Source organism: Exiguobacterium artemiae 255-15, assembly GCF_000019905.1.
In the GTDB taxonomy this organism is placed as follows: domain Bacteria; phylum Bacillota; class Bacilli; order Exiguobacteriales; family Exiguobacteriaceae; genus Exiguobacterium_A; species Exiguobacterium_A artemiae.
Genome location: NC_010556.1, coordinates 1,072,743 through 1,130,413, shown reverse-complemented (window position 1 = coordinate 1,130,413; position 57,671 = coordinate 1,072,743). Strand labels below are relative to the sequence as shown.

General features: G+C 49.6%; 50 protein-coding genes and 1 other annotated feature (2 of these 51 cut by a window edge). Of the genes, 13 read left to right on the top strand and 37 right to left on the bottom strand.

Translation table 11 applies throughout. The annotated features are described in order from the left end of the window. Positions 1–616: the 5' portion of an ABC transporter ATP-binding protein gene (locus EXIG_RS05700; RefSeq protein ID WP_012369978.1), read on the bottom strand. 305 nt of this gene lie to the left of the window's left edge; the window shows 616 of its 921 coding nt (coding positions 1–616); the start codon lies at positions 614–616; the stop codon falls past the left edge of the window. A gap of 126 nt (positions 617–742) precedes the next feature. Between EXIG_RS05700 and EXIG_RS05695 the strand changes: the two genes are divergently transcribed. Further along, complete coding sequence (locus EXIG_RS05695) at positions 743–1,507, top strand: SGNH/GDSL hydrolase family protein (protein WP_012369977.1); 765 nt, start codon at positions 743–745, stop codon at positions 1,505–1,507. An 85-nt stretch (positions 1,508–1,592) separates the two neighbouring features. On the opposite strand, the gene EXIG_RS05690 is transcribed toward EXIG_RS05695, so the two are convergent. Then, positions 1,593–1,949, bottom strand: a complete 357-nt coding sequence (locus EXIG_RS05690) for a DoxX family protein (protein ID WP_012369976.1) — start codon at positions 1,947–1,949, stop codon at positions 1,593–1,595. A gap of 211 nt (positions 1,950–2,160) precedes the next feature. Here EXIG_RS05690 and EXIG_RS05685 point away from each other — a divergent pair, with 211 nt between their 5' ends. Both EXIG_RS05685 and EXIG_RS05680 read left to right on the top strand, forming a co-directional pair. Beyond that, on the top strand, positions 2,161–3,291 hold the full coding sequence (locus tag EXIG_RS05685) for a S1C family serine protease (RefSeq protein WP_012369975.1): 1,131 nt from the start codon (positions 2,161–2,163) through the stop codon (positions 3,289–3,291). Between the two features lie 78 nt (positions 3,292–3,369). Further along, positions 3,370–4,620 (top strand): lysine N(6)-hydroxylase/L-ornithine N(5)-oxygenase family protein, encoded by a 1,251-nt coding sequence (locus tag EXIG_RS05680; protein WP_012369974.1) that lies wholly within the window; start codon positions 3,370–3,372, stop codon positions 4,618–4,620. A 60-nt stretch (positions 4,621–4,680) separates the two neighbouring features. Here EXIG_RS05680 and EXIG_RS05675 read toward each other — a convergent pair whose 3' ends face one another. Then, positions 4,681–5,541, bottom strand: coding sequence for a DUF4003 family protein (locus EXIG_RS05675; RefSeq protein WP_012369973.1), 861 nt, complete (start codon positions 5,539–5,541; stop codon positions 4,681–4,683). A gap of 119 nt (positions 5,542–5,660) precedes the next feature. Continuing rightward, entirely contained in the window at positions 5,661–7,373 is a 1,713-nt protein-coding gene (locus EXIG_RS05670; protein ID WP_012369972.1) for an ABC transporter ATP-binding protein, read from the bottom strand. Positions 7,374–7,589: 216 nt separating this feature from the next. Here EXIG_RS05670 and EXIG_RS05665 point away from each other — a divergent pair, with 216 nt between their 5' ends. Then, on the top strand, positions 7,590–9,032 hold the full coding sequence (locus tag EXIG_RS05665; protein WP_012369971.1) for a C40 family peptidase: 1,443 nt from the start codon (positions 7,590–7,592) through the stop codon (positions 9,030–9,032). A 44-nt stretch (positions 9,033–9,076) separates the two neighbouring features. Here EXIG_RS05665 and EXIG_RS05660 read toward each other — a convergent pair whose 3' ends face one another. Beyond that, complete coding sequence (locus tag EXIG_RS05660) at positions 9,077–10,264, bottom strand: helix-turn-helix domain-containing protein (protein WP_012369970.1); 1,188 nt, start codon at positions 10,262–10,264, stop codon at positions 9,077–9,079. A 121-nt stretch (positions 10,265–10,385) separates the two neighbouring features. Here EXIG_RS05660 and EXIG_RS05655 point away from each other — a divergent pair, with 121 nt between their 5' ends. After that, a complete protein-coding gene (locus EXIG_RS05655; RefSeq protein WP_012369969.1) occupies positions 10,386–11,654 on the top strand; it encodes an MFS transporter in 1,269 nt (422 codons plus the stop codon). Positions 11,655–11,673: 19 nt separating this feature from the next. Here EXIG_RS05655 and EXIG_RS05650 read toward each other — a convergent pair whose 3' ends face one another. After that, entirely contained in the window at positions 11,674–12,684 is a 1,011-nt protein-coding gene (locus EXIG_RS05650) for an LLM class flavin-dependent oxidoreductase (protein ID WP_012369968.1), read from the bottom strand. A gap of 167 nt (positions 12,685–12,851) precedes the next feature. Here EXIG_RS05650 and EXIG_RS05645 point away from each other — a divergent pair, with 167 nt between their 5' ends. The 3 genes from EXIG_RS05645 to EXIG_RS05635 all read left to right on the top strand — a co-directional run bounded on the left by EXIG_RS05645 (position 12,852) and on the right by EXIG_RS05635 (position 14,721). Beyond that, complete coding sequence (locus EXIG_RS05645) at positions 12,852–13,337, top strand: pyridoxamine 5'-phosphate oxidase family protein (protein WP_012369967.1); 486 nt, start codon at positions 12,852–12,854, stop codon at positions 13,335–13,337. 128 nt (positions 13,338–13,465) lie between these two features. Then, a complete protein-coding gene (locus tag EXIG_RS05640) occupies positions 13,466–14,437 on the top strand; it encodes a cation diffusion facilitator family transporter (RefSeq protein ID WP_012369966.1) in 972 nt (323 codons plus the stop codon). Then, positions 14,434–14,721: an MGMT family protein gene (locus tag EXIG_RS05635; RefSeq protein ID WP_012369965.1), complete on the top strand. Its 288-nt coding sequence runs from the start codon at positions 14,434–14,436 to the stop codon at positions 14,719–14,721. The genes EXIG_RS05640 and EXIG_RS05635 overlap by 4 nt, the downstream gene beginning before the upstream one ends. A gap of 42 nt (positions 14,722–14,763) precedes the next feature. Here the strand turns inward: EXIG_RS05635 and EXIG_RS05630 are convergent, their stop codons facing one another. The 9 genes from EXIG_RS05630 to EXIG_RS05590 form a co-directional block, all read right to left on the bottom strand. Then, positions 14,764–15,276 carry a pyrophosphohydrolase domain-containing protein gene (locus tag EXIG_RS05630; RefSeq protein ID WP_012369964.1) on the bottom strand — a complete coding sequence of 171 codons (513 nt, stop codon included), beginning with the start codon at positions 15,274–15,276 and terminating at the stop codon, positions 14,764–14,766. A gap of 79 nt (positions 15,277–15,355) precedes the next feature. After that, positions 15,356–17,002 carry an aromatic amino acid hydroxylase gene (locus tag EXIG_RS05625; protein ID WP_012369963.1) on the bottom strand — a complete coding sequence of 549 codons (1,647 nt, stop codon included), beginning with the start codon at positions 17,000–17,002 and terminating at the stop codon, positions 15,356–15,358. Between the two features lie 59 nt (positions 17,003–17,061). After that, positions 17,062–17,265 (bottom strand) — a binding site (T-box leader). Between the two features lie 63 nt (positions 17,266–17,328). Then, positions 17,329–18,474 (bottom strand): FUSC family protein, encoded by a 1,146-nt coding sequence (locus EXIG_RS05620; protein ID WP_012369962.1) that lies wholly within the window; start codon positions 18,472–18,474, stop codon positions 17,329–17,331. Positions 18,475–18,591: 117 nt separating this feature from the next. Further along, entirely contained in the window at positions 18,592–20,526 is a 1,935-nt protein-coding gene (locus tag EXIG_RS05615; RefSeq protein ID WP_012369961.1) for a PTS fructose transporter subunit IIABC, read from the bottom strand. Between the two features lie 16 nt (positions 20,527–20,542). Next, complete coding sequence (gene pfkB / locus EXIG_RS05610; RefSeq protein WP_012369960.1) at positions 20,543–21,463, bottom strand: 1-phosphofructokinase; 921 nt, start codon at positions 21,461–21,463, stop codon at positions 20,543–20,545. Continuing rightward, positions 21,460–22,206 carry a DeoR/GlpR family DNA-binding transcription regulator gene (locus EXIG_RS05605; protein ID WP_012369959.1) on the bottom strand — a complete coding sequence of 249 codons (747 nt, stop codon included), beginning with the start codon at positions 22,204–22,206 and terminating at the stop codon, positions 21,460–21,462. The genes pfkB and EXIG_RS05605 overlap by 4 nt, the downstream gene beginning before the upstream one ends. Positions 22,207–22,431: 225 nt before the next feature. Beyond that, positions 22,432–23,265, bottom strand: coding sequence for a fumarylacetoacetate hydrolase family protein (locus tag EXIG_RS05600; protein WP_012369958.1), 834 nt, complete (start codon positions 23,263–23,265; stop codon positions 22,432–22,434). A gap of 99 nt (positions 23,266–23,364) precedes the next feature. Next, a complete protein-coding gene (locus EXIG_RS05595) occupies positions 23,365–24,810 on the bottom strand; it encodes a SulP family inorganic anion transporter (protein WP_012369957.1) in 1,446 nt (481 codons plus the stop codon). 75 nt (positions 24,811–24,885) lie between these two features. Next, positions 24,886–25,794: a TetR/AcrR family transcriptional regulator gene (locus EXIG_RS05590; RefSeq protein ID WP_012369956.1), complete on the bottom strand. Its 909-nt coding sequence runs from the start codon at positions 25,792–25,794 to the stop codon at positions 24,886–24,888. Positions 25,795–25,958: 164 nt separating this feature from the next. On the opposite strand from EXIG_RS05590, the gene EXIG_RS05585 reads away from it, so the two are divergent. Further along, positions 25,959–27,434, top strand: a complete 1,476-nt coding sequence (locus EXIG_RS05585) for a DHA2 family efflux MFS transporter permease subunit (RefSeq protein WP_012369955.1) — start codon at positions 25,959–25,961, stop codon at positions 27,432–27,434. Between the two features lie 53 nt (positions 27,435–27,487). Here EXIG_RS05585 and nrdG read toward each other — a convergent pair whose 3' ends face one another. The 14 genes from nrdG to EXIG_RS05515 all read right to left on the bottom strand — a co-directional run bounded on the left by nrdG (position 27,488) and on the right by EXIG_RS05515 (position 44,692). After that, positions 27,488–27,946 carry an anaerobic ribonucleoside-triphosphate reductase activating protein gene (gene nrdG / locus EXIG_RS05580; RefSeq protein ID WP_012369954.1) on the bottom strand — a complete coding sequence of 153 codons (459 nt, stop codon included), beginning with the start codon at positions 27,944–27,946 and terminating at the stop codon, positions 27,488–27,490. Next, positions 27,921–29,759 carry an anaerobic ribonucleoside triphosphate reductase gene (locus EXIG_RS05575; RefSeq protein WP_012369953.1) on the bottom strand — a complete coding sequence of 613 codons (1,839 nt, stop codon included), beginning with the start codon at positions 29,757–29,759 and terminating at the stop codon, positions 27,921–27,923. The genes nrdG and EXIG_RS05575 overlap by 26 nt, the downstream gene beginning before the upstream one ends. 269 nt (positions 29,760–30,028) lie before the next feature. Then, complete coding sequence (locus EXIG_RS05570; RefSeq protein ID WP_012369952.1) at positions 30,029–32,068, bottom strand: ATP-binding protein; 2,040 nt, start codon at positions 32,066–32,068, stop codon at positions 30,029–30,031. Positions 32,069–32,176: 108 nt separating this feature from the next. Beyond that, complete coding sequence (locus EXIG_RS05565) at positions 32,177–32,707, bottom strand: AAA family ATPase (RefSeq protein ID WP_012369951.1); 531 nt, start codon at positions 32,705–32,707, stop codon at positions 32,177–32,179. Positions 32,708–32,750: 43 nt separating this feature from the next. Further along, on the bottom strand, positions 32,751–33,431 hold the full coding sequence (locus EXIG_RS05560; RefSeq protein ID WP_041261537.1) for an LrgB family protein: 681 nt from the start codon (positions 33,429–33,431) through the stop codon (positions 32,751–32,753). Next, a complete protein-coding gene (locus EXIG_RS05555) occupies positions 33,424–33,813 on the bottom strand; it encodes a CidA/LrgA family protein (RefSeq protein ID WP_012369949.1) in 390 nt (129 codons plus the stop codon). The genes EXIG_RS05560 and EXIG_RS05555 overlap by 8 nt, the downstream gene beginning before the upstream one ends. A gap of 177 nt (positions 33,814–33,990) precedes the next feature. Further along, positions 33,991–35,814 (bottom strand): DNA mismatch repair endonuclease MutL, encoded by a 1,824-nt coding sequence (mutL, locus tag EXIG_RS05550; RefSeq protein WP_012369948.1) that lies wholly within the window; start codon positions 35,812–35,814, stop codon positions 33,991–33,993. A 14-nt stretch (positions 35,815–35,828) separates the two neighbouring features. Then, on the bottom strand, positions 35,829–38,360 hold the full coding sequence (gene mutS / locus EXIG_RS05545; protein WP_012369947.1) for a DNA mismatch repair protein MutS: 2,532 nt from the start codon (positions 38,358–38,360) through the stop codon (positions 35,829–35,831). A 66-nt stretch (positions 38,361–38,426) separates the two neighbouring features. After that, positions 38,427–38,864 carry a YlbF/YmcA family competence regulator gene (locus tag EXIG_RS05540; RefSeq protein WP_012369946.1) on the bottom strand — a complete coding sequence of 146 codons (438 nt, stop codon included), beginning with the start codon at positions 38,862–38,864 and terminating at the stop codon, positions 38,427–38,429. A gap of 115 nt (positions 38,865–38,979) precedes the next feature. Beyond that, positions 38,980–39,801 (bottom strand): DNA-3-methyladenine glycosylase family protein, encoded by an 822-nt coding sequence (locus EXIG_RS05535; protein ID WP_012369945.1) that lies wholly within the window; start codon positions 39,799–39,801, stop codon positions 38,980–38,982. A 12-nt stretch (positions 39,802–39,813) separates the two neighbouring features. Continuing rightward, the gene (locus EXIG_RS05530) at positions 39,814–41,082 is read right to left on the bottom strand and encodes a DUF445 domain-containing protein (RefSeq protein ID WP_012369944.1); all 1,269 of its coding nucleotides are present in this window, start codon (positions 41,080–41,082) and stop codon (positions 39,814–39,816) included. A gap of 116 nt (positions 41,083–41,198) precedes the next feature. Continuing rightward, positions 41,199–41,486, bottom strand: coding sequence for a hypothetical protein (locus tag EXIG_RS05525; RefSeq protein WP_012369943.1), 288 nt, complete (start codon positions 41,484–41,486; stop codon positions 41,199–41,201). A gap of 129 nt (positions 41,487–41,615) precedes the next feature. Further along, entirely contained in the window at positions 41,616–43,073 is a 1,458-nt protein-coding gene (locus EXIG_RS05520) for a phytoene desaturase family protein (protein ID WP_012369942.1), read from the bottom strand. After that, positions 43,070–44,692 carry a DUF3153 domain-containing protein gene (locus EXIG_RS05515; protein ID WP_012369941.1) on the bottom strand — a complete coding sequence of 541 codons (1,623 nt, stop codon included), beginning with the start codon at positions 44,690–44,692 and terminating at the stop codon, positions 43,070–43,072. Before EXIG_RS05515 ends, EXIG_RS05520 begins: the two co-directional genes overlap by 4 nt. Positions 44,693–45,231: 539 nt before the next feature. On the opposite strand from EXIG_RS05515, the gene EXIG_RS05510 reads away from it, so the two are divergent. From EXIG_RS05510 to EXIG_RS05495, 4 genes are read left to right on the top strand one after another with little or no spacing between them, the layout of a single operon-like run. Beyond that, complete coding sequence (locus EXIG_RS05510; RefSeq protein WP_012369940.1) at positions 45,232–46,227, top strand: siderophore ABC transporter substrate-binding protein; 996 nt, start codon at positions 45,232–45,234, stop codon at positions 46,225–46,227. Further along, entirely contained in the window at positions 46,228–47,247 is a 1,020-nt protein-coding gene (locus EXIG_RS05505; protein WP_012369939.1) for an ABC transporter permease, read from the top strand. Between the two features lie 8 nt (positions 47,248–47,255). After that, on the top strand, positions 47,256–48,311 hold the full coding sequence (locus EXIG_RS05500; protein ID WP_438940150.1) for an iron chelate uptake ABC transporter family permease subunit: 1,056 nt from the start codon (positions 47,256–47,258) through the stop codon (positions 48,309–48,311). After that, on the top strand, positions 48,308–49,060 hold the full coding sequence (locus EXIG_RS05495) for an iron ABC transporter ATP-binding protein (RefSeq protein WP_012369937.1): 753 nt from the start codon (positions 48,308–48,310) through the stop codon (positions 49,058–49,060). Before EXIG_RS05500 ends, EXIG_RS05495 begins: the two co-directional genes overlap by 4 nt. Before the next feature lie 78 nt (positions 49,061–49,138). Here EXIG_RS05495 and EXIG_RS05490 read toward each other — a convergent pair whose 3' ends face one another. The 8 genes from EXIG_RS05490 to recA form a co-directional block, all read right to left on the bottom strand. Then, positions 49,139–50,311 carry a glycine C-acetyltransferase gene (locus tag EXIG_RS05490; RefSeq protein ID WP_012369936.1) on the bottom strand — a complete coding sequence of 391 codons (1,173 nt, stop codon included), beginning with the start codon at positions 50,309–50,311 and terminating at the stop codon, positions 49,139–49,141. Next, positions 50,311–51,402, bottom strand: a complete 1,092-nt coding sequence (tdh, locus tag EXIG_RS05485) for an L-threonine 3-dehydrogenase (RefSeq protein ID WP_012369935.1) — start codon at positions 51,400–51,402, stop codon at positions 50,311–50,313. Before tdh ends, EXIG_RS05490 begins: the two co-directional genes overlap by 1 nt. Positions 51,403–51,497: 95 nt before the next feature. Continuing rightward, positions 51,498–52,364 carry a 2-oxoacid:ferredoxin oxidoreductase subunit beta gene (locus EXIG_RS05480; RefSeq protein WP_012369934.1) on the bottom strand — a complete coding sequence of 289 codons (867 nt, stop codon included), beginning with the start codon at positions 52,362–52,364 and terminating at the stop codon, positions 51,498–51,500. Then, entirely contained in the window at positions 52,351–54,102 is a 1,752-nt protein-coding gene (locus tag EXIG_RS05475) for a 2-oxoacid:acceptor oxidoreductase subunit alpha (RefSeq protein WP_012369933.1), read from the bottom strand. Before EXIG_RS05475 ends, EXIG_RS05480 begins: the two co-directional genes overlap by 14 nt. 202 nt (positions 54,103–54,304) lie before the next feature. After that, entirely contained in the window at positions 54,305–54,565 is a 261-nt protein-coding gene (locus EXIG_RS05470) for a stage V sporulation protein S (RefSeq protein WP_012369932.1), read from the bottom strand. Positions 54,566–54,594: 29 nt separating this feature from the next. Then, a complete protein-coding gene (locus EXIG_RS05465; protein ID WP_012369931.1) occupies positions 54,595–55,389 on the bottom strand; it encodes a TIGR00282 family metallophosphoesterase in 795 nt (264 codons plus the stop codon). A gap of 50 nt (positions 55,390–55,439) precedes the next feature. Continuing rightward, positions 55,440–57,002 carry a ribonuclease Y gene (gene rny / locus EXIG_RS05460; protein ID WP_012369930.1) on the bottom strand — a complete coding sequence of 521 codons (1,563 nt, stop codon included), beginning with the start codon at positions 57,000–57,002 and terminating at the stop codon, positions 55,440–55,442. A gap of 193 nt (positions 57,003–57,195) precedes the next feature. Beyond that, positions 57,196–57,671 carry the final stretch of a recombinase RecA gene (gene recA / locus EXIG_RS05455; RefSeq protein ID WP_012369929.1) on the bottom strand. 568 nt of this gene lie beyond the right edge of the window, so the window shows 476 of its 1,044 coding nt (coding positions 569–1,044); its start codon lies beyond the right edge, outside the window; it ends in the stop codon at positions 57,196–57,198.

Genomic DNA, 57,671 nt, shown 5'->3' with positions numbered 1-57,671 from the left:
TGATGGCGACACGATCCGCCAGCATCTCGATTTCCGCCAGGATATGACTCGACACGAGGACCGACAAACCGGTCTCATCGACCAGTTTCCGGATGAATTGACGTAAATCACGGATTCCCATCGGATCGAGTCCGTTTGTCGGTTCGTCCAGTATCAGGACATCGGGCCGTCCGAGCAACGCTTGGGCAATCCCGAGACGCTGACGCATCCCGAGCGAATAGGTCCGGACTTGATCGTCAACGCGTGCCGTCAAATCGACCAGGTCAATGACTTCCTGGATCCGGGCATCGTCGACATTCGGCAGCATCCGTGAGAAGACTTGTAAATTTTCACGCCCCGTCAGATATTTATACAGTTCGGGATTTTCAACGATCGAGCCGATTCGTTGCATCGCTTGAACAAACTGTTTCCGGACATCAAAGTCGCAGACCGTGATATTACCGGATGTCGGTTTGATTAATCCGACGAGCATACGGATTGTCGTCGTCTTTCCGGCACCATTGGGTCCGAGGAATCCGAACACTTCACCGGGGAAGATTTCAAATGAAATATTATCGATGATCGTTTTCTTTCCAATGACTTTTGTGACTGATTCTAATTTTACGGTTGGTTTCACGTCTCTCACCTCTTAGTATCCATTCTAGCGGAATAATGAATGATTTACCTTATTGGAACACTTCAAAACCGCACATTCCAAAAAGGTTTGCTACAATCATAGTAACAGCAAAAGGAGGAACGGTTCATGAAACGATATCTTTGGCCACTTTTTTTAATAGTTTCTCTTATTTTAACGGCAGTCTTCGGGTACGGCTTTGCCAGTGCCTATAACGATGTCGTCAATCCCCCGAAACGGGCCGTCTTGACGCCGACCAAGGAAGAACTGGTCAAAAAAGGCGGAACTTATGTCGCGCTCGGTGATTCCCTGACACGCGGCGTCGGTGCCTCGAACGGAAACAGTTACGCCGCCATCGTCGGTCGCAAGCTTGTCAAAAAGGACCGCGTTGAACGTTTCCAAAATCTCGCCGTCAGCGGTGCCCGGACGGAAGATCTCTTAAAACAGTTGAAACAAAAGGAAGTCCGCCGCACGTTGTCCCAAGCAAAAGTCATCTCGGTGACGATTGGCGGAAACGATTTATTCAACCGCGGTGAAGGTGTCGCAAACTTCAATGCGAAGAAGACAGCCGCCACGATTGCAACGGCTCAAACCAACCTCGCCAAGACATTCAAGATCCTGCGTAAAGAAAATCCGGATGCCGTCATCTTTTACGTCGGACTCTACAATCCGTTCCGCGCCAGTGAAAATGGACAGGCGTTTGACGCCATCGTCCAGGAATGGAATGCGAAATCACGGACACTCGGTCTGAAATACGATATCGAAATCATCGATACGTTTAATCTCGTCCGTGACGTCAAACGTGATCTTTCAAGCGACCAGTTCCATCCGAACGATTCGACATACGAAGACATTGCCAACGCAGCCATCCTCGCCGTCGAAAAACGTTTTTAATTGAATAATGAAAAGGGTAACCGGAAAAGCAACTGATTGCTTTCCGGTCACCCTTTTGTTTTGTCCTGACAATTTAATGCAGTCCTTATTTCAAACGTTTAGCAAACGCAATCAAGACCCACTGCAACGGCAAACGGCCCCATAGTCCCCAAGCCGGCAATGTTTTCCCGTTAACCGGTTTCGGATTGACCGCCATATTGATATTTGCCGGTAAGACGGCATATAAAAATGCCGGTAATGTCTTCCGGACGAGGTCAACACCACGTCCGGACAGCAGCATCAAGCCGTACAGGATTTCGATCACACCCGTCACCTGGACGAAAAAACGTTTGAACGGGATGAAAGCGGGCATAATCTTAACGAACCCCTTTTCATTTCGAAAATGACCGATTCCGGCAAACAACAGGCCGGCACCGTACAAAACACGCAGTACATACTTCATCTGAATCTCTCCCTTTGTGACTAAGTCGGTTACTTAAGTACGAAACACACTCAGTGTACCGAACTGGCCGACGCGACTCAACTGTTTGAGATTGTTGTCGAATTATGGGGAATGATGAGGCATTTTGGAAAAACCACCGTAATTTCATTCCGGCCGATTAAATTTGATACATTAATCTTAGAAAAAACACTACATGAAGGGATGGATTTCGATGGCAGGAAAAACAAGACAACTCTTACCCGGACTTACTGGAGGCATCATCGGTGCTGTACTTACCGCAACAGTCGCCTTTCCGATTTTGATGGATCAAGAACAGCAAGTCGCCGATACACCACTCTCAAACGGCATGCCAAAACAAATTTCGACGACGACAAGCGATCCGGTGACGAACGCCGTCGCAACGGCTCAAAAATCCGTCGTCACGGTCACGAACTATCAATCGGGGAATTCGATGAGTCAGGAAGAGGCAGCAGCGGGTTCCGGCTCAGGTGTCATTTATAAAAAAACAGATAGTAAAGCCTACATCATTACGAACCACCACGTCGTCGACGGAGCCTCGAAACTCGAGGTCACGTTAAACAACGGCAAAACACTCAGCGCCAAATTACTGGGCAGTGACGAAACGTACGATTTAGCCGTACTGGAAGTCAACGCCAGTGATGTTCCGTCCGTCATCACACTCGGAAAATCGGCTGACTTAAAAGCCGGTCAAACCGTGCTCGCCATCGGTAACCCGCTCGGTGAGTTCCAAAACTCGGTCACCCGAGGTATCGTCAGCTCAAACGACCGGACGGTTCCCGTTGATACGAACAAGGATGGACAGGACGACTTCAATACGACGGTGATCCAAACGGATGCCGCCATCAATCCGGGGAACTCCGGTGGGGCCTTGATCAATGAACAAGGACAACTGGTCGGCATCAACTCGATGAAGATTGCCGAAACAGGCGTCGAAGGCGTCGGTTTCAGCATTCCGATCGATGACGCACTGCCGATTTTAAAACAGCTCGAAACGAACGGTGAAGTCAAACATCCGACACTCGGTGTCGCACTGCAGGATGTCTCGGCCTTCCCTGCCGGTTACCTGCTGGACCAAGTCAAATTGCCGGAATCACAAAAAACAGGCGTCGTCGTCATGTCCGTCGAACCGAACAGTCCCGCCGCTTCTGCAAAATTGAAAACCGGTGATGTCATCACGAAAATCAATAATGAGGAAATCAAAAGTTTTGTCGACATTAAAACCGCGTTGATTAAATCGGACGGCAACGTCACGTTGAATATCATCCGTGACGGAAAACAAATGACGGTCTCGACTAAAACAACAACGACCGATCAACTGTAAAGAACTGACAAGATACGTTTCAACCCCCTCCTATATCGGGTATTGTTTTATAACAATATCGATTGGGAGGCTTTTTTTATGTATGATTTGATTGGCGTAGGAATCGGACCGATGAATCTGGGGTTAAGTGCTCTGGCCCATCCGACACCTTTACGGACACTATTTTTTGACGAAAGCGAACAATTCTCTTGGCATCCCGGGATGATGATCAAGGATTCGATGATGCAGACAAGCTTCATTTCCGATCTTGTCACACTTGCCGATCCGACAAGCCCGTTTACGTATTTGAACTATTTACGATCTCTCAACCGTTTGCATACGTTTTATTTTTACGAAAAACTACTTATTTCGCGACAAGAATATAATGCTTACTTGAAATGGGTCTCGACTCAGCTCGACGATTTACATTTTTCGACCCGCGTCATCGATATTCAAGATACGGGTGACAGTTATGAAGTCTTGGTCGAAGAAGTCGCGACCGGTAAACGGACGACATACGAAACACGAAACGTCGTGCTCGGAACCGGTTCGAAACCTTCGATTCCGGGGAGTTTTGATAAAAATGTCATCCATAACACCCAATACGTCATGGAAAAAGAAGCCATCCTGCAACAGGATAAAGTCAGCATTGTCGGTTCCGGTCAAAGTGCGGCTGAAATTTTCCTCGATTTACTGACGAGCGACCGTCCGGAAACCTTTGAACTCGAATGGATTTCCCGCTCGACTATTTTCGAGACGCTTGAGACCGGCAAACTGGGTGAAGAAATCTTTTCTCCAAGTTACGTCCGTTACTTCAACAGTCTGCCGCTTGCTACCAGACAAGAAGCAGTCGCCAAATTCACGCGGTCCCAAAACGGGATTAGTCCCGAAACACTGCAAGCCATTTATGAACACCTCTATGATTTATCACCGGAAGAACAACAACGGGTCAAAATCCGGGCCAACTTGGAAGTCGATCAGATTTCATACGATTCGGACTTTACGATCACGATGCGGCATACCGAACTGAATGAACAACGGACTTCCAAAACCGGTGCCGTCGTCGCTGCGACCGGGTTCGTCCCGTCTCTCCCCCGCTTCATCAATCGGCTCGATATCGAGTTTGAAGGCGAACAGCAGGCATGGAAGGTCGATGCCAACTACCGGATCAGCCGAACTGTTTCGGCGAATCATCATTTGTATGCGACGACGAACCTCGAACTGTCACACGGTCCGGCAGCCGATAACCTCGGCATGTCCGTTTCACGCAACCAACTCATTTTAAATGATGTCGCCGGTAAAGAATTGTATCCGGTCGAACAGCATGCCACCTTCACGACGTTTGACTGATCATCGGACAAAACAAGAGATCCTTGGCAACTTGGCTGAGGATCTCTTTCGTTTGTTTTCTTACGGTTTTTTCGTCAGCTCGAGCGTCGCTAAAATCAGTAAGGCCGACTGCAGACGACTTTTGCCGCTTTTCGCGAGCAACAGATGAAACGCAATCAACCAATTGACCTCATCTGAAAAGCGGTTGCGGGACCGCTCCCGGTCGACGACACGCGTCACATAAATCATATCGACCCGTTCGGTCGTCTCAAGCAATGCCAGTAACGGAAAAATCCGATCCCAAATCCGCAATTCCCGTTCTTCCATCATTTCGCACCAGGCTTGAATCCGCTTTTTTTGACTATCGATCGATTTCGATGCGGCTAAAATCTGGGCCGTCATCAACCGTTCGCTTGAAGGTTTCATCCATCGTTCCAACCACCGTTCGGCTTGTTCGACCGTTTCGATGAATCGTTCCGGAAGGTTTTCCCCTTCCATGAGCGTCGATGTCACCACATATTGCTTCGCCAGATTGAGGACAGGACGTGTCTGTCGCAGTTGTTCTACGATCGGAAAGGCGTCGATTCCCTGTTCACGGTTTAAGACTTCACCGAGTGCAAAGAACGGTCGGACTGCCTTTTCTTTAATAAAGCGTCGTTTGATGTGGCGCTCCGCCTCAATGACCCGTTCGAGCAATCGCTCCGGTTCAGGACTGTTTAACTGGATATGTGAGATCAAGAGCGGCGTATACCGGCTGCGTAGAGCTGAAAACCGGGTCGTCTTCTGTTTGACGATTTGCATCATCCGATCATACGCCGCTTTGTCGAAAACCGTATTATGAATCGTATATGACAAGGCAAAAAAGCGATGAAAATCATGTGAGGATTCCCCGTGTAACGTCGAATAGGTTTCATTATAGTTTTCACAAAACAAACCGTACATGTCCCCGTCCTCCCTTCTCTTATATGTTCCCGGTTCCCATAAAATCATTCCGCCTTTCTTCCTTCAATAAAAAAACCGGAAGCCATGCTCATCTTGAAGATGAGTTGACTTCCGGTTTATCAGACGCGTTGCCGGTCAAGGAGTCGTGCGAAATATCCTCCGTTTTCGACCAGTTCTTCATGTGTCCCGTCTTCGACGATTCCGTCTTTCGTCACGACCAGAATACGGTCTGCTTGGCGAATCGTCGCCAGACGGTGCGCGATGATCAGCGTTGTCCGGTTTTTCGATAATTCAGCAAGCGATTCCTGGATGATGGCTTCCGTCTCGGTATCGAGGGCCGACGTCGCTTCATCCAAAATCAGGATTGGTGGATTTTTGAGGAACATCCGTGCAATCGCCAGCCGTTGTTTCTGCCCGCCGGACAGCTTCAGTCCCCTCTCCCCGATTTCCGTATCGTATCCGTCCGGTAAATCGGCAATCATCTGTCCGAGGTGCGCCCGTTCCGCCGCTTCCACGATGTCAGCACGATCGGCTGACAAATCGCCGTACGCAATATTGTCAGCAATCGTCCCCGAAAACAGGAAGACATCCTGTTGCACGATGCCGATTTGTTGCCGGAGCGATGTTTTCGTCATCTGTCGGATATCGATCCCGTCAATCGTAATGGCACCGTCCGTGACGTCATAAAACCGCGGAATCAACGAACAAATCGTCGTCTTCCCGGCACCCGACGTCCCGACGAAGGCAATCGTCTGTCCCGGTTCCACGGACAGGCTGATGTCTTTTAAAATCAACCGTTCGGCTTCATAACCGAAGCTGACGTCATCAAACCGGATCGCCCCACGTAATGCCGACACGTGAATGGCATCCGGCGCATCCTTCAGTTCTTCGTCATGATCAATCATTTCGAGAAAACGTTTGAAGCCGGCCATTCCTTTTGGATAAAGTTCCAAAAGTGCCGTAATTTTATCAATCGGCTTCAGCAGGATATTCATATAAAGAATGAATCCGACCAGTTCGCCGTAACTGAGTTTATTCTGATAACTGAGATAGGCACCGACGACGAGCACCGCAAGCGTCATCAACCGGGTCGTCAGATAGATTCCGGATAAACTTGTACCCATCACTTTGTAAGCATTGATCTTCGACTGTCGGAACGTCGCATTATCTTTTTCGAACCGTGCGACCTCATGGGCTTCATTCGTAAACGATTGAACGACGCGAATGCCGGAGACACTGTCCTCAACCCGGGAATTAACCTCGGCAATGTTGCCGTACATCCGGTCCCACGACCGGTTCATCCGGACGTTTGCATAACTGATCAACCAGATCAGGAATGGAACGGCAATGATTGTCACCAGTGCGAGCGGTACATTGATCGTCATCATGATCGAAAAAGCACCGAGCAGTGTCATGACGGCAATGAAGGCATCTTCCGGGCCATGGTGAGCCAGTTCACCGATATCAAACAAATCGTTCGTAATCCGGCTCATGATATGCCCGGTTTTCGTATTGTCAAAAAAACGAAACGACTGTTTTTGAACATGACCAAATAATTGCCGCCGCATATCCGTCTCGATGTTGATACCGAGCTTATGCCCGAAGTAGTTGACGACGAACTGCATCAGCGTACTGATGACATACAAGCCGAGTAATCCGACACTGACGAGAATGATCCAGTTTAACTCACCGTCCGGTAACAGTGAATCGATGAACCATTTGACAGCAAGCGGAAAAGCGAGCTCAAGCAGACCGACGAACAAGGCGGACGAAAAATCCAGCCAAAACAATCGTTTGTGCGGTATGTAATAGTGATAAAATCGTTTTAACATGCGAGTCCTCCTTCCAAATTATCTTTAGTGTACAGGATTACTGAAAATAATTCTCGTTTACAATTTCTTCTTCTTTTTTTGAAAATAACTCGAATTTCTTTCTCAAAAAATATATTTTAAAATAAGGTGAATCCCTATCTCCTTATGACAAAATGGTAACAATGATTCGATGTACCATCGAACAAGACTCACTATTTTGGAAGGGAGCCACACTACGTGAAAAAGACTTTTCTCACTTTGACGACACTTGCGCTGATCAGCTCAGCCACCGGCGTCGAAGCCGCATCAACGACACTCATCTTGACAGACAACGTCAACATCCGGACTGCTGCCACTACTTCCGCTCCTGTCATCACCACACTTAAAAAAGGAACAACGGTCACTGCAGTGAAGAAGACCGGATCCTGGTACGAAATTCGTCATCAATCGAAAAAAGCTTTCATTACAGCCGCTTACGTCAAAACCGTTCCAGCAAAAGCACCGACAACCACGACCTACATAACGAACACCTCATCCGTCAACGTGCGCGAGAAAGCAACGACCACTTCGAAATCGCTTGGTAAACTTGCGAAGAATGTCAGTCTTTCCGTTAAAAAGAAAACCGGTGAATGGTACGAAATCAATTACAAAAATAAGTCCGCTTATGTCCATACGACACTCGTCACAGCTAAAACATCGACAGTGACGACAGGATCAAAACCTCCGGTCACTAAGCCGGTTACACCGCCTGTTTCCACTGCCGTCAAAGCAGTCGATTCGTCCAAACAATATGAAGTCAATGCAAAAGAAGGATTGAATGCCCGTCTGTCCGCGTCAACGACCGCTAAGATTTACAAGACGTTACCACACAAAACGGTCTTAAAAGTAACTGGATCGCTTGATAAATGGTATCAAATCCAGCTTGATGGAAAAGACCTTTACGTCGCCTCGAGTTATGTTTTAGCGACGGCTAAGGATGCACCACCGCCTACACCTTCGACACCGGGTGTCTCTGTCACACCGGTCGACCAGTCGAAAGCCTATAAGGTCAATGCACCAACCGGCTTAAATGTCCGGACAGCTCCAAGTACGACGTCAACGGTCTTTACGCAACTGGCACACGGATCTACCGTTCAGGTTTCTGGTGAAACAACAGGAACGTCTGCTGGTTGGTACCAGATTAAAATCGGGACCACTTATTACTACGTTGCGAAAAGCTACATCACGACCGGCTCCGTCACGGCTCCGGTAACACCACCGGTCACGCCGCCAACGACGACGATTCCGGCATCCGGCATCATGGAAAAAGCGATCTCAATCGGACAACAGTATCTCGGCACTCCGTACGTCTGGGGTTCAAGCAGTCCCGTCAACGGTGGTTTTGATTGCTCCGGCTTCATCAACTATGCGTTGAATACGGCCGGCTACAAAGTGGCCCGGACGAACGTCAACGGTTACTGGAACAATGATGGCTACCTTGGTCAAAAGTTATCGAAATTACACCAACCGGTCCGTGGCGACATCATTTTCTTCGAAAATACGTATGCAGCTGGTCCGACTCACATTGGCATCATGTTGAACAACGATCAGTTCATTCATGCCAATACACCGTCACTCGGGATCAGTCGTCTGTCTGAGCGTTACTGGACACAAAAATTACTTGGTTTTAAAGCACTTTAATCCAACAGGACCAATCGGGATGATACCCGGTTGGTCCTGTTTTTTTACGTTAATCTCGCTAAGGTTTGCTCAATTTTTTGTTTAAAATGACCCGGTGATAATTGTGTTGTCAATTCTTCCACTTCTGCTTGACGGTCCAATCCAACTCCGGCTTGCATCGCAAACGCGAGCGCATATAACATCATCGCGTGATCGTACTCACCACCGGCCCGCCATAAGTGGGCATTTCTCCAAATTTTAGAAACGGCGCTTGGCAGGTCAAAGGTCAATTCCTCTTTTGAATCATTCCATAAACAAAGGTAGACTTCGAAATACCCGATGTAATGAAGACAGGCTTCAATCTCGACTTCAATCAGCCGTTCCCGTGCCTCACGAATCCCTGCATAATCCTCACGGTGGACGGCGATGGATCCTTTCGTCAAGTCGACAAGAATTTGATCAAGTGCTGTCGCTTCCGTGAATAAAAAGAAATGCCGTAATTTTTCGAGTTCGAATTCCGCCGCTTCATAGTCCTCTTCTAAACTTAAAAACAAGGCGAGGAGCCGGTGGTAGTTACTGACATCACTGTAGACACCCTTTTCCCGCATATAGCGGATCCCTTCCCGCAAGAAAACAATCGATTGACTCCAGTTATCATTGATCACACTGACACGAATCGCCTGTAACATTTGATAGTCCAAAAACGTTTCATGCGCGAGCGGGACATCCTGAAAAATCATCATCCCGTCAATCTTTCGGTAGGCTTCTTCATAACGGCGCAGAAAAAACAAAAAATAAACTTTTGAAATCTGTACTTTAATCTGTTCATCCCGTAATCCGAGTTGTTGGAATACATCCTCCGCCAAATCGAAGTAATGTAAGCCTTTTTCCGTATCCGAAAAACGTAAAGCACTTCCGTATTCGTAATAAATTTGCCCTTGCCAGTAAGAATTGATGGCGGGCTCTAAATACGGCTCAAGCATCGTCGCAATTTGTCCTTCCGCATAATAACCGCTTGCGGTCGAATTGATTTTTTCAATCATTTGCTTCATTTCGACGGCACGCGGATCAATCAATAACGCGTCGATGGAGACATGTAGACGATGGGCAATCGATTGTAACGCCGGTAAAGACGGTGTCGCCTTTTCGTTCTCGATCATACTGAGCATCGACTTCGTCATGATGCCGTCTGCGACATCCGACTGTGTTAATTTTTTCGCTTTCCGTAAACTTTTAATGCGTTGTCCCAGCATCGTTAGTACCTCTCTCTATCAAGTAAGTTCAATTAAATTTAACTTTTACATTTACAATTCTTCCCCGCTCCTCTAGTATAAAGGAAAGTTCAATTAAATTGAACAAAAAGGAGGAATTATGATGTCGAAAAATTTACAACGGTTGTTATTCGGTAAGTTTTGTTCATTATTCGCCGCCAGTCTGTTTACGTTCGTCGCCGGTCTGACCGTTTTACGGGAAACTTCATCCGGGCTTCAATTCGCACTTGTCTTACTCGCCGGGACACTGCCGCGGATTCTGTTATCCCCTGTTGCCGGTGTTCTGTCTGATCGCTGGAACCGGAAAAAAATCATCGTCACGACCGAAGCATCAAGTGCCTTCATACTTGCCGTATTTGCAGGTTACGCGACCTTTTTTCCTGTCCAGACGATGCATTACATGATTGTCAGCGCCCTGTTGACTGCTCTTTCAACCTTCCTTTCCGTCACTTTGATGAGTTCGTTGACACGATTGCTTGATGATGCGGAACTACAACGTGGTAATTCCCTCATTTCAAGTATCAGTTCCCTTTCCTCAATCGTTGCTCCGATGCTCGCTGGTTTCCTGTTAGCCTTTGCACCGATCCACCTCTTCACCCTCTTACCGTTTAGCTTGTTTTCACTCGCCGCACTTTGGAACATGCGGCTGACGTTCCGGGTAATTCCTTCTGCCGGTGAAGAAAGCTCACCTTCATTTTGGACAGACTTTCAATCAGGTTACCGCTATTTATTCAAACAACGTGTCCTGACGATACTCATCTTGATGGCACTTGTCTTGAATTTCTTTTTCATTGCATTGGAAGTCATCTATCCGATCATCCTGCTCGATCGCCTTACCTTCACCGCCTTCCAATTCGGAACAATTGAAGCCGCTTTAGGTACGGGTCTGTTGCTCAGCTCCCTGATGCTTGCTCTGCCTCGTTTTACGATCAAGCGTCCGTTGGTGACATTGTTTCAGTCGATTGCTTTAGTCGGTATGCTGTTTCTTTCACCAGTATTACCGTTACTCGACCTTATTCCATCAAACTGGACGTTCGGTTATTTTTTCGTTTTCTCTTTCATCGTCGGATTTATCCTCCTCCGGGCAAACATTCCGATTCAACTCCTCGTCCAGCGTCAAACAGACCCTGCTTACTTAGGACGGGTCATCGGTGTCATGGAATCCCTTGCGATGGGCATCATTCCACTCGGTATGTTGTTATTCGGCTTCTTAAGTGATCACGTTTCCCTCACTCTGATTCTCGGGATCAGTTCATTCGGTTTACTCGTGACCGTCAGTATCGGATTCTTTCACTTGCGGCACGATATCAAAATCGAACGCTTACCGGAAAACCAGCTTGAAACAGAAAAAACGTCCACCTCAGCGAGCTGAGATGAACGTTTTGATAGACTTAAACCGTTGCTTTGACTGCATCCATAATCAGACGGAGTGATTGTTGTTTCGCATCCTTGTCGGCAATCATCGAAGCAATCATCACTTCATCTGTTCCATATGAATCGGCGAGGTTTTGCAACTGACGCGCGACGTCTTCCGGATTTCCGACAATCATCCGTTTCCGGTTTTCGGCGATCCGGAACTGATCTTGGAACGAGTACTGGTAAGCCGCCGCTTCTTCCGGAGTCGGCGTGCCTGTTGACGAGACACCTTTCTCAAGCAGGAGCAATGACAAATCAAGACTCGAAGCCAATCGTTCCGCTTCTTCCGTTGTCTCGGCACATGTCACGAAAATCGAGACGAGTGTCTGCGGCGTCTCATTAAACGACGTCGCCATGAAGTTATGACGGTAATAATCCATCACTTCTTGACCACCCTGTCCGTTGATGAAGTGGGCAAACGCGAAACCAAATCCGCGCTGCGCCGCATTCAAGGCACTGCCGCCGCTTGACCCGAGCAACCAGGCTTCCGGTGTCGTATCGACTTCCGGTGTCGCAACAAGTCCTGCAAACCGGTGATCAGCCGGGGCCCCGTCTTTTAAATAATCGACGAGATCATCGAGTTGTGCGCCGTAATCGGCTCCGCCGAATCGTGTGGACGATCCTTCCTGAAGGGCGCGGGTTGCGAGCGGCATGCCACCCGGTGCCCGACCGAGACCTAAATCGATCCGGTTTGGTGCAAGTCCCTCGAGGACACGGAAGTTCTCCGCGACTTTATACGGACTGTAATGCGGTAACATGACGCCTCCTGAACCGAGACGGATCTGTTTCGTAACGGCTGCCATGTAAGCAATCAAGACTTCCGGACTTGATCCGGCAAGTGTTTTCGCAAAATGGTGTTCTGATACCCATAACCGTGTATATCCGAGTTCATCAGCAATCTTCGCAAGGTCTACCGTTTCCTGTAAAGCTTCTGACGGGGTCTGTCCTTTTGAGACCGGCGATTGGTCTAAAATACTTAATTTCATCTATAATCTCTCCCTATGGTGTTGACTTCATGTCTAAACTGTACGCCTGTCCAATAACCGAATGCAATTAAACTGCCTGTTTACCGGATGGCGACGTTTTCAATTTGAAATTCAGGGAACATTCTTAAAGTAGCCGCAATTAAAACTTAGAGGATGAGGTGTTTTTCATGTCAACGAACCATACATCAAATCAAGAAGCCGTTGAAACGGTCAAAAAATTAATCGATAAAATCGAAACAGCGATGCTGACGACGATCTCAGATGAAGGTCTTGTCTCCCGTCCGATGCAAACTCAGGATATCGAGTTCGATGGCGATCTCTGGTTCCTTACATCAAAAGATACAGGCAAATATAATGAAATCCTTAAAAATCCGAACGTCAACGTCGCCTATGTCGACAAATCGTACGTCTCGATCCGCGGGAAAGCTGAATTCGTCGAAGACGTAGCCCGTAAAAAAGAATTATGGAGCCCACGTTATGAAGCGTACCTCGGAACGACGTATGAAGATCCGAAAGTCGTCCTGATCAAGGTCAATACGGAAGGCGCAGAATACTGGGAAACTGGAAACACGACGAAATCCGTCAAACAGCTGTTGAAAAAAGCCGTCGGTAACGACGACTCGAATGAAATCAACAAAAAAGTAGATTTATAATAAGCTTTTTTGGACCGAATCGCCTTGTAGCGATTTGGTCTTTTTTTGTTTGAATTGGTTTTAAGCAAGCCATCTGGTGTAACATACTACTATTAGTAATCAAGTTTATTAGCTAAAGGAGACGCATCATGGGAGAATTCATTACATTATTAAAACGCGGTAACCGCTCCGCCTTGACCGCCGGAATCGTTAACTCGATCATTGCCGTCATCAAAGCGGTCGCTTACGTCTTAACAGGAAACGTTGCCATGTTCGCCGAGATGATGCACACGTTCGGCGATGCCGCCAACCAGTTTTTCGTCTTCATCGGTTCCGCCCTCAGTAAGAAGGCGCCGACGAAACGGTTCCCGAACGGATTTGGCCGTCTCGTCAACCTTGTGTTGCTCGGTGCGATTTTATTCGTTGGCATCATGGCCTACGAAACGATTCATGAAGGGATTGCCCACATCATCCAACCGAACGAATCAACCGGTTTCTGGATCACTCTGTCCGTCTTATTCGTCGGTGTCGTCCTCGAAAGTGGTGTCTTTTATAAAGCGATGCAGGAAATCGCACATGATGCCCGTATCACGACAAAAGGTCCGAAATTGATTCTCGACAGTTTCCGTGCCTTAAAGCATGCAAAACCGGCGACACGCCTTGTCTTTCTCGAGGATTTGGTCGCAACGGCCGGCGGACTTGTCGCAATGATCGCCGTCATCATCTCGCATCTGACACCGTTTCATCAGGCGGAAGGCATTGCCTCGATCATCATCGGACTGATGATGTTTTATGTCGTCGGCAACGTCTTTTTACAAAATGCAGCCGGCGCCCTCGGAGAAGCCGACGAAACGATGGCAGCACGGCTCGGCGGGCTTATCATGCAAGATGCCGATGTCCGGGACATCAGCAAACTTGAAGTCATCAAGGAAGGCGATCATTTCCATGTCGAAGTCGAGATTGAAGTCGATCCGGCGTTGACGATTGCCCAGGCCGATGACATCAAAGACCGGCTCGAACTGAAAATCCGGCTTCAACAGGGAATCACTGATGTCACGATTGGATTTGACGAAGATGACAAGATTCAACAATACATCGTCTCGACCAACGAAACCCCTTGATTCCGTTCACACAAGAAGTCGTTGACGTCATTCGTTCAATTCCGGCAGGACGTGTCATGACGTACGGTCAAGTGGCCCGGCTTGCCGGAAATCCTAGGGCCGCCCGGCAAGTCGCCTGGATTCTTCACAGCCTGAGCCGGACGGAACAGTTGCCCTGGTACCGTGTCTTGAATGCGAAAGGTGAGATTTCACTCGACGGTGATGAACAGCAATTGGCACTCGAGGCGGAAGGCATCGTCTTTGAACGTCCCGGGAAGTTGTCGTTGTCCCGTTATCAGGTCTGAACAAAAAGGAAGTAAACCGCATGTGCGGCTTACTTCCTTTTTTCATGCTTTTTCTTTCATTTGGCGCACTACTTCTGCTTCGAGTTGCGGCTCCGGCGGCAACCAGCCGTCCGGCTTCATGACCTTCTGATCCGATTCCCGGAAAATCGGTTGGCCGTCCGGACCGAGTTTCGCCATGTTGGCCTGTTGGACGATTTCGAACAACGGCCCCGGCTCAAGACCGGCTTCAACAAAACTGCCCATGATGAAGTACAGGGCATCCGTCAAGGCATCGCCTTGACCGACGAGCCGTTCGACTTCCGTCACCGGATAGGTTTCCTTCAGTGATTTTTTAACGGCCTGATCGAGTCCTGCCTTAAACGTCTCGATGGCAGCTAAAAACTCCGTTTCGTTTTGCGACGACTGATGCAGGAACTCGACGACTGCTTCTTCTGCTGTCCAGGTCGCCCGTTTGACACCGCGGTCGAGCGGAATCGCTGTCGGTTGATCCGCCCCCGGATGATGGAACGTCTGATGGAATTGTTTGACGTCCTGATAGTAGTTCGGTTGTTTCATATCGGTCACTCCCCTGTTCCGTTTCACTTTCACACGGTTTCCATTCTAACAGGTTTCAAGGGATTTCTCGACCGTCCGCTTACCGGACGAGATCCAGCAGACGCATACCGCGTGTAATCAGTTCTTCCCGTTCGACCGACGTCTGCTTCAGACGGTCGAGATCAGCCATTAGTCGCGGCTGGTCGACTTCATCCGCCAGTTCCAGTAATTCAAGACGCAACAACCAGGCATCCGGTAATTGAGTCAACGTCCGGTCAATCAGTTGCGGCAACAGTTGACGGTCGGTCCGTCCTTCCCGCATTTCCCGAATGGCTTCAAAAATCGGGTCGGCTGCTGTCAACGGACGTTCGATCCGTTCGAATTCGACTGTCTCCGGAATTGGTTTTAACGCTTCGACTTCTGTTCCCGGGAAAGCCGACGTGATGTCTCCGACGACTAACTCCATCCGGTCCATTGCCGTCGTTTGACCGTCGTTCGTCAATTGAGCTTCTTCCAGGACGACGAGTGCCCGGTGACCGTTGACGTTTTGAATCGCTGAAATTTGTCCCGTGAGGTGAACTGTACCTTCTGTCCAGTCAAGTTGCTCCCCGACCTTGACCTGGAGCAGGACTTCATTCAGCTCCGGTCCGTGAAGAAGTGTAAAACCTTCCGGATGATCGGCAAGCCCTTGTCCTGTCATAACTTCACCTTTCGCAGCGAGTGCCGTTGGACCGGTCAGCTTGACGATGTGTAGGGTTTCATGGATTTCCTGTGTTGCCGGTACACCGACGAGCGAGACGCCGCTGTCAAAGACAAGCGTCGAAAGGTTGCCTGACTCGACGGCTTTCGTCAATCCGTGGATACCGCCGCGGACGTATGACATCGTCTGCGCGAACTCCTCCAGGGCTTCCCGGAGCTGTTCGAATGATTCGCAGACAAACAGTTCTTTTTGCATGCTCGTGACGTCATGTTTCGTCGCCAGTGCTTTCGCAAGTGAAAACGGATGTTTGACGACCGCGTCTGTCAGACAGTGACGGCTTTCACCGACGGACGAAAGAAGACCGGCTCCGTAGATTTGCGGATTGTCGAGATCACCGATGAGACCAAACTCAACCGTCCACCAGAACAGACGTGAAATTTCATTCGCTTCCGAGATTCCCGTCACATGGGTCCGGGTTTCAGCAAGGGCAATTTCCGCCTGCTCGATGTCAGCCGGTGTCGAAAACGGACTTTCTTTGACAATCGTCAATTTTTTCAACGCTTTGAAGACGTCGTGCTCCGCTTTATGGTTAAAGGCATGGGCACCAATCTCACCGAACCGGCGAACGAATTCCGCGTACGTCGGATTCATCAGGATTGGTGCATGTCCCGCTGCTTCGTGCAAGATGTCCGGTGCCGGTGTGTAGAGAATATTGTCGACCTTTCGGATATCCGTTGCGATCGGTAACAAACCGTGTCCTTGGAAGTCAAAGAATGCGACACCCGGTATCAGGCCGTCAACGGCAACTGTTCCCCAGCCGCCCCGGCTCAAATTGGCCGTCATCTCCCGGACATCCGGAATCCGTTCCGGACTAATACCGGACGCAGCGAGTCCTTCGAGGTATGCCGGATGGGCCGTGTCTTGTAACGTCTTTAAATTCAGTCGCATGACGTAACGCCAGACCGCGTGATCCGTCGGCGTGTAATCGTCGTAGTGCTGTGGTGCGACGTGTGGTTGTAAGTGACTTGGAATGATTGGTGTAGACATATGAATTCCCCCTTGAAAGTAGATGAACAACAAAAAGTCCCTGCCGAACAAAGATGTTCGACAGGGACGACAAAAGGCCGCGGTACCACCCTGATAATCTACGTAGACATAGATCGCTTCATTACGGGATAACGGTTTTCTCCGCTTGCGTGGCAAGAGACTCGGAAACTGTAATTCGATTCAATCTGTGTACACGTTCGCAGCGCCACGTGCTCTCTGAAACAGGGAGATTGTTTCTACTTCGGTTTCGTCTTTGTCCATATCTTTCATTCTGTTATGCTGTTATGCTGTTAGCAACTAAAGTGTTGTTAAGGAGGACTATACGCTTACTTTTGGCTCTCGTCAATCGCTTTTTTTCGTTTAAATCGGTTAAAGGTTTTGTCCCGGACTGATTTTTGTTCGATCGACAGCGATGTGACATGGCGACGAAGCGCTCCGTTCAGCCGTTTTTCAAACAATTCCAGTTCCTGAATCCACTCGTTCATCGCGACGACGATTGGCAGGATTTCCATGATGATTTCCTCTTCTAGTTCGTCCCGGTCGAGGAACGAGTGTTTGACGAAGGCGATGTTTTCTTTGACGAGATCTTCCATCGCCAGCGGTTCTTCCGTCAATAACAGGTCGTACGTCAACAAGACTTTTTCCTGCCGCTGAGCGATATGCATCAGGTGATAAAACAACTCGCTCCGCAACTCATCAGCAATTGAATTCAACGCCTTCTCCCGCTCCCGGAACCGTTCTGCCGTCGCAACACCCCGTTCGAGACACGACTGCATATGTTGCAGAATGATCAGGTTCCGCAGTAACGAGACATGCCGCTGCCGGGATCCGCGAATTTCTTCGCGGTGTAAGTTGAACAGCGTCTTCGTCTCGAGCATCAAGCGGCCCATTTTGTCGATTGCTGACCGGTACGGCGTGACTTTCCCTTCAAAGGCAATCGCCCGGGTCACGACGAGTAATTTTTCGAACAGTTTCGAAGCTTTTTGATAATAGACATTTCCGTAACGCGGCGGGAAAATCAACGCGTTGACACCAAGTGCACACCCGATTCCGAGCATGACGAGTAAGTAACGGATCAGGACGATTTGCCACAACGGATCCGTCGCCCCTTCAACACTTTCCAGGATGACGATGATCATCAAGACGACGTGGGGAATCGTCCGGCCGAAACCAAATGCTAGTAAAATTGAGATGGCGGCCATGATGACGATTCCGATTGCCAGTGGATTAGCCGGGTTGTCACCTAGAATCCATAACGAGACAAGCGTCAGGAAGGCTCCGATCAGGTTAGCTTCCGCTTCCTCGAGGAATTGTTTCCATGTCTGATAAACGGACGGTAATAACGTTGTCGCTGCCGAAATCGCAGGTAGGATCGGGCTCAGATTAAACAGGTTGCTGATAATCAGCGCCAAAATGACCGCAAGTCCGGTCTTGATGGTACGTGGTCCGATTTGTAAAGACTGACCGCCCATATACAAACCTCCTTTTATAGTGGGGATACGCCCCCTATTCTTGCTCTAATACCCGAAAAAGGCAATTAAAAAATCACTCCAAGTCGCCTTGGAGTGATTTTATCGAATAATTTTTTCTTATGAAGCTTTTGTTCCCGTGCCAGAAGTCATTTCTTTTTTCGCAACTTCTTGATCGACGAGCGGTTTTTTCAAGATCGAGAGGATGGCAGCTCCGACAAGTGCTCCGATTAAGATCGCACCAGCGTAGCTAAGAACGGCCATTAATGTGCCTGATGGTCCGTCAAGTAATGGGAAGACGAACACACCGCCGTGTGGTGCCGGAAGCAACACACCGAAGACGATTGTCAATGCACCGGCGATTGCTGAACCGATGACGCTTGACGGGATGACACGAAGTGGATCGGCTGCTGCGAATGGAATCGCACCTTCTGTGACGAATGAAGCACCCATTGCGTAAGCAGCGATACCGGCTTCGCGTTCTTGCGGTGTAAATTTCTTACGTGCGAACAATGTAGACGAGAATGCGACGAGAAGTGGTGGAACCATACCACCCGCCATGACGGCTGCCATGACTTCCGTGTTTCCTGCTGTTAAAGCGGCTGTTCCGAAGACATAAGCCGTTTTGTTGATTGGACCACCCATATCGATCGCCATCATTGCTGCGACGAGCATACCGAGCAGGATCGCGTTACCGCCACTGAGACCGTTGAGTGAATCTGTCAACCATGTCATGAAAGCAGCGATCGGTTCGTTGATGACAAGCAACATGATCATACCTGTGATGAATGAACCGAACAGCGGGTAAAGCAAGACTGGTTTGATCCCTTCAAGAGCTTTCGGAAGACCTTGTAAGACTTTGATCAGTAAGAGAACGACATAACCGGCAAGGAAACCGGCAATCAATCCGCCGAGGAATCCAGCGTTCCCTTGGCTTGCGAGGAACCCGGCAATCAAACCTGGTGCGAGACCCGGTTTATCGGCAATCGACATCGCGATGAATCCGGCAAGAATCGGAATTAAGAGACCAAAGGCTGCTTTACCAATCGACATCAATTGAGCGGCAAATTCGTTATATGACGGATCTTCCGGATTCGCTGAGTTGATGCCCCAGAAGAAGCTGATTGCGATTAAGAGTCCGCCGGCAACAACGAGTGGCAACATGGCGGAAACCCCGCTCATCAGGTGTTTGTAGAAGCCGCCGCGGGCCGGTTTCGAGCTGTCGCTTGATCCACTGCCTTTATACACCGGTGCATCCTGTTTAACGGCACGGTCAATCAGTTCTTTTGGTTTACGGATTCCTTGAGCGACCGGAACTTCGACAACGTGTTTCCCGTTGAAACGATCCATCTCGACGGCTTTATCCGCAGCGACGATGATTGCTGTCGCTTCTTGAATATCTTGACTTGTCAGACCGTTTTTCACGCCGGTCGAACCGTTTGTCTCGACTTTGATGCGGACACCCATTTCTTCCGCTTTTTGACGGAGGGCATCTGCTGCCATATACGTATGGGCAATACCGGTCGGACATGCTGTGACGGCAAGAATATATGGTGCGTCCTGTGCGACACTTGACGACGAGACGTCGACCGGACCTTCTTCTTCCCGTTCTTTTGCTTCGATCGCAGCGATGACTTCATCTTCCGAACGAGCGGAAAGAATCGTATCACGGAACTTCATGTCCATCAAGTAGACAGACAGTTTTGATAATGTTTCAAGGTGCGCGTTGTCGGCATTTTCGCCGGCAGCAATCATGAAGAACAAGCGGCTTGGTTGTCCGTCAAGTGCTTCGTAATCGATTCCTGTCGAACGTCCAAAAGCGATGGCCGGTGATTTAACGGCTGCCGTCTTCGCATGCGGAATCGCGATTCCTTCACCGAGTCCGGTCGTACTTTGTGCTTCCCGGGCCAGGATGGCTTCGCGGTAAGCCGAGCGGTCATTTAATTTTCCGGCACGATTGAGTACATCGACGAGTTCATCGATGACAGCTGCTTTATTCGACGAACGTAAATCGAGTTGGATCGTATCACGTGTTAACAGATCTGTAATTTTCATGAGTTTGTCACTCCTTTTAGGATTGAATGAGTTCAACGACTTGGACATCGGTCAGTAAACGGTCAATATCTTCTTTTGTACATAATCCAAACGAGTAAGCGGACGCACTGCCTGTCGTGACTGCGTACCGGAACGCTTCTTCCGGCGGCCGTCCGAGCGCGTAACTGGCGACGAATCCTGCGACGAGTGAATCTCCGGCACCGACTGAGTTGATCAGCTTACCGGCTGGTGTGTTCGCCGTGTAGGCCCCCTGCTTGTTGACGAGTAACGCTCCGTCACCCGCAAAAGAGATGATGACATTTTCCGCGCCGCGTTCAACAAGTTGTTGCGCATACGGGACAGCCATTTCTTTTGACGTGATATCGACATCAAAAATTTCACCGAGTTCATGATGGTTCGGCTTGATCATGAACGGACCGAGCGGTAAAACTTCAAGCATCGCTTCCTTCGTCGTATCGACGGCGAATTTGACGCCTCGTTCCGTCAGGACTTGTGCAATCTTCCGATACAAATCCTGCGGCAGACTGCTTGGAATGCTGCCGGCGAAGACGACGATGTCACCCGGCTGCATCGTTTCGAACGCAGCCAGTAACGCCTGTAATTCTTCATCCTTGATTTGAGGACCTGCCGCATTAAGTTCCGATTCCTGATCGGCACGGATCTTAACGTTGATCCGCGTTTCATCGGCAATCGGTGTGAATGCGGTCAGGACACCTTGTTTTTCCAGTTCGTTACGAATGAATTGCCCCGTACTGCCACCTAAAAATCCAAGAGCTTCCGTCTCGACGTCGTAGTTTCTTAAGACGAGTGAGACATTGATTCCTTTTCCACCTGCTACTTTTTCCGCTTGTTCCACACGATTGACTTGTCCGGCCTCAAATACCGGCAACGTGACGTAATAATCGATTGATGGGTTGAGTGTCAGTGTATAAATCATTTCGCGTTCACCACCTCTGTATATTGACTGTATTTCGCTTCCTGTTCACTGGATGTCATCGTGATAATCGTTGCCGCCCGCAGTGACGCGACCCGGCTGAAACTGATGTCATCCAGTTTCGTCTCATCGACTAATACATAAGACTTTTTCGCTAACTCAATCGCGGTCTTCTTAACGAGTGCCTCTTCCGGATCTGGTGTCGTGAAACCTTGAGTCGGATGAACACCGTTCATCCCAAGGAAAGCGACATCAAAATGGTAAATCAACATTCCTTCACGCGCATTGTAACCAACAAGTGCTTGGGTCGAATGCTTGAGTTGCCCTCCGACGACGAACGTCGGGATACGGTGATAGAGTAACGTGTTCGCTAGAGGAAGACTGTTCGTCACGACTGTAATCGCCTTTTGTTCGAGATAAGGGACGATGGCTAGCGTCGTCGTTCCTGCATCGAGATACACGTACATTCCGTCTTCGATCAGGTCGGCCGCTGCTTTCGCGATCCGGTCCTTCTCTTCCACGAAACGGTCACTTTTCTCGAAATAACTCGGTTCATCAATCTGCATATGGTTGGCGGTTGCCCCACCGTGAACCCGCCGTAGGTGACCAGCCGATTCAAGTTGTGATAAGTCGCGGCGAATCGTTGATTCACTGGCTCCCGTCTGATCAACAATGGTTTGCATTTTGACGACTTCTTCCCGGGCGAGCAGCTCGAGAATCAGTTGATGGCGTTTTTTCGTTAACATGAGTTTCCCTCCACATCCTTAATATAAAGCGTTTACATCCAAAAATCAATCAAAAACATTCATTTTTTTATGTTTTCCGTTAAAAAACCTTCAAAATACGACTTTATTCGACAATAACATCCTGTTATACGTCTATTATACATCAAAAACGGTCATACCATGACCGTTTACGTAAAAAAACCGCTCATTCTCTGAGCGGTTTTAAACAAGACGGTCATTGATTATTCATTTATAGGCTTTGACGTGATTTTGCAGATGACCGATTCCTTCAATCGAAATATCTACGACATCCCCATCCTGAAGATACGTCGGCGGCTTCATCCCGTGTCCGACGCCGGCCGGTGTTCCTGTTGCGATGATATCCCCTGCTTCAAGGGTCATCCCGCGGGAAACTTCTGTTAAAATCGTCACGACATCCCGGAGCATCAGCTTCGTCGAACCCGATTGACGCAGTTGACCGTTGACGCGCGTCTCAACCAATACATCCGTCGGATCAAAGCTGTCTTCCGTCACAATGACCGGACCGAACGGGCAAAACCCGTCGAGTGATTTGCCGCGGAAGAACTGGACATGCTCTTTTTGCAAATCCCGTGCCGTCACATCATTGACGATACTGTAGCCGAAGACATGATCCAGTGCATTTTCCGGCGTCAGGTCACGACCGGACGTCCCGATGATGATTGCGAGCTCACCTTCGTAGTCGAGTTGCTGTGTCAGATCAGCATGCCGTTCGATTGCTTCAAACGGACCGACGATGGAACTCGGTGCTTTCGTAAATAAAACGAATTTCCCGGCACCTGCCGTATCCATCTCCTTGATGTGATCGGCATAGTTCTTCCCGACACAAATCACATTACGAGGCGGTATGTACGGTGCGAGTAACCGGATCTCATCGTTCAGCCGCGGTGCGACATCCAAATCAAGATCCATCTCGAAGCCCCGTGCGATGACTTCAAGCAACGAATCCGTATAGACCTGCGTTGTCACGTCATACCGGTAACCTGCTTCCTCGACCCCAATCCGTGACTCTCCTTCTTGCTCAAACCGAAACCATTTCATGACTATTCCCCCTTTTTTTCCAGTATACCGAAAAGTTTCTCCAACCGTCTGCTTTCACGAAAAAAGAACCGCCCGAAATACGTCTCGGACGGTTCTTCTTCAGGCAATGCGACGGGCTAAACGGTCGACAAGTGCCTGTGATTCTTCATTTAATGAAACCAAATCGACTGACACACCGGCCGCCTGATATTTCAAGACAACCGTTTCAATCGCTTCCGTCGCCGAATCATCAAACAAGTGGGCTTGTGTGAAATCAAGCGTAATCCGTTCGAAATCGCTGTCTGCTGGCACATCGAATTGTTCGACGAACGCTGTCGTCGACGCAAAGAAAATCGGGCCGTTGATCCGGTAGACGACGTTTTTCCCTTCGGCATGTCGTTTCACATCAATCCGTGAAATCTTCGATGCGAACAGAATCGCAGCAAGCAGAATCCCGACCAGTACGCCCATTGACAAATCATGTGTCAGGACGGTCACGAGGACCGTTGCCAGCATGACGGCAGAATCACTTTTCGGAGAATTTTTCAGCATTTTGAAAGATCCCCAGTCAAATGTCGCGTACGACACAAAGAACATGACACCGACGAGGGCGCCCATCGGAATCGTCATCAATAAATCGTTCATCGTCACCATCAAAAGCATCAGAAACGCTCCGGCTGTGAAAGTCGACAAGCGACCGCGACCGCCGGATGTGACATTGATGACCGATTGACCGATCATCGCACAGCCCGGCATACCGCCAAAGAATCCGGCCACGATGTTGGCGATTCCTTGTCCACGGGATTCGATTGCTTTATTCGATGTCGTATTCGTCATCTCATCGACAATCCGCGCCGTCAACAACGACTCGATCAGACCGACGAACGCAAGCGACAACGCATACGGGAAAATGATTTGCAGTGTTTCCAGTGAAAACGGGACATTTGGCAGGAAGAAGTTCGGCAGCGAAGCTGAAATCTGACCCATGTCGCCGATGACACGTGTATCGAGCGAAAAGGCGACCGTCAGGATGGTCATGATTGTAATCGCGACGAGTGGTGCCGGGATGACTTTCGTAAACCGCGGGAAGATCAGGATGATCGCAAGGGACGCCGCGACCATCGCGTACATGATCCAGTTCTGTCCTTCAAACTGCGGCAGCTGCGCCGAAAAAATCAAGATGGCCAAGGCATTGACGAACCCGACCATGACGGCCCGGGGAATAAAACGTAATAATTTCGCGACGCCGGCAAGACCTAAAATAATCTGGAAGATCCCTGCGAGGATACCGGCCGCCAGTAAATAATCGACGCCATGATCTTTAACGAGCTGGACCACGACAAGCGCCATCGCTCCGGTTGCTGCCGAGATCATCCCCGGGCGGCCGCCGGCAATCGAGATGATGATGGCAATGATGACGGACGCATATAAGCCGACCATCGGATTGACTCCGGCGATTAAGGAAAAGGCAATCGCTTCCGGAACCAGTGCCAAGGCAACGACGATACCGGATAACAAATCTGCTTTCGGTTGCAGAACCCATTCTTTTCTCCATTGTGAAAACATCTAATTCCTCATTTCATGTGTTTAACATACATCGTTTTATAGTAAGAGGTTTTGCCTGAAACAACAAGTCCTTCTTTACTGAAGACGCGTCCGGATCCGGACGATTTCATCGACCATCTCCTGATAACGGACCATGATTTCCTGACCGGTGAAGATCGGATCTTCCGCCAACGTTTCGAGTGCCCGCTTCAACAGATGGATTTTCGGTTTTTTCCGTTCCAATAATTCTTCGTAAATGAAATCAAGCACCTCGTCATGGGCTTCTTTTGATTCCTCTGAAATGACGGACAGTGTGATCAATTGCTTCATATGAGCATTCGTCTTCTCGAATAAATCTTTCCGGATGACGACCTCATCTTGCGGACGGTCGAGCCAGACCGACAGGAAGCGTGGCGGAATCAATTGTTCTTCCGTCCGGCTGACATCTTCGACGAGATGCGTCAACCGGTTGAAGACATAGCGGACGACCCGCTCCGGTTGCGTATTCCGTTCCGATTGCCGGAAGAAGTACATCGCATATTGCAGCATGCCGGTATAAATGACTGCTAAATCGAGCAGATACGGTGTTTTCGCTTCTCCGAACAAATCGCGCAACCGGTGATAGGTCCATTCGATTTCGAGCAGCCGGTTATTTTCCATGAACGCTTTTAATTCTTTTTCATTCGAAGCAATCGCTTCTTCAAACAACGTATACAGTTTGTACTTCTGCATCAGTTCGAGGTAGCAGTTCCCTTGCTGAATGAATGTCTCGTAATCCGAGACGTCGCGTCCGACCAGGATTTCTTTTCGGGCGTTACGCATCTTTTCGAAGACGGTGTTGAAGACATCAATGAACAGTTCGTTTTTCGACGAAAAATAATTATAGAATGTTCCTTTGGAGACGACACTTTGATCTAAAATGTCCTGGATCGAGGTTGACTGGTATCCTTTTTCGACGAACAGTTGGTAGGCAGCATCAAGGAGCTGTTTCTTTTTCGGGTTCATGTCATTATCCTTTTCTTTAAATGATCTGTTTTTCAAAAATCATCTATATACTTTAGTGTATAAAGCAAATAATTTGTAATGTTTTTCTTCAGACGGTAAGATAGCTAAGTCGTAGAATCAGTGTATAACAAAATAGACTTACTGTACAAAAGGAGCATAACGAAATGCAATCAACGAAGCAATCATCTCGTCTTTATTTAATCTTAGCGGTCTTGATGGCCGGCGCCTTCGTCGCCGTCCTGAACTCGACGCTGTTAAATATCGCTTTACCATCGATCATGAAATCATTCAACATTGAAGCCAGTACGGCGCAATGGCTGACAACCGGCTATATGCTGGTCAACGGAATCATGATTCCGACGTCGGCTTTTCTCGTTCAAAAGTTTTCGACGCGCCAGTTGTTCTTGACGGCAATGGGATTGTTCTCGATCGGCACAATTGTCGCCGGTCAAGCCGATCTGTTTCCGGTCCTGCTCGGCTCGCGGATGTTACAGGCATCCGGTTCCGCCATCATGATGCCGCTGTTAATGAACGTTTTGTTAAACGGCTTCCCGATCGAAAAACGCGGACAAGCCATGGGGATTTTCGGTCTAGTCATCACGTTCGCACCCGCCATCGGTCCGACATTATCCGGTTGGGTGCTTGAACATTATGAATGGCGGATGCTGTTCCATATCGTTACACCGATTTCTCTTCTCGTTCTGGTCATCGGATTTTTCTTATTAAAGAAAGAAGTCGTTACAAGCACACTCCGTCTCGAAAAACTTTCACTTGTCCTCTCGAGTTTCGGATTCGGTGGATTACTGTACGGTTTCAGTTCAGCCGGTTCAGCTGGTTGGGATTCTTTCACAGTCATCGGTGCGCTTGCCATCGGTGTCATCAGTCTCGCCTCGTTCATTATACGCCAATTCCGGCTTGATGAACCGATGCTTGAGTTCCGGATCTTTAAATATCCGATGTTTGCTTTATCGCAGGCGATTTCAATGGTCTTGAACATGTCGATGTTCTCCGCCATGATCCTGATGCCGATCTACGTCCAGACGATCCGCGGTATTTCACCGTTCCATTCCGGTCTCTTGATGTTGCCAGGTGCACTCGTCATGGCATTCATGTCACCAATCACCGGTCGTCTGTTTGACCGCTTTGGTGCCCGGGTCCTTGCCATGATCGGTCTGTCTTTGACCGTCTTGACAACTTTCTTCTTCAGTCGTCTGACGGCGGATACGGCGTATTCGTTCCTCGTCATCATGTACACGTTACGCTTCCTCGGTATCTCGATGGTCATGATGCCGGTTATGACAAACGGATTGAATCATATCCCGCAACATTTGACACCACACGGAACGGCGCTCAACAATACGTTGTCGCAAGTATCCGGTGCGATTGGTTCAGGACTGCTCGTTACGGTCATGACATCACGGACCGCTGACTATGCCAAAGAACTGACAGCAAATGCAACGCCCGGGACGAATCCGCAAACGATCATCACGCAATCGATGGTCGAAGGCATCAATGATACGTTCTTCATCGCCACGTTGCTCGCCTTACTGGCTTTAGGATTATCGTTCTTCATTAAGAAACGGAAAGTCGAGCAAGACGTCGTTCACATTGATGAAGCACGTGAAAAGAAATATGCTTAAACCTCAAACAGGTCGTTTCTTCTCATGTCTAGTGAGAGGAAACGACCTGTTTTTTATTCGAGAATGAGTTGAAGCTGTTCCCGATTGAAAATCCGTTGATTGGTACTGCCGCGAATGGCTAAAGAGTGATCGTGAAGTCTCTGGATATACCGACCATCAATTAAACAGTCCACCTGTGACAGGATTTGTCGGGCCTGTGTATCATCAAGCAACTGTTCGAGCCGATAACCGGTAAACAGATAGATGTCATAGCCGGTCAATGCGTGGACCAGTTCGGATAACGCCTGCTGTTGCAAAAATGGTTCTCCGCCGGAAATCGTCACCCGGTACGAACCCATCTGTTGAATCTGTTCAATGACTTGCTCCACGCTACAGTCCTCTCCGCCTTCAACCGCCCAGGAATCCGGATTATGGCACCCGGGACAATGGTGGGGGCAACCGGCAAAAAAGACGACCGTTCGCAGACCCGGACCGTCGACGACAGAATCAGCGAGAATCTGAAGCAGCCGCATGTTTCACCCGGTCCTGTTCTTCCGCCCGCTTGGCAGGATTCCATCGGTCCATCGTTCCGACCAGATAACCGGTAATCCGGCGAATCCGTTCAATCTCTTCCCCGCCGCACACCGGACATGCCTGTTCCATTGTCTGTTCCGTCCGGCACGTCAAACATCGGTCAATCGGATGATTAATCGAACCGTACCCGATGCCCGATTCCGCCATCAGCCGGACGATATCTTCGATGGCTTCCGGATTTTCAGCGAGTGCCCCGTCCGTCTCGACATACGTGATGTGTCCGCCGTTACATAAGGCATGAAACGGTGCTTCGAGCCGGATTTTTTCCCGGATGGTCACGTTCGTCCCGACCGGCAGATGAAACGAGTTCGTATAATACGGCTTATCGGTCACACGTTCAATGACACCGAATTGTTCTTTATCTGCAACCGTGAATTTACCGGATAATCCTTCTGCCGGTGTCGCCAGGACGGAAAAATTCAGACCGGTTTTCTCCCCGTACTGATCGGCGATCGTCCGTATCAATCGAATCAAGGCTTGACCGATTCCGTGAGCAAGTTCCGATTCCCCGTGATGTTGCCCCGTCAGGACAATTAAGGCTTCCGCCAAACCGATGAACCCGACAGACAACGTTCCTTGCCGTAAGACGGGTTCGACCCGGTCGGATCCAGCAAGCGTCTCTCCGCCGCGCCAGATATGCCGGTACAAAAAAGTAAACTCATCGGCCGTCCGATTGGCTTGATAGTGATAACGTTCCAACAATTGTTCACAAATCAAAGTCGTGTACGTGGTAACGGCTTCAAACATCCGGTCCAGACTTTGTGTCATCAAAGCGAGACGGACGAGATTCAGACTCGTAAATGACAGATTTCCCCGTCCGACGACAGAAGCTCGACCTTGCCGGTTTTCAAGCACACGTGTCCGGCACCCCATGTAGGCTACTTCTTCGTCCGGTGTACCAGTCGATTGGTTAAACGGCGCATCGAGAAAGGCAAAGTTCGGAAACAGACGTTTCCCGGTCACTTCCGTCGCCAGTTGAAACAGGTCATAGTTCGGGTCTTCCGACTGAAAATTGACTCCTGTTTTAACCTTAAAAATCTGGATCGGAAAAATCGGCGTCTCCCCTTTTCCAAGTCCTGCCCGAGTGGCTTCAAGCAATGCCCGAATCAACAGCCGGCCGAACGTTGAGGTATCTGTTCCGTAATTGATGGAAATGAACGGCACTTGGCCGCCACCGCGTGAATGCATCGAATTCGTATTATGAATAAACGCTTCACATGCTTGATAGGTCAGCTCATACGTTTCCGACATCGCATAGGCCCGCTTGCGTCGATTTGACCATTTCGGAACCAGTTCCCGGATTTTCTTCAGTTGCCGCTGAAAGGTTTTTTCGACAAACGGGGCCAGATCAAAATCGAACATCGGATAGGATTGCCCGCCGTGTTGCATATTCTGATTCGCCTGCATGATAATGGCGGCGAGTGCTAACGCCGACCGGATATCCTGTGCCGGACGGATCGATCCGTGGGTCATTGTAAAACCGTCCGTTAACAATCGTCCGAGCGGCAGTTGGACACAGGTCGTCGTCCCGGTCACGTAATAGTCGGCATCATGGATGTAGATGATGTTTTCAGCAAGCGCCTGTTTCGCTTCTGCTGATAACAACATGTCCTGCATCATCTGTTTTGCAGTGACAGCTGCAAGGCGGTTCAGCTTGCCGAGCGGCGATTTTCCGTCGACATTGGCATTTTCCTGCATCTCATCCGTTGACGGATGCTCCACGATTTGTTCGTATAGTGTCTGTACGTCCATCTTCATCTCTCCCTAAATTCGTGTGGTTTCTGTCTGTATCCCCACTATAGCGAGAGCTTTCCGAGACCGGCAATCCCTGCATATCTCAAATGATTTGCAAGGAAAACGGGTGTTTCGTCACGAAATGTTTTCAGAAAATCGTATGGAATTTGCTCTCATCCACTTTTCTTCTATCCTCTCCCGGTATGAGAAACCTCACTGTTCACGAAAAAACAGGACAGGATACACGGATGATTCTTTTCCGCACTTCCTGCCCTGTCCTATTTGATTTAATTCATTTCAATCAATGTATCGGAGACACTTGGTAACAATACCTTAAACACGGTACCTTCCCCTAAAATCGATTCGACATCAATATTGCCGTCATGTGCCCGGACAATTTCTTTACAAATCGAGAGACCTAAGCCCGTTCCACCGATTTTACGGCTGTCGGAATTGTCGACCCGGTAAAATTTGCTGAACAGATGCGGCATCGCACTGCTTGGAATCCCTAATCCAAAGTCACGGACACTTAACTCAATCTGATTGTGGTGATGCGTCAGCGAGATGACAACATCGCCGCCGTCCGGTGAATATTTGATTGCATTATGAAGTAAATTACCGAGCAGTTGTTTCATGCTGTTTTTATCCGCATGAATCAAAAACTCATGATTTTCATCGACATCCAGCTGCAGACGATGTTGTTCGGTTGACGCCTGATAAAAACGTGTCTGTTCCCGGACCGTATCAATCAGATCAAACACTTCTTTATCGTAGGAATGTTTCCCGGACTCCATCCGTTGAACATTTAAGAAATCGCTGACAAGATCCGTCAATCGTTTCGATTCATCATGAATCGTCTGCAGGTAGCGTTTGTTCCGTTCCGGATCCAGTTTGCGTTTGAGCATCAGTTCCGTGAACCCGTAAATGGAAGAAAGCGGTGTCCGCAGTTCGTGCGAGACGGTCGAGACAAGTTCCGACTTCATCCGGTCGACTTCCGTTTCCGCCGTCACGTCCCGGAATACAAGAATCGTTCCTTTTGCCTGTTCACTGAGCATGATTTCTTCCGCATAGACCTGAATGAAATATTCCCCTTGGTCAATCGATAACGAAAACATCCCCTCCGGAATCTGACCAGATAAGACTTCTTCAAAATATGCTTCAAATGCCTCTTTTTGATCGACCTGTTCAAACATCGTCTCCGGCCGCACTTCGAGGAATGTCATCGAATCGTTGTCTTCTTCGATCTGTAACGATTCGAAGATATCAAATAACGCCTGATTCCCAAGAATCGTTTTTTCGTCATGTTTGATATAGAGGATGGCTTCCCGGACTGAATTCAGCAGTTGGGCTGTCTCTTTTCGTTCGTATTCCATTTGTTCATACAGTGACATCCGCATCAAGGAAATCGCAATCTGTTTCGAGAACGATTCCAGTTCATTCAATTCTTTTGTGTTGAAGGGTTGATCGAACCGTGCCAGATAGAGGCAGGCAATCAGTTCATCTTTCGCCTGATCCATGATGGGGATGACGGCTTCATAAATGTAGTATGGGAAACCAATCAAACTGTCATTGGCGACTTTTTTCGAAGAATTGGCACGTTCTTTCGAAATCATAACCCGTTTGAGCAGTAACGATTCGGTTTTTAGGCTCTCCTGCTGTTCTTCCGTCATTTCTTTTGGAACGACCGAGGAGATCTCGTTGTTTTTAATCAATAACAGGGCTCCAAACTCGGTTTTCGTCAAACGGACAATCGTACTGATGACCGAGGAATAATCAAACAAACTTTCCTTCGAAGCAAGTGTTTCAATCAGTTCATTACGGTCCTGCAGATGCAATTCGTTCGAACGTGTGACTTCGAGTGCCTGTTCCAGTTCCGTTTGTTTACTTTTAAGGGCTTCTTGATTCTGTTCCATCAACTGATTTTTTCGTGACAGCTCCGTGTGTTGCGAGGAGATTGAACGGGCCATCCGATAAAAGGATTCCGTCAGTTGCCCGACTTCGTTCTCCACCAGTACATCGTGTTCGAGCGAAATTGATTTTCCTTCCGCAAGTCGCTGACTTTTGATATTCAGTTCATGTAACTGCATCGTCAGCCGTCCAATCAACGGTCGGACGATGAATAATAAGCATAAAAGAAAAATCAATAAGTTCAAAAACCAGAACCACTGGGTTTGTTGCAGTTGAGCAAGTACTTGTTCCTTCGTCTGACCAGCCGAATTGTCGATATAAAGATAACTAGCGACAGATGTGAGTACACTCCAGACAAACACGCTGTAAAAAACGGCCATCAGCTGTCTCCCCAGTTTTTCAGTCATCCATTGTTTCATATTGCTAAAGCCTCCTACTAAAACTACAAAAATAAAGGTGTGATACGAAACAACAGTTCCGCATCACACCTTTATTTCCCTCAATCCTGCCGTTTCAATCCTGTGTCTTCAGCGCTGCGGCGGCAATAAGTGCAGATTACACCGTAATCCGACAGCGTCGACGATTTGCCGCTTCGACATACCGTCCGTTTCAATATGATGGGAGAAGAGCGGATCGGACAGTTCCCGCAACCGCTCTTCAGCCTGTTTCCCGCCCCAGGACTGTCCGCGTTCAAACCGGCTTCGCAACCGGCGTCTGACGGTTTTCGGACTCGCCATCAACGTCACGTGATGCACCTGATGTCCGGTTTTTCTTAAGGCACCGATGATTTCTTCAAAATACGTACTATTTGTTAACGTCATCGGTACGAGGATGACGGCAGATGCCTGATCCAGCTGTTCAAGCAGGAGCAGATTTAAGCGGCGCCAAAGCGGCGCATCTTGAAAATCATCAGGCTGGTCCGCTTGCGGAAGCTGTTGACGCAACAGTTGACCTGTCAATTCGGGATCAAACACATGTGATCCTTTGATCCGTTGCTGCAATCCTTGTGCAGCCGTTGTTTTACCGACACCAAACGTTCCATTGATCCAAATAATCATTGTCAGGGTTCACACCTTTATCTTTCCTCTGAAGGAGTTTCCTTTAATATACAATTTGAATAATCCATGGTGCAAGCACACTGGCAAGAACAGCCGTCAAAACCATCGTCAGCAGACCGACTGCGCCTTCGCGTTGATCAAGACTCATTGATTTCGTTGCCCCCATGACGTGAGCAATCGAGGCCAGTCCGACACCGCGTCCGACGAAGTGCCGGATTCGGAGCCCGGTCATCAACCGTGGCCCGACAATCGAACCGACAAGCCCGGTCACAAGCACGAACGTCGCTGTCAACGCCAGCGTCCCGCCGGACCGTTCCGAAATCGCCAAGGCAACGGGTAACGTAACCGATTTCGGCAATAATGCCAAGTTGGTCGCCCGGCCCAGATGCAGCAACAGACCAAGCAGCAGGTCGGATGTCAAGGCAATCAACGTTCCGATCCCGACACCAAGCGTAATCTCAGGTAAAAACTTCCGGACATGATGGCGGACCTGATATAACGGAATCGCAAAGGCCGTAATCGCCGGTCCGAGCATCCGTGATAAATATTGTCCGCCTGCCATATAGGCGGCATGTGTTGTGCCGCTGATCGATAAAATGACAATCACGGCCGCCGTTACGGTCAGAATCGGTAAAGTCCAGACGAACGGAAATGTCCGGTATAACCAAAACGCGCCGCCAAACAGCAATGTCGTCAACACCAGCCAAAACAGTGCTTCACTCATGGACATCAATCCCCTCTTTGCGTCGGGCCAATCGATCGACGAGGAACGCGGATCCCGTTAATGTCAACAGACTGCTGATGATTAAAATCACCAGGACTTGAAGACCGGATTGACGCATGAACACCGTGTAGTCCATAATGCCGGACAAAGCCGGAACAAAAAATAACGGCATGACGAGCAACAGCAACCGTCCTCCCCGCTCGACGTAATCAACTTTAAGCAGACGACTTTTTAATGCCAGATACAATAAGATCAATCCGATGATATTTCCCGGTAACGGTAACTGCAATCCTCTACTCACCATATCCCCGAGCATGGCGAAACCGGAGATGAGGATGATCTGCAGTAGAATCGTTACACTTAACAATAGTTTTGAACGCATTCTGATTTCCCCTTGTTTAACGTATTCGGGTCTTATTATCCTCCTCACTTTGTGAACAATCAATGAAATAACCCCGATTCGTTCAAGTAACCGTTCTCACACCGTTTCTGTCCTTTTTCTGTTCTAGCACAAAAAAAGAAGAGCCACCTGTCGTAAGACAGGCATCTCTTCTCTTCGTTACGTGACGCGTTTAAACAGTTTTTCCAGTTCATACGTCGTCCATTCGATGATGACCGGCCGACCGTGCGGACAGGTGAACGGCATCTCGGTTTTGGCGAGGTCAACGATCAACTGCCGCATCATCTCATGATTCAGTGGATGATTCGCTTTGATCGATTTTTTACACGCCATCATGATTGCCGCATCTTCCCGGTACGTTTCAAGATCGACCTTGCGTTTCATCAACGCTTCATCCATCAGTTCCTGAATCGTCTCCTCCTGCCGGTGCGACGGGAACCAGGTCGGAACTTCCCGGACGATGAAACTTTGGGGACCAAAGGCTTCGAGCTCAATCCCGACATCGCGGAGGAGCGGCAATACTTCGTCCATCCGCCGCATGTCGTCACTCGCAATCTCAAACGTATACGGTAGCAACAGCTGTTGTTTCTGCTCGAGCGGACGACCGAACATGACCTTATACGTCTCATATTTAATCCGTTCCTGGGCGGCATGCTGATCAATCAGATACATTCCATCCGCACCCGAACAGACGATATACGAAGAATGAAGCTGACCGATGACATCAAGATGCGGAAATTTCGGACCCGTCGCGACCGGCTCATCTGTTTGTTCCGGTACCGGCTCATCCGGCATATCGATCGATGGATCCGGTGGTTGAATCCGGTTGGCTGACGGGACATGTTCGTTCCCCGCTTCCGTCCGTTTCGGAATCGGATAATTCCAAACGGATCGCGAAGACAGTTCCTCAACCGGCTCTGCCACATAGGAAAATTCCAACTTCTCCTGCGCACTCGGATCTTTTTTAGGTTTTTGCGGTGTCACTTTCGGAATCAATGTCTGCCGGCTGAGTGTTAAGCGGATCGTCTCCTGAATCAGTTGACAAAGTTCCGCTTCCTTCGACAGACGGACCTCCCGCTTCGCAGGGTGGACATTAACATCAATCAGCAACGGATCCATCGTCACTTCAATGACGGCAATCGGAAAACGACCGATTGGCAGCAAAGTGTGATAACCGTTTAAAACGGCTTGTGTCAGGGCAAAGTTTTTCACCGAACGCCCATTTAAGATCAAGGTAATGTAATTTTTCGATGCCCGGGTCACTTCCGGCTTCACGAGATGACAGGTCAGTTGATAATCGGCCGTCGTGCCGGTTGCAACAAGTGTCCCCTGAATCGTCTGATGCCCGTAGACACTGGCAAGAGCCTGCCGGACATCCCCCGAACCATTCGTCTGAATCAAGACTTTGCCTTCATGGACCGCATACAATTTGACATCCGGATGGGCAAAAGCGACCCGGTTTAAAATGTCCGTGATGGCCGCCAGTTCCGTATGCGTCGTTTTGAGATACTTCAGCCGGGCCGGTGTATTAAAGAATAATTGTTCGACCGTCAGCTCTGTCCCCCGATTCATCGCAATCGCCGACCGATCCGTCAGCCGTCCGCAATCAAGCGTCAGCTGAATCCCTTCCTGCTCTTCCCGTTTCGTCTTTAAGGTCACTTTACTGACGGATGCAATCGAGGCCAAGGCTTCACCACGGAATCCAAGCGTCTTGATGCGGAATAAATCGTGTTCATCCTTGATTTTGCTTGTCGCGTGCCGGACAAACGCCAGTTCCGCGTCTTCCGGATAAAAACCGTGTCCGTTGTCACGGATCGTGATGCGTTTCATTCCCGCTTCTTCGAGTTCGACATCAACCTGTGTCGCTCCCGCATCGAGTGCATTTTCCACCAGTTCCTTGACGACAGAGGCAGGCCGTTCGACGACCTCACCTGCCGCAATCCGGTTCGCAAGCGAATCGGACAGTTCCCGAATGATTCCCATGCCGGACGACCTCCTTATTTTCTCGCTTCCGCCTGCAGACGGTAGAGCGTGTTTAATGCTTCAAGTGGTGTCATATTGATTAAATCCAGTGTCTGGACCGTTTCCCGGACCGGGTCCGTCTCCGCAAAGAGACTGAGTTGATCAACCGGTTCCGCCTGAACGACCGGCTCTTTCGGTGATACGACGGTCCGTTCCTCTGTTTGCTCGAATTCCGATAACAGGACTTCCGCCCGGGCAATCAGGGCATCCGGTAAATCAGCCAGACGGGCAACGTGGATTCCGTATGATTGATCGGCTTTCCCGTCCCTTACTTCATGTAAGAAGACGACCCGTCCATCCTGTTCGACAGCCCGGACATGGACATTCGCGAGACGCGGCATCGAGTCCTCAAGGACCGTCAACTCATGATAATGGGTCGAGAACAGAGTCTTCGCCCCGACGTGCTCCGCGATGTGCTCGACGATGGCCTGTGCGAGCGCCATCCCGTCATACGTCGATGTCCCGCGACCAATTTCGTCGAGGAGAATCAACGAACGGTCCGTTGCCCGTGTCAACGCTTCCTGCGTCTCGACCATCTCGACCATGAAGGTCGATTGACCGCTGACTAAATCGTCCGCTGCTCCGATCCGGGTGAAAATCTGATCAAAGATCGGTAACTCGGCCCGGCTTGCCGGGACAAACGATCCGATTTGATGCAATAAGGCAATCAAAGCAAACTGGCGCATATACGTCGATTTACCGGACATGTTCGGTCCTGTGATTAACAGCATTTCCCGGTCTTCATTCAGATTGATGCCGTTCGCAACATACTCCCCGCGTGGCAATACCGTCTCGATGACCGGATGTCGCCCGTTTTCAATCATTACATTCCGACCCGTCAAGGTCACCGGTCGGACGTAATCATGCCGTTCAGCGGTTTCCGCCAAAGCGACGAGAACATCAAGTTCGGCAATCCGCCGGCTGACCCGTTGCAGACTTTCGATGTGTGTCTTCACCTGATCGCGGACCTGACAAAACAGTTCGTATTCCAGCGTAATACTTTTTTCCTCAGCTCCGAGAATCAGTGCTTCCTTCTCTTTCAGTTCCGGCGTCACATACCGTTCCGCATTCGCAAGTGTCTGTTTCCGTTCGTAACGCCCTTCCGGCAACAGTTTGGCATTGGCCCGCGATACTTCGATGTAATAACCGAAGACCCGGTTGTAGCCGATTTTCAACGTCTTAATCCCCGTCGCTTGCCGTTCACTGGCTTCAAGCGTTGCCAGCCACGTCTTCCCGTCTTTTGACGCCACCAGTAATTCGTCGAGCGCCGGATCAAATCCGGTCCGGATCATTCCGCCATCTTTCGTCGAAATCGGTGGAGCCTCGACAAAAGCACGGTCGAGCAGATCGGTTAATTCATCGTGCGGATCAAGTCCAAGTGCCAGCTGTCCGAGCCGGTCACTGAATAATTCTTCCAGTGCCGCTTGAATCCGCGGAATCAGACGCAGCGTTGACTTCAACTGGACGAGATCGCGGGCGGAAGCCGTCCCGTATCCGACTTTTGCGACCAATCGTTCCAAGTCATAGACTTCGCGCAATGTATCCTTCAACTGTTGACGCTCGAAATAATGAGCCAGCAGTTCTTCGACGGCATCCAGCCGCTCGGCAATCGTATGTTGTGACAGCAACGGTTTTTCGAGCCAGCGCTTCAGCATCCGTCCGCCCATTGCCGTACCGGTGACGTCCAGCAGTCCCAGTAACGAGCCCTTTTTATCACCGGTCCGGGCAGACCGGACCAGCTCCAGATTTTTGACCGTATTCGGTTCGAGCTGCATGAAGTCGGCCGCTTCGTAAACGATGGCCGGTTGCAGATGGGCAAGCGACCGTTTTTGCGTATCATGCATGTAGGCATAGAGCACAGCAAAGGCATCTGCTTGTGCCGCATCAATCGCCCTGTCGCCGTGCGGATGGGTTTCCCGGCGCGTACTTTGTGTCAACGGAATCTGCAAGTGGCTGAGTGCCGCCTCGTGTTCACTTGACGTGACGACAATTTCACGCGGCAGGATGATACTCAATTCTTTTGCCACGGCATCAAGTGTCGCAACACTCGTCAAGGCACTTTCACCGGTCGAAACGTCGCCCCGGGCAATCCCGAATCGTCCGTCCTGTTCGACGACGGCGACGAGATACCGGTTTTCTTTTTCCGTCAACGAGGACATCAGCGTTCCCGGTGTAATGACTTGGACGACTTCTCGTTTAACGAGACCTTTCGTCAGCTTCGGATCTTCGACCTGATCACATAAAGCCACCTTATAACCGCGTTCGATCAATTGTTCGATATAGCCGTTTGCGGCATGGTGCGGTACACCGCACATCGGAATCGGGTGTTCGGCATTCTTGCCGTTTTTCGCTGTCAGCGTCAATTCCAGTTCATGCGCCACTTGTTTGGCATCTTCAAAAAATAATTCGTAAAAATCACCTAACCGATAAAACAAAAAGGCATCCGGATAGTCGGCCTTAATCGAAAAATATTGTTTCATCATCGGTGTGTTATGGACTGCTTCCATGCTGTTCACCCCATTCGCGTAAAAAGCCGACGGGAATCCGTCGGCTTTTCCCATTCAATTCATTGATTAATAGCCGCAACCGCCGCTTTTATTTTCCGCTTCCATCCCGCTGCCTGTTTTCCCCGCCAGGACATCACCGTCTGTCGCTTCGATAATTTGATCTGTGATTCCGTTTGAAATCGTTACCGTCACGTATTGAAGGAGTCCGTTGACTTCTTCCTGTGATTCCTGGAATTGCTGGACGACCGGCATTTCATCGAGTTCTGCGAATAATTTATCCAGTTTTGCTTCGACACGTGCCAAAGCTTCCGTTTTGCCGTAGTGCTGGCAGTTGACGGCTTCTTTTTGCAGGAACTTGATTTGTTTCATCATCTTTTGAACTTTTTCGTTCCCGTTGATGTTGGCTTCAGCGGCTTTGAATCGTTCCACCTCTGACGTTTCGGAAATCATTTTCGCGATTTCATTGGCCTTTTCGATGATTTGTTCATCTGTGTACATATACATTCGTCCCCTCTATCGGAAGCGGTGATTCCGCTACGCTTATCGTATCTGCGAACGATGACTCGTTCTTAACGCATTCATTATACCGTTCTCATTGAGGGGTGACAAGAATAGTTCCTTATTCAATCGACCGCCATAATAAATACGCAGCATGACTCCGATACGGGGCAAATTCTTCCGCAAGCAGAACCGCTTCCTCGACACTCGGGCGTGTACCGTGCAACCGCTCAAACGCTCGCAAAATACCGATATCCGATGCCGGAAACAGATCTTCCCGTCCGTAACCGAACATCAGGACATTTTGCACCGTCCAGGGACCGACTCCTTTTAAGGCAATCAGCGTCTCGGCAATCGTGGCGTCTGGCGCTTCCGTCAGCCGCTCGAAATCGATTGCGGCCCGTGCGGCACCAAGCAAATAGTCGACTTTCCGGCCGGATAGTTGCAATGCCCGAAGCTGTTCCGGTTCGACATTCACCAGTTGCTCTGCCGTCGGCGGGAAAATTACACCGTTTTGTTCCGTGCCGAACGTCCGGCAGAAGCGTTCCATCAGCACTTGCGCAAATGCCAGATTAATCTGTTGATGGATGATGGACCGGATCAGTGCCGTAAACGGATTAATATCCAGGACCAGCCGCTCCGCACCAAACGTTGACACGACTTCTGAAAGCGAAGTCTCTGAGAGGTGCTGACTTGGGTTCGTCGTATCCAGACGAAACCGACAGCGCAACAGTTGCACCATCGGTTCCTGTGGACCTTCTCCGGATAAGAGCAGTTCGCGGGAACCGACTGCTTCCACCTGACCGATAAAGTTCCCTTCCGGCAACATAACCGGTACGAACAACCGCCCGTCCTGTTCAACTTGTAGCCGGTCACCGCGAAGCCGCTTTCGGATTCCGGCAAAGTCATAGTCGTCTTCTAACCGTAAGTTCTTCTGCCACATACCATCGCTCCTTCAACCAATGAATAGTTTGATTCCACCGAGAATCAGACCGATGAAAAAGCCGCAGATCGCACCGTTGACACGAATCCATTGCAAATCATTTCCGACTTTATCTTCAATCATATGAATCAACGTTTCCGTATCAAATCGATTTAAGTTTTCCCGGACCAAGCCACCGATTTTTTGATGGTTTTGATCAACGAACCGAACAAGCTGGTCTTTCATCCAGCGGTCACTTTCTTGCTTGAACGTCGGATGCTGATCCCACTCGTTCAGCGCTTGGTTCATCAACGGTAAAGCACGATTTTCCCAGAAAGAATCAGATGCCAAGTACGTTTTCAGTTCCTCGATTCCTGCCGTGTAAGCCCGGTTCAAGACCGGTTGCATATCAAAACGATCCACTTCCGCTGCTTTCCATTGATCAATTTTTGCAAGCCGCTCTTCGTCTTGCGTCAATTGTGCCAAATTCCGGCGGACGTGATCAAGAATCGCCAGACGGTTCGGGTGATGCACCTGTTTCATGTCTTCAATCACACTCAGCAGGACCGATTGAATGACAAGGCTCAACCGTTCTTCCGAGTAGACTTTTTGGACGGTTTTCGCCGTAACGCGTAAAAAGGTGTTTTTTTCCTGATCAATCATCGCGTGGTACGCCAGACGACCGATTTGATCCCGAATAACCGGATCTTCAAGCAGGCGTTGTCCGTATCCGAGCAATTGATCGATTGCCAGCTCATCGAGCCGCCGTTCCTCGTTTAATCCCATCAGCCGTTCTGCCAACCGTTTCGACGGATACGCTTTAACCGTATCGGAAATCCGGTCATCGACGACTTTCAGAATCGCCTCTTTCGGCAGTTTGTGTAAAATACCCGTCAGCAGTTCCGTCACCGTCGAACGAAATGCCGGCAACAGGACAATCGAACGCAATAATTTGATGAAACGGTCGGCGAGTGTCATATGCCGCAACTTTTCGACGATACTTTCTTTATTGAGCAAATCTTTCTCGAGCATCTGGACGATCGACTCGATAACGCGTTCCCGGTTTTTCGGCAACAGGTTCGTATGGGGAATTTTCAGTCCGAGCGGATGGCGGAATAACGCCGTGATGGCGAACCAGTCCGCAATTCCGCCGACGAGACCTGCTTCAAAGCCGCTTTGCAGCCAGAACACCCAGTTGTTTTCTTTAAACGGCAACGAGGCGATAAAGCCGACTGCCATAAAAATCAGGGACACGGTCGCAAGACGCCGCGTCGATGATTTGGGTTTTAGTTGTTGTTGCAAGATGGTTCCTCCTTCTCGCTGCGTTTTTTTGTCATACTTCGTATACGTTTTGAAACGGATACAAGTTTCGACATGAAAGAGTCCCAGCCTCAACCGGACTGGGACTCATTATGTAGTTAAAACGTAAATTCACCGAAATTTTCGCCGTCCCATGTCGCAGTCGCTGTCGACACAAAGTAGACGAGTCCGTTTCCGAACGTATTTTCCATCAATGAAACAATCTGATGACCGGCTGTCTGTTCGACGAATGCCAATCGGACTTCTTCTTTTCCTTGATAAATTCGTTCATAGACGCTTAATCCCCGGGCATTGATGAAGGTGCGGGCGTTTGTAAAAATCAACGGCCCGACTTCCGGGCGACGTTCTTGAATGAAATGTTGACACTTGTCCTCAAACTGATTCAATCTCGTTCACTCCTTCTCTCTCTTTTTTCTCTCATGATTATGTACTTCCCGTCTCGCCTCAATCATAATCCTGTTCTCTAAAAAAAGCGACCATCCGGCCGCTTCTTTCACGATTTACCAAATTCATGCTTAAATCTTCACACCAAACTCGCGGGCGACATGAATCGCCGATGTCGTCGCCCCGATTGTCCCGGCACCTGGAAATACGGTATCACCGATGATATAAAGTCCCGGCACCCCCGTCCGAAACGAGGCTGCCTGAAACAGACTGGTCGACGGCAACTGCGGATAGCCGCCAACACCGCCGTCCGGGCGTGACGTATAGCGGACCCAGGCACCCGGTCCGCCGGGATGGCGTTCGATCGCTTGATCTTTGAAACCCGGAAATTCGCGTTCCAAAATCGTTTCGAATGTTTCCTGCATGGCTTTAACTTGCCGGTCATATTGCGCACGGTCGTCGCGTGCGAACCGGCCGATCGGAATATGACAGGACATCGTCAATGTCCGACATCCGATTGGTGCCCGGTTGAGATCTCCCGGTCGAGATAACGAGATGAACGCATGGCCGGACGGCAACATCGGATCGTGAATTTGCCGAAATGCCTGATCGTCTTGAATGATTGTCTCGGGAATCGCTGCATAGTAGGTGAAGGTCGCCCACTGCGACAAACCGGCTTGCCGCTTGTATGTCCGGCGTAAGACCGGTTTCAAGGACGGACTGACGAATTGCTGCACTGCTTCGAGCGGCAGAGCACCGATGACGGCGTCCGCAAGCAGGAGTCGCCCCCGCCGGTCTTCCAGCAAAAAGCCGTCTGCCGTTTTCCGCACCGAGGTGATTTTCCGACCCAGTAACACGGTTGCCCCGTCTGCTTCAGCAGACGCTTTCAGACGTTTGGCGACCTGATACAATCCACCCGGAACATAATAGGCGCCGTCATGATAAATCGATAACGCCACGGCTCCAAGCAATGCCGATGCTTCCTTGCCCGTCTGCATGCTGTCTAGTAAAATTCCGTCAATCAATTGGGCAAAAATCGTCCCGTCCAACTGATGTTTCCGGAGCATGTCACCTATCGTCCGTGTCAGATAAGGCAACAGCGGCAGACTTGCTTTCGTTTCTTTGACGACCATCCGAGCATCATCCCATGTCTTGAGCGGCAACGCCGGTAAGGCCTGCATCAACGGTCGGACGTGCCGCTGAATCCGGTCCACTTCGTCAAAAAAGTCTTGAATCGCGTCTGCCTGGCTGCGGAACTGTTCCTTCAGATGACGAATGAACCGTGCACGGTCGCGGTAATAGAGGATCTCGTACCCCGGAAGTTTAATGGTCATGACGGTATCGAGCAGTTCTACAGGCTGGTCGATTTGCAGATGCCGCAACACCCGTTCATGAATGCCGCCCGACTCAAAACCCATGCCGAGCGTTGCACCGACCGGGTAAGTGAAATCTTTCCGGGTAAACTTCCCCGCCGATCCGCCCCATTCGCGACTCCCCTCGCACAAGGTGACGTCATGTCCGTGTCGAGCAAGTAAGGCGGCTGCGGTGACTCCGGCTATCCCGCCCCCGATGATGGCAATCCGTTTCATGACGATTCCTCCTCTGTTTCTGTCACCAGATTTTCTTTAAACAAGAAATTCCGGACTTCCTTAAACACCGGTTCGCGGCGATGAATCGTAAAGTGATCATATTTATAAGATTTCGTTTGGATATTATCCGTATACGCATCGAGTGCAAACGAACTTTTAAGCGGAATCAAATTGAAGTCTCCGCCCTTCGCGCCAAAGGAATAGACGAGTACATCACGCGGCCAAGTGTCGAGCCGGTCTTTCAGATTTTTCATCGCCGCTGAATTTTCGGCTAAATCCTGGATCGCCGGACTGTTTGTATTCGTTCCGAACGGAGCAAGCGTCAGCCCGAGCGTCGCATAATCAGAACCGCTGATCGGCGCATCAAGTGTCACGAGTTTTCGGACATGATACGGGATGTCTTCTTTCAGCGTATAGGCGACGACATCGACTCCGCCCATACTGTGACCGACCAGTTGGATGTCGGTGAAGGTCGCCCGTTGTTTCCGGTCATACTGTTCAATCGCTGCACTGAGCCATTTTTGTTGATTGGCAAGACTGGCTTCATCGTCTTCAAAAACAATCCGGACAAGCGGATAGCCGGTCGTGGACGGTTTAACATCACACACGACTTTTCCGTTCCGTGAGACGTCACATCTGCCGCCGTCATCCGCGAGCTTTTTTTTCGTAAAATTATCAATCATCGGCAGAAACGTCCGCTCGGTTCCAAACAAACCATGGACCATGAAGGTCGGTGTGATTTCACCGACTTGCGGCGTGACAATCTGTTTCGTCGGCGGTGGGGCACTCGATGTCTCGTCGGCAAAGAACCACCACGCACTGCCTCCGACAAGCAGACAGACAAAGACCGAAATACCAATCGTCTGCAATTGTTTGCGCCGTAATTTCCGGACGTGATGCACAATCCAGAACACGAGCAGACAGAGACCAATCAACAGAACGACACCGGTAATGATCCAGCCGGTCGGATTCGGAACGTAAGCAATCAGTTGTAACTGGTTGGCCTTCGTCCCGTACAGTTTCCACGAGACATTGTTATGATTCGCCCAGTCGATTTTTTCCCCGTTTTGCAGACCGATCACTTTCGGTCCGTGCAGGTTGATTTCGATATCTGCCTGCCGGAGATAACGATCGGCTAATTTTTTGACCTGTCCGGTCGGCTGATACCCTTTGATATTCAAACGATCGATACTTAAATCAATGTTCGTATCCAACCGGTACGTATTAAACCAAAATCCTTTTTCCTGTTTGACTTCATACGTCGTATCCGGCGGAATCAGAATGCCGCCAATCCCTGTTTTCCATTCATCTTTAATCGTCGCCAAATCTTCGAATTTTGCAAATTTCTTTTCCATCCGGATGCCTTCATAATCATCCTGTGTCTTAAACGTTTCTGCCGCATAACCGTTCTTCTCGGCCTGCTTGACATACTTACTCCAGTCCGGGTTCAAGTTAAGTAATCGCGCCACCGGATGCTCTTTTGCGGCATATGTCGTTTTTAAGGTTACACTTTTGTCGGTGTGGACCGTCGCATCGTACTGGATCCGGATACAGCCCCCAAGTACCAGCGCCATCAAGGCGAACGACAGTACAATGAGTTTTTTTCGTTTGCTGATCAAACTGTCACACGCCCTTTCTCTCTTTTATCGATTCTTGTTTCTTTTCCCTAACTCGTCAGTCCTCATGCTTCAAAATAGGATTGTCCAACAAAATGTAACAGACCACAAGCACGGATCGTTTTATCAGGCAGGACAAAAAATCCTTTTTTCATTCCGTGCTTTCTACTTTTCTAGAAAAACATTTGTTGATTCCATCGGTTGATAAAAAATCGATCAGGTTCCAGCGAATAATTTAATTCGATTGTTTTTGCCATTATAGCAAGTCTTTCGCCGGTTATCAGTAAGTGATCGGCTGCTCCTGCAACATATGACTTTCGAGTAACCTTTTCATTTTTTATTTTTATATAGTTTATAGAAATAAAAAATCGACAACTCCGGTAAATGGAAATTGTCATTGCATCTCCAATTTTTGTCTGCTATCATTCAGTTTGAAGATGACAATGATAATCATTATCAATAATTCTGTGAGAAATTAAAATACCTACATATTCACGGAATTGATGGGAGGCATTGTCCAAATCAAAAGGAGATGAATGAGAATGGGCACAGTAAAAACATCGATGGTGATCAGTTCACTCGCCGTCCTACTCGCCGCGTGCGGCACAGCGAACGAAACGACTACGACGGACAGCAAGAAATCCGCCACGAAAACAATCGACATTACAGATGCACACGGTACGGTCAAAGTACCCGTAAAACCAAAGAAAGTCGTGGCACTCGATAACCGGACATTTGAAACACTCGCTGACTGGGAGGTCAAACTCGCGGCTGCTCCGGTCGGACTGTTGCCGGCGGGATCACCTTACGCCAAGGACAAGGATATCGTCGACGTCGGAATGCACTTCGAACCGAACCTTGAAGCAATTGCCGGAGTTGATCCGGATGTCGTCATCGTCGGTCAACGCTTTGCGGATTATTACGATGATATTAAAAAACTGGTCCCGGAAGCCGCAGTCATCGATCTCGACATCGAACTGCCGGAACAATCCGGTACGCCCGGTGAATTGCTAGTCAAAGGACTCGAGGATACGACATACACGCTCGGACAGATTTTTGCCAAGGAAAAAGAAGCCGACCAACTCGTCACGACGTTTGAACAATCGATTCAGGACGTGAAAAAATCATATAACGGAACAGACAGCGTCATGTCCGTCATCGTCTCGGGCGGCGATATCGGTTTCTCCGCACCGATGAGCGGTCGGGTCTTCGGACCGATGTATGACATATTCGGCTGGAAACCGGCCCTGGAAGTCAAACAAAAATCAGGTAACGATCAAGGAGACGAGGTGTCCGTCGAAGCCATCGCTCAAAGCAATCCGGACCGGTTACTTGTCTTAGACCGTGACGCTCCTCTCGGAAACGCCAAAGATGCTGTTCCGGCGGAAGATGTCATCGATCGTGCACCGGCGCTTCAACAGACAACAGCCGTCAAAGAACAGCGGATCGTCTATACGCCTAAAGATATGTACTTAAACGAATCGATCCAGACCTATTCGGAATTTTTCCAAAGCGTATCGAAAGCGTTTGTGAAGTAAATGGAGCAGGTCAAGCCGCAACAAGTGAATGGAAGTGTTGAGCCGAGTGCCCGACCTTCCTTTTCTGTCGTTTGGACGCCGCCGTTCATCATCGCTCTCCTGATCATCGGTCTGCTTGCCGTTACTTCCCTGTTGACCGGAGTCTATGACCTCAACAACACGGCGAATGACTTTTCTATGTTTTGGATTACACGTGTTCCGCGAACAATCGCCCTGATGCTGACAGGCGCAGCGATGGCGATGGCGGGACTCGTCATGCAGCTGATTACACAGAACCGGCTCGTCGAACCGACGACGACCGGTACGATTGAATGGGCGGGACTTGGACTATTGACTGTTTATCTGCTTGTCCCGGCACCGACACTGATGATGCGGATGACCGGTGCCATTGTGTTTGCCTTTATCGGCACGATGGTGTTCTTTTGGTTCCTGCGTTCGGTCAAGCTTCGGTCTTCGCTGATCGTACCGATCATCGGACTGATGCTCGGCGCTGTCATCTCGGCCATTTCCACCTTCTTAGGTTTATACTTCCGGGCGAGTCAGGCACTGGAAGGCTGGTTCGTCGGATCGTTTTCATCCGTCCAGATCGGTCGCTATGAATACTTATGGATAATTGTCGGGGTCACGTTTTGTATCTTTTTTCTTGCCAATCGTTTAACGTTGGTTGGTCTCGGTGAAGATATCGCGACCAGTCTCGGCGTTCATTACAATCGTCTGATGATGATGGCAACAGGTCTGATTGCCTTGTCCGTCGGCATCGTTGCAACGGTCATCGGAAATTTACCGTTTCTCGGTCTGATCGTGCCGAACCTTGTCTCGATGATGCGCGGAGATGACTTGCGCAGTAACTTGCCATGGGTCTGCGTCATCGGGATGGGGACGGTTCTCATCAGTGATTTGGTTTCGCGGACGTTGGTCCGCCCCTTTGAACTGCCGGTCTCACTGATCCTTGGAACAGTCGGGTCAGCAGTCTTCATTCTCATCCTGTTGCGGCAACGAACAAGAGGAGGTATCCGATGAATACCGTCATGCATCGAAAACCAAAACCCTACCGAAGTGAACGAACAACCGCTCATACAAGTGACCGGAACGCTTCTGCCTTCCCGTCCAAACGACATGCACGCCGCTACTGGATCTTGTTGTCCCTGTTTCTGTTCGGTGGACTGCTCTGTTCCCTTGGTCTACTGCTCTACAACAATCCGGTACCCGTTCAGTCACCGTCCTTTTGGCCGGTCGTCGAACGCCGAATCACAGCCGTCACGACGATGGCGATTGCCGCACTCTGCCAAAGTCTCGCCACCGTCGCCTTTCATTCGGTCACGAATAACCGGATCATCACGCCGTCCCTGCTTGGATTCGATGCGCTGTACTCAACGATTCAAACGTCGATGATCTTTTTCTTTGGTGCAGGGGCTCTGATCGGTTTTTCCGGAACGAAAGCCTTTTTGACACAAGTCGGTCTCATGCTCGTGATGAGTCTATTGCTTTACGGATGGCTGTTATCCGGAAAATATGCCGATTTACAACTCCTGTTGCTCGTCGGTATCATCCTTGGCACCGGACTGAATTCTCTTGCCAGCTTCATGCGGCGGATGCTCGATCCGTCCGAGTTCGATATTTTGCAGGCCCGATTGTTCGGTTCAGTCACGAATGCCGATCCTGCCTATTTTCCAATCGTGATTCCGGTCGTCCTGATTGTCAGTGTCTTGTTGTTCCTGTCGGCGAACCGTCTGAATGTCATCGCCCTCGGAAAGGACGTCGCGACCTCGTTCGGCATCAATCACCGCCGAAGCGTCCTCTACATCCTCATCCTTATTTCCCTGCTCATGTCGATGTCGACGGCACTGATCGGACCACTGACGTTTTTCGGTTTTCTTGTTGCCACACTCAGTTATCAGGTCGCTTCCACGTATGACCATAAGTACGTCTTGCCGATGGCCTTTTCGATTGGTTTTCTCGTTCTGACGAGTGCTTATTTCTTTATGTATCATATTTTCAATGCACCGAGCGTCGTCTCCGTCATCATCGAACTGTTTGGCGGTCTGATTTTCTTAACGGTGTTATTACGAAAGAGGTCCTTATGATTAAATTAACGCAAGTCAAAAAAACGTATACGGATCATGTCCAGATCGGTCCGATTGAGTTAGAGATTCCGAAAGCGGGTCTGACCGCACTGATCGGACCGAACGGCGCCGGTAAATCGACGACACTGATGATGATCGGTCGTCTGTTGCAACTTGATGAAGGACAGATTCAAGTCGCAGGACTCGATGTCTCAAGCACGAAGTCAAAGGATTTAGCAAAAATCATGACGATTCTTCGTCAGGAAAATCATTTCGTGACCCGGCTGACGGTTCGCCAACTGGTCGGATTTGGCCGGTTCCCCTACTCGCAAGGGCGAATGACACTGGAAGATGAGAACATCACGTCAAAATACATCGACTTTCTTGACCTGACACCACTTGAGAACCGTTACCTCGACGAACTGTCAGGCGGACAGCGTCAACGGGCTTATGTCGCGATGGTCTTGTGTCAGGAGACGGACTACGTGTTGCTTGATGAACCGCTCAACAATCTCGATATCGCCCGGTCCGTCCAGATGATGGGATATCTGCGTCATGTCGCGGATGAGCTTGGAAGAACGATCATTACCGTCTTACACGACATCAACTTTGCAGCGAAATATGCCGACCATATTTGTGCGATGAAACATGGACAGATTGCTGCATTCGGTACGGTACAGGAAATCATGGTCGCAAACACGCTCTCCGATATTTTTGAGACCAATCTCGAAATCATAGATGGGCCATACGGACCGATTGCCGTTTACTGAGATGATCCAGCAGGAAACATATCAAAAAGAAGGACGGCGCATCGAGTGATGGGCCGTCCTTCTATGTTTTCGTACCTTTTAAATCAATTCCAGTTCTTGTCCGACTTGTTTAAACGCTTCGAGCGCCTGTTCCAAGTCTTCCCGTGTATGTTCCGCTGTGACGATCGTCCGGACACGCGCTTTGCCTTTTGCGACCGTCGGGAAGGCAATCCCTTGTGCAAAGACACCGTGTTGACGCAGACGGTCTGACAGCTGATGGCATAATGCTTCGTCGCCGACGATGACCGGTGTGATCGGCGTCGTCGACGTGCCGATATTAAAGCCGAGTTCTCGTAATCCGTGTTTGAAGAATTCCGTGTTTTCCCAGAGACGGTCAAACAGTTCCGTTTCTTCTTCCATGACCCGAAGTGCTTCCCGGTTTGCTTCGACGACTGCCGGTGGGTGCGACGTCGAGAAGAGGAACGGACGGCCTTTATGGATCAGATAATCTTTGACGTGTTGTTCACACGCGACGTAGCCGCCGAGAACACCAATCGCTTTTGAGAGCGTCCCGACCTGTAAGGCAACGCGTCCGTCAAGTCCGAAGTGATTGACCGTTCCGCGGCCACTTTTTCCGAGAACACCCGATGCATGGGCATCATCGACCATGACGAGGGCATCATATTTTTCAGCCAGTTCAACGATTTCTGGGAGTGGCGCGATATTACCGTCCATTGAGAAGACACCATCCGTAACGACGAGACGTGTCCGTGCGTCCTGTGTTTCCTGCAGTGCTGCTTCCAAATCCGCAAGATCGACGTGGTTATAAATGCGGCGTTTCGCTTTTGTCAGACGAATCCCGTCGATGATTGATGCATGGTTCAAGGCGTCAGAAATGACGACGTCTTCCGGTCCAAGCAAGGCTGACAACACACCGAGGTTTGTCGCGAATCCTGATTGGAAGACAAGTGCCGCTTCCGTATGCTTGAATGTCGCCAGTTCCCGTTCGAATGCTTGGTGCATTTCGAGTGTTCCGGCAATCGTCCGGACCGATCCCGTTCCGGCACCGAATTCAAGTGCCGCGTCCGCCGCCCGTTTCGCGAGGCGCGGATGCGCTGCAAGTCCGAGATAGTTGTTTGACGACAATTGAATCAATTCTTTCCCGTCGACAGTTACCCGGTTGTGCTGGGCACTTTCGAGTGCAACGAGTTCGCGGAACGTTCCCGCTTGTTTCATCTCTTCTAATTCTGTCCGTAAATGCTCAAATCCCATTAATTCGTCCCCCTTGGTTGTAGTACGACCTTTCCACATTTCCCTTGTCGCATCAATTCGAATCCTTCTTCAAACCGTTCGAGTGGCAATGTGTGTGTAATCAACGGTTTGACATCGACTTTTCCGCTCGACAGGAATGCGGATACTTGACTCCATGTCTCATACATTTTCCGTCCGGTGATGCCTTGAACGCGAACACCTTTAAAAACAACGTGATTCGTCAGATCAATCTCGACCGGTTTGACCGGCAGACTGAGAATGTTGACGTCTCCGCCGGCTGTCACCATCTCAAATGCTTGACGAATCGCAACCGGATGACCGCTCATTTCACAGACGACATCAATCCCGTCCCCGTCCGTCATCATCCGGACCCGTTCGAGAACATCCTCGTGGCGTGAATCGATGACGACATCTGCGCCCATCGTTTTCGCAAGCTCCAACCGGTACGGATTGACATCAATCGCAATGACTTCCGCAGCTCCTGCCGCTTTTGCGACCGAGACAGCCATCAGACCGATTGGACCGCAACCGACGATGGCGACCGTTTTAGCGCTGACGTCACTCGCAAGAACCGTGTGAACGGCATTGCCCATCGGCTCTTGAATCGATGCGATGGCGGCTGGCATATCCTCCGGATTGACCCAGAGATTTTCTTCCGGCATGACGACGTACTCGGCGAAACAGCCTTGTGTATCGACGCCGATGATTTTTGTGTTTTTACAAATGTGATACTGCCCCCGCAGACACTGTTTGCATTGATGACAGACGATATGTGTTTCCGCTGAGACACGGTCCCCGAGTTTCAGACGTTTCGTCCCTTCTCCCAGTTCCACGACTTCACCGGAAAACTCATGTCCGAAAACATACGGCGGATTCACGCGTGATGCTGCCCACGCGTCCCATTCGTAAATGTGGACATCCGTCCCGCAGATGGAAGTCGCTTCCACGCGAATCAAGACTTCACCACGTTTTGGTGAAGGAACTGCGACTTCTTTCAAGACAGCGCCAAATCCCCGTTCTTCCTTGACGAGTGCGCGCATCGTTTTTACTTTTGTCGTATCTTCTACAGCTGTCACTAGTTTTGTCATCATTCCCCGACTCCTTCGTGGTCTTTGCCTCTTTCTCTAATCGGTCCAGACCAAGTATTGAGCATCCCCAAATAACCAAACAATCTTTCACTTCTAGTTTACATGAATTCAGCCGCAAGTTTACCAAATGTTTCTTCATTCATCTCAAGATCGGCAAAAGTTAGTCCATTCTCCGCATATCCGTCGATTTGTGACTGATAATCCGGACGTGAATCATCCTGATAAATCAGACCCATGACGAGACCGTTGTGTTCATGGACGACGCGTTTCGCCACATCAAGATCCGTCGCGTCATAGTCTTCAAGATCATCGAGTTTCGTTAAATTCTGCTTGAACCAGTCGTACGTGTTGACTTTATTAAACGTCACACACGGACTGAAAACGTTGATGAAGGCAAATCCTTTATGTTGCGTCGCCTGTTCAATCAGACTCGTCAAGCCTTTTAAGTCGTTCGAAAAACTTTGGGCGACGAAGGTCGCGCCTGCCGTCAAGGCCAGTTCGACCGGTGAAACACTTTTTTCAATCGATCCTTTCGGCGTCGACTTCGTCTTAAAACCAAGTGCCGACGTCGGTGATGTCTGCCCTTTCGTTAGCCCGTAAATTTGATTGTCCATGACGATGTACGTCATATCCACATTTCGTTTGAAGGCGTGAATCGTATGCCCCATCCCGATGGCAAAACCATCTCCGTCACCGCCGGACGCGATGACCGTCAATTCACGGTTTGCCATCTTGACGCCTTGAGCGATCGGTAACGACCGGCCATGAACGCCGTGGAAGCCGTACGTGTTGATATAACCGGAAATTCGTCCCGAACAGCCGATGCCGGAAATCAACGCCAGTTCTTCAGGCTCTAGCCCGACGTTTGCGACGGCACGCTGAATGGCCGCCTGAATCGAAAAGTCGCCGCAGCCCGGACACCAGTTCGGTTTGACATCGTTTCTGAAATCTTTAAAGGTTGCCATGGAAAATCCCTCCTGCAACGACTTGTTCCACTACTTCCGCCGGATAGAACGGATCGCCGTTGAATTTTAAAATGTGTTCAATTTTTTCTGCAAAACCGCAGTTCATCTGAATCAGTTTCGCGAGTTGGCCCGTCGCATTGTATTCGACGACGACAACCTGCTTTGCCCGCTCGAGGTGCGGACGGACCAGTTCACTCGGAAACGGATGCATCTGGCGGATGTGGAGATGATCGACATGAATGCCCTGTTCTTCGAGACGCGGCATCACTTCTTCAATCGTTCCGCGTGTCGAATTAAAACCGACAAACAGGATATCCGGTGTCGCATGCTGTTCCGTGACGAGGACGGCATCCTTCATCCGGAATTGACCGAGCTTCCGCAGACGTTTCGTCATTTGGTCGACCCGGTTTTTCGTCGCTTCCGACGGACGGCCTTCTTCGTTATGTTCGACGCCCGTCACGTGATGGATTCCGTGTTTCGTACCGGGGACGACTCGTGGACTGATTCCGTCTTCCGTCACTTCATACCGTTTGAAATACGATTTACCTTCAAGCTCCGGCAATTCGTCGAGCATCAGTTTCCCGCGACGGATTTCCACACGGTTGACATCAAGCGGTTCGACAGACTGTTTTCCGAGCGACAACATCAAGTCCGTCAATAAAATCACTGGACACTGGTATTCTTCCGCGATGTTGAACGCTTCGGCTGCATCATAAAAAGCTTCTTCGACCGTCGACGGCGCGAGGACGACTTTCGGGATCTCACCATGTGTGCTGTAAATCATCGCCATCAAGTCGGACTGTTCCTGTTTCGTCGGCAGTCCGGTCGATGGTCCGCCGCGTTGCGTATCGATGATGACAAGCGGCGTTTCCGTCATCCCGGACAAGCCGATCGCCTCTGCCATGAGAGACAATCCCGGTCCGGCTGACGCGGTCAGGGACCGGACGCCGGCATAGTTGGCACCGATGGCCATTGTCACCGCGGCAAGTTCATCTTCCGTCTGAACGACGGTTCCGCCGAACTGCGGTAATTTTTTAATTAAGTACTCCATGATTTCCGACGACGGCGTAATCGGATAGGCGGCCATCAGACGGGCTCCGCCTGCCACTGCACCAAGCGCAATCGCATCGTTGCCGATCATGAACATCCGTTGCTGTCCATCTGCCGGATCGAGGATAAAGCGTTCCGCTGTTCCGGCCATCGCCTCAAATGCCGCGGCGCCTTCACGGATTGCCGATAAGTTCTTTTCGACCATCTCCGGTCCTTTTCGACCAAAAATTTGTTCCACGACCGCCTGGAACCGTTCCGGTGCAATCCCGAGAATGGCGCTCGATGCTCCGATGGCGACCATGTTCTTCATCAGCGATGTGCCAAGTCCGGACGCAATTTCCGTAAAGGGAATCGGATACAAAGCAGCACGTGTCTGATCCGGATTCGTCGGATTGAACTTCGCGTCGGCGATGATGATGGCGCCTTGACGCAACTCATGGAAGTTGACATCGATGGTTTCCTGATCAAAGGCGACCAGAATATCAAGATCATCGGCGACGGTCCGGACTTCGTGTGTCGCGACACGGATTTTGTTGTTCGTATGTCCTCCCTTGATGCGTGAAGAAAAATGACGGTATCCATATAAGTAATAACCAAGACGGTTCAAGGCAATGGCAAAGATCTCACCCGTCGACTCGATCCCTTCCCCCTGCTGACCGCCTACTTTCCATGACAATTGATTGTACATCGACGTTCGCTCCTTTTATCCCCTGAAATGATTGAAGCTGTCTGCTTCACTATCCTCCCCCATGATACCGATTTCCCGATACTTGTACAATGCTCCTCTGGCGAATCCATTGATTTTTTCCGGCTGTCCGACATAAAAAAAGACCATCTACTCCAACGAGTAAATGGTCTGCTTTAACGTAGGACCTATGTCCAATGATGCATCATCGTGGTTCAATGATTAATTTGATTGCCGTCCGTTCCTCGCCATCAATCATGATGTCGGTAAATGCCGGAATACAGATCAAATCCATGCCTGCCGGTGCGACAAACCCTCTTGCGATTGCCACCGCTTTAACGGATTGATTGAGAGCACCTGCTCCGATTGCCTGAATCTCGACAGAACCTTTCTCTCGAAGTACACCTGCGAGCGCTCCTGCGACCGCATTCGGATTCGATTTAGCTGATACTTTCAGGACGTCCATGCATGTACCTCCCAATCAAAAATCAAAGCTCAATCAAAGAAAATCGATTGATCCGTCAAATGGATGCGTTCAATCTTCGTTGCTTTTTTTGATACATCATCAATATGAATCAAGACTCCATTTAATTGTTCCCGTCCTTCAGCAACTTCAAACCGGGTTGGGAGCTGTGTTTTAAATTTTCGTAACACATCTTCTTTACGCATACCGAGGACACCGTCGAGCGGTCCTGTCATGCCGACGTCGGTGATGTAAGCCGTTCCGCCTTCAAGAATCCGTTCGTCCGCTGTCTGGACGTGGGTATGCGTTCCGACGACTGCTTGGACACGTCCTGCCAAGTGGTAACCCATCGCGATTTTTTCACTCGTCGCTTCTGCGTGGACGTCAACGAAAATCGCATCGACTTCCCCTTCGACTTCCGCAATCAGCTCATCGACTGTCCGGAACGGATCGCCGAGCGGCGGCAGGAAGACGGTCCCTTGCACGTTGATGACGGCAATTTTTTTGTTGCCGACTTTTAACACCATCATGCCGCGGCCGGGTGTTCCTTCCGGATAGTTCGCCGGGCGGACGATCCGGTCCGCATCGTCGATCCAATCAAAGATATCCCGGTTGTCAAACGTATGATTCCCCATCGTCACGCCGTGGAATCCGAGTTCAAGCAATTGATGGTAGATGGATTTCGTGATTCCCCGGCCATGTGCGGCATTCTCGCCGTTGACGAGCATGACCGTCGGATTATATTTCGATTTAATACGTGCAGTGAATTGCTGTAAGATATGACGTCCTGGTGCCCCGACGACATCTCCGATAAATAAGATCTTCATGAAACATTCCTCCAGTAATTAAAAAAAGTGGCGGTCGCCCGCCACTTTGCTTATTTTGCGTATTCGACTGCTCGTGTTTCCCGAATGACCGTGACTTTGATATGACCCGGATAATCGAGTTCTTCTTCGATTTTTTTCCGGATATCGCTTGCCATCTTATGAGCAAGGACATCGTCGACGACATCAGGACGAACGATGATCCGGACTTCGCGACCTGCTTGAATCGCGAATGACTTCTCAACACCGTCGAATGATTCCGAGATTTCTTCCAGGCGTTCAAGACGCCGGATATAACTCTCGAGTGTTTCTTGACGTGCACCCGGACGAGCGGCTGATAAAGCATCCGCTGCCGCAACCAGGACGGAAATGACAGATGTCGCTTCCGTATCCCCGTGGTGGGAAGCAATCGCATTGATGACGGTTGGATGTTCTTTGTACTTCGTACCAAGTTCCACTCCGATTTCAACGTGACTTCCTTCCACTTCGTGGTCAATCGCTTTCCCGATATCGTGGAGGAGACCGGCGCGTTTCGCAAGTGTTACATCTTCACCGAGCTCTGCTGCCATCATACCGGCAAGATGAGCGACTTCGAGTGAGTGGAACAATACGTTTTGACCGTAACTTGTCCGATACTTCAAGCGGCCGAGAATTTTGACGAGATCCGGATGAATACCGTGAATCCCGACATCATATGTCGCTTCTTCACCGATTTCACGAATCCGTTCGTCGACTTCCCGACGTGATTTGTCGACCATCTCTTCAATTCGTGCCGGGTGAATCCGGCCGTCTTGAACGAGTTTTTCAAGGGCCATCTTCGCCACTTCGCGGCGAATCGGATCAAATCCGGACAAAATGACCGCTTCCGGTGTGTCATCGATGATTAAATCGATACCCGTTAACGTTTCGAGGGTCCGGATGTTACGACCTTCACGACCGATGATCCGGCCTTTCATCTCGTCATTCGGCAAGTTGACGACCGAAACCGTCGTCTCTGCGATATGTTCCGCGGCGAACCGTTGAATCGCAAGTGAAAGGATGTTGCGTGCTTTTTTGTCTGCTTCTTCTTTTGCTTTTTGTTCGATTTCTTTTTGAAGAATGGCTGCATCGTGCATGGCAGCTTGTTTCGTCTCATCCATGATGATAGCTCTAGCTTCGTCTTGCGAAAGATTCGCAACACGTACGAGCTCTTGGCGTCCCTGTTCATACAGGTCCTCTACTTTGCGTTCTAACTCTTCAGCTTGATGCTTCCGTTTCGCGATCTCTGCATCACGCGTATTGATTTGTTCTTCCTTGCGGTCGATGGAATCAACACGGCGATCGAGCGTCTCTTCTTTTTGGAGCAATCGTCCTTCTTGTTTCGTTAACTCTTGACGACGTTCACGAAGCTCTTTTTCGACTTCATTCCGAAGTTTAAAGGCTTCATCTTTCGCTTCGAGCAATGCTTCTTTTTTCGTTGCTTCCGCTGATACTTGTGCACGTTCCACGATTTTCGTCGCTTCTGTTTCCGCGCCTTGAATCTTTGCTTCTGCAATCGATTTCCGCAAGAAGTAGCCTACGATGAATGCGATCAGTATTGCGAGGAGAAGTATGACAATCCAAGTTGTTGTACCCATGGGTTCACCTCCCCTTTACAAGGTGTTTCTTAGTTCATTTCGGTTATTCATCGAAGCTGTCTAAAAAACGTACATCTATATTGTAAGGATAGCACTCGTTCATTGTCAACGAACGGGCGGGAAAGAATTCCTATGTTTTCCTCTTTTCAACAAAAAAAGAGCAGAATCTGAATCGATTCCACTCTCTTTCGACTTATTCTGCAAACAGATCTTCGTCTTGACCTTCTTCAAAGTCAACCGGTTCTTTCCGGTCGACGAGACCGTGATGTTCACGAATCAATCGTTCGACCTCATCCGCAACATCCGGATGTTCAATCATGTATTGTTTCGCATTTTCACGTCCTTGACCAAGACGCTCTGAATTGTATGAATACCAAGCACCACTTTTTTGGACGATATCGAGATCTGTTCCAAGATCAATCAACTCGCCGAATTTAGAGATTCCTTGTCCGTACATGATGTCGACTTCCGCTTGTTTGAACGGCGGAGCGATCTTGTTTTTAACGACTTTCAGTTTCGTCCGGTTTCCGACGATATCTGTTCCGTTTTTCAGTGCTTCTGCACGACGGACTTCAAGACGGACCGATGAATAGAATTTCAAGGCACGTCCACCTGGAGTCGTTTCCGGGTTACCGAACATGACACCGATTTTTTCACGAATCTGGTTGA

What these genes read in the sequence shown, in the direction of transcription:
- EXIG_RS05500 (WP_438940150.1), top strand. Translation starts at nt 47,256, where the DNA reads ATGCATCGAAAACCAAAACCCTACCGAAGTGAACGAACAACCGCTCAT.
- EXIG_RS05540 (WP_012369946.1), bottom strand. Translation starts at nt 38,864, where the DNA reads ATGTATATGTACACAGATGAACAAATCATCGAAAAGGCCAATGAAATC.
- EXIG_RS05575 (WP_012369953.1), bottom strand. Translation starts at nt 29,759, where the DNA reads ATGGACGTACAGACACTATACGAACAAATCGTGGAGCATCCGTCAACG.
- EXIG_RS05480 (WP_012369934.1), bottom strand. Translation starts at nt 52,364, where the DNA reads ATGGCAACCTTTAAAGATTTCAGAAACGATGTCAAACCGAACTGGTGT.
- rny (WP_012369930.1), bottom strand. Translation starts at nt 57,002, where the DNA reads ATGGGTACAACAACTTGGATTGTCATACTTCTCCTCGCAATACTGATC.
- EXIG_RS05655 (WP_012369969.1), top strand. Translation starts at nt 10,386, where the DNA reads ATGTCGAAAAATTTACAACGGTTGTTATTCGGTAAGTTTTGTTCATTA.
- EXIG_RS05490 (WP_012369936.1), bottom strand. Translation starts at nt 50,311, where the DNA reads ATGGGATTTGAGCATTTACGGACAGAATTAGAAGAGATGAAACAAGCG.
- EXIG_RS05670 (WP_012369972.1), bottom strand. Translation starts at nt 7,373, where the DNA reads ATGTTAAAACGATTTTATCACTATTACATACCGCACAAACGATTGTTT.
- EXIG_RS05630 (WP_012369964.1), bottom strand. Translation starts at nt 15,276, where the DNA reads ATGAAACAACCGAACTACTATCAGGACGTCAAACAATTCCATCAGACG.
- EXIG_RS05680 (WP_012369974.1), top strand. Translation starts at nt 3,370, where the DNA reads ATGTATGATTTGATTGGCGTAGGAATCGGACCGATGAATCTGGGGTTA.
- EXIG_RS05510 (WP_012369940.1), top strand. Translation starts at nt 45,232, where the DNA reads ATGGGCACAGTAAAAACATCGATGGTGATCAGTTCACTCGCCGTCCTA.
- EXIG_RS05505 (WP_012369939.1), top strand. Translation starts at nt 46,228, where the DNA reads ATGGAGCAGGTCAAGCCGCAACAAGTGAATGGAAGTGTTGAGCCGAGT.
- EXIG_RS05620 (WP_012369962.1), bottom strand. Translation starts at nt 18,474, where the DNA reads ATGGGCGGTCAGTCTTTACAAATCGGACCACGTACCATCAAGACCGGA.
- EXIG_RS05470 (WP_012369932.1), bottom strand. Translation starts at nt 54,565, where the DNA reads ATGGACGTCCTGAAAGTATCAGCTAAATCGAATCCGAATGCGGTCGCA.
- EXIG_RS05625 (WP_012369963.1), bottom strand. Translation starts at nt 17,002, where the DNA reads ATGTCTACACCAATCATTCCAAGTCACTTACAACCACACGTCGCACCA.
- pfkB (WP_012369960.1), bottom strand. Translation starts at nt 21,463, where the DNA reads ATGATTTATACACTGACACTCAACCCATCAATCGATTATTACGTCACG.
- EXIG_RS05520 (WP_012369942.1), bottom strand. Translation starts at nt 43,073, where the DNA reads ATGAAACGGATTGCCATCATCGGGGGCGGGATAGCCGGAGTCACCGCA.
- EXIG_RS05690 (WP_012369976.1), bottom strand. Translation starts at nt 1,949, where the DNA reads ATGAAGTATGTACTGCGTGTTTTGTACGGTGCCGGCCTGTTGTTTGCC.
- EXIG_RS05570 (WP_012369952.1), bottom strand. Translation starts at nt 32,068, where the DNA reads ATGAAACAATGGATGACTGAAAAACTGGGGAGACAGCTGATGGCCGTT.
- EXIG_RS05590 (WP_012369956.1), bottom strand. Translation starts at nt 25,794, where the DNA reads ATGAACCCGAAAAAGAAACAGCTCCTTGATGCTGCCTACCAACTGTTC.
- mutL (WP_012369948.1), bottom strand. Translation starts at nt 35,814, where the DNA reads ATGGGAATCATTCGGGAACTGTCCGATTCGCTTGCGAACCGGATTGCG.
- EXIG_RS05585 (WP_012369955.1), top strand. Translation starts at nt 25,959, where the DNA reads ATGCAATCAACGAAGCAATCATCTCGTCTTTATTTAATCTTAGCGGTC.
- EXIG_RS05645 (WP_012369967.1), top strand. Translation starts at nt 12,852, where the DNA reads ATGTCAACGAACCATACATCAAATCAAGAAGCCGTTGAAACGGTCAAA.
- EXIG_RS05695 (WP_012369977.1), top strand. Translation starts at nt 743, where the DNA reads ATGAAACGATATCTTTGGCCACTTTTTTTAATAGTTTCTCTTATTTTA.
- EXIG_RS05650 (WP_012369968.1), bottom strand. Translation starts at nt 12,684, where the DNA reads ATGAAATTAAGTATTTTAGACCAATCGCCGGTCTCAAAAGGACAGACC.
- EXIG_RS05495 (WP_012369937.1), top strand. Translation starts at nt 48,308, where the DNA reads ATGATTAAATTAACGCAAGTCAAAAAAACGTATACGGATCATGTCCAG.
- EXIG_RS05555 (WP_012369949.1), bottom strand. Translation starts at nt 33,813, where the DNA reads ATGCGTTCAAAACTATTGTTAAGTGTAACGATTCTACTGCAGATCATC.
- EXIG_RS05560 (WP_041261537.1), bottom strand. Translation starts at nt 33,431, where the DNA reads ATGAGTGAAGCACTGTTTTGGCTGGTGTTGACGACATTGCTGTTTGGC.
- EXIG_RS05660 (WP_012369970.1), bottom strand. Translation starts at nt 10,264, where the DNA reads ATGCTGGGACAACGCATTAAAAGTTTACGGAAAGCGAAAAAATTAACA.
- EXIG_RS05640 (WP_012369966.1), top strand. Translation starts at nt 13,466, where the DNA reads ATGGGAGAATTCATTACATTATTAAAACGCGGTAACCGCTCCGCCTTG.
- EXIG_RS05475 (WP_012369933.1), bottom strand. Translation starts at nt 54,102, where the DNA reads ATGTACAATCAATTGTCATGGAAAGTAGGCGGTCAGCAGGGGGAAGGG.
- EXIG_RS05565 (WP_012369951.1), bottom strand. Translation starts at nt 32,707, where the DNA reads ATGATTATTTGGATCAATGGAACGTTTGGTGTCGGTAAAACAACGGCT.
- EXIG_RS05600 (WP_012369958.1), bottom strand. Translation starts at nt 23,265, where the DNA reads ATGAAATGGTTTCGGTTTGAGCAAGAAGGAGAGTCACGGATTGGGGTC.
- EXIG_RS05615 (WP_012369961.1), bottom strand. Translation starts at nt 20,526, where the DNA reads ATGAAAATTACAGATCTGTTAACACGTGATACGATCCAACTCGATTTA.
- EXIG_RS05595 (WP_012369957.1), bottom strand. Translation starts at nt 24,810, where the DNA reads ATGTTTTCACAATGGAGAAAAGAATGGGTTCTGCAACCGAAAGCAGAT.
- mutS (WP_012369947.1), bottom strand. Translation starts at nt 38,360, where the DNA reads ATGGAAGCAGTCCATAACACACCGATGATGAAACAATATTTTTCGATT.
- EXIG_RS05465 (WP_012369931.1), bottom strand. Translation starts at nt 55,389, where the DNA reads ATGAAGATCTTATTTATCGGAGATGTCGTCGGGGCACCAGGACGTCAT.
- EXIG_RS05685 (WP_012369975.1), top strand. Translation starts at nt 2,161, where the DNA reads ATGGCAGGAAAAACAAGACAACTCTTACCCGGACTTACTGGAGGCATC.
- nrdG (WP_012369954.1), bottom strand. Translation starts at nt 27,946, where the DNA reads ATGCGGCTGCTTCAGATTCTCGCTGATTCTGTCGTCGACGGTCCGGGT.
- EXIG_RS05675 (WP_012369973.1), bottom strand. Translation starts at nt 5,541, where the DNA reads ATGTACGGTTTGTTTTGTGAAAACTATAATGAAACCTATTCGACGTTA.
- tdh (WP_012369935.1), bottom strand. Translation starts at nt 51,402, where the DNA reads ATGATGACAAAACTAGTGACAGCTGTAGAAGATACGACAAAAGTAAAA.
- EXIG_RS05605 (WP_012369959.1), bottom strand. Translation starts at nt 22,206, where the DNA reads ATGTTAACGAAAAAACGCCATCAACTGATTCTCGAGCTGCTCGCCCGG.
- EXIG_RS05535 (WP_012369945.1), bottom strand. Translation starts at nt 39,801, where the DNA reads ATGTGGCAGAAGAACTTACGGTTAGAAGACGACTATGACTTTGCCGGA.